The following is a 57,671-nucleotide window of genomic DNA, read 5'->3' on the forward strand; positions in this document are numbered from 1 at the left end:
ACTGTGTTGCTTGCCCTGGCAATCTTCTGTGCAGCTAAAGTCTCTCACGCCATGTTGCATAAAGTGCCAACCTTATGGCGTTATGCCACTTATTTCGGTGCTATCGTGATGTTGATCGGTTCGGCGTTGCTTAATACCTATTGGCAAATAGAACTGTCGGCGGTGATTGGTGCATTAGTCGTGCTGATACATTTATTTCTGGCTATTCGCTATCGTAATCCGTTTAACAGCTTGCCCAATAAAATTTATGCCGCTGGTTGGGCGACCATTAGCACGGTGGTTTTCTTGTATACCTATTGGTTTTTACAAGGCTCTTTACTGACCACTTCTGACAATTTGCAATTGAGCACCTTGATGATGATGGGAGTTTTGCTCATAGGTGTGTCTGTTGAGGCGCACGAGAAAGTGCTCATTCACAACAAGCAGGAAGAACAAAGCAACGCGATTAGTGATCTTCGACGTTTTTATGATTTTTATCGCAATTCAGCAGAAGGCTTGTTTACCGCTAACTACGATGGGCAACTGATCACAGTCAACCCGGCAATGTGCAAGTTGTTTGGGTATGCCGATGAATATACCATGCTGCAACATGTGGCGTCGGTTCGCAATCTGTTCGCGAATCAACAAGAGTTGTCACTTTTGCTCGAACAACTTGCGAAAGAAGAAAATGCCATTGGTCGAGAAATCCGCGGTCTACGTCACGACAATAATGAGTTCTGGTTATCTATCTCCGTTCAGTTATGTGAAGACGGTGGTAAACACTTACTTTTTGGTTCTGTTGTGGACATTACTGAACGTAAGCAAACCCATATCAGCCTGGCTTATTTGGCTACCCATGATCCCCTAACTGGCGTGTATAACCGTCGTCACTTTGAAACCGAGCTGACGGACGCAATGAGTGACTTATGCCAGTCTGGCGGTGATATGACTTTACTGTATCTGGATTTGGACAAGTTCAAGGCGGTGAATGATACCTGCGGTCATAAAGCCGGAGACATGTTGTTAAAAGAATTGGCTCAGAAGCTTTATAGTCAGGTCGGTTCAAAAGGGCTGCTTGGACGCATGGGCGGTGATGAATTTGCCATTCTGTTAACAGGTAATAATGCACAATTGGCTGAATCGCTAGCGGCAGAATTGATGCAATTAATTCAGTTACATCGGTTTGTTTGGGAAAACCGCCCTTTCTCTTTGGGAGCCAGCATTGGGCTGGTTAACTACCATTCTGGCATCAGCAGCCCTGAGCAAATGTTAAGTATGGCGGATTCCGCTTGCTATGTGGCGAAAGAGCAAGGCAGAAACCAGATTCATTGCTATTCCTCCGATGATGAACATATGCAGCGTTATGAGATGGAACTGAATTGGCTAAGCCACATTAACGAAGCTTTGGAAGTGGGCAACTTTGTTTTGTATTTCCAGCCTTATCAGCCTTTGCGCAAGGTCGCAGAGGGCTATCACTACGAGTTGTTACTACGTATCCGTGATGAACATGGCAATGTGACACTGCCGGGTTCCTTTTTACCGGCAGCAGAGCGATATAAGCTGATTGCTAAGATAGATCGCTGGGTCATCGAAAATTACTTCAAATGGTTGTCTCAACACCCTGAGCACATGCAAGAGTTGGTGCGTTGTAACATTAATCTGAGTGGACAGTCTCTTGCTGATAACGAATTAAAACTATTCATTCTTGATGCTTTTGAACGTTATCAAATCCCCTATAACAAGATTTGTTTTGAGATTACCGAAAGCATGGCAATCGTTCGGCTGGAGGATACATTAGCCTTTATGGCCACTTTTCATGAAAAGGGTTGTAAGTTTGCGTTAGATGATTTTGGTGTGGGTTTTTCCTCCTATGAATACTTGAAAAAACTTCCTGTGGATTTGGTAAAAATTGACGGTAGCTTTGTGAAGAACATTCTCAACGATGCTATTGATATGGCGATGGTGCGTTCAATGCGAGATGTCGCGCTCGCGATGGGCATGGAAACTGTGGCTGAATATGTAGAATCAACGGATGTAATGGTCGAACTGGGCAAAATTGGTGTAGACTACGCGCAAGGTTACGGGGTTGCCGAGCCTCGCCCTCTTAATGAATTAGAAGGGTAAGTGTCGGGCAAGTGACTTCGTTATTGAAAAACCTCGAAGTGCCATTATATATGCTCTCGAAAGATAAATAGTCCTTAGTTCGAGCAAACCCCCAGAGTTATTTCGCTCCCTAATTTGGAAACAGCATGCAAGATACGCCCAAATATCAACTTGTCAGTTCAGCAAAATTACCAACCCGCTGGGGGCAATTTCGTATTTATGGTTTTGTTGAAACCGCAACTCAACAAGAGCATGTCGCTCTCACTCATGGTGAATGGCAGCCTGATGAGGTTGTGTCTATTCGAATTCATTCCGAATGTTTAACCGGTGATGCTTTATTTAGCACTCGGTGTGACTGTGGCTTTCAGTTGGAAAATGCCATGAAAAATGTGGTTGCAGAAGGGCGGGGTGTGATCCTGTATTTGCGTCAGGAGGGGCGTGGTATTGGATTGCTCAATAAAATCCGTGCTTACAACCTGCAAGACCAAGGCATGGATACTGTTGAAGCGAATGAGCATTTGGGCTTTGATGCAGATATGCGTGATTATGATATCTGTAAAGTCATGTTGGATGAGCTTAACATTCATCAGGTTCGTTTGATGACCAATAACCCTCGTAAAATTGCCGCGCTAAAAGGCATGGGCATTAATGTGGTTGAACGTTTGCCAATTGACCAAGGCATTACGGATGACAACCGCCACTATATTCAAACCAAAACACGCAAGTTAGGTCATGAGTTTGATCAGCATGTGTTTAAGACGGATCCGGCTGACGAGTAATCGCTAAAGCTATGTCTGGATGCGGCTTTTACTTCGTGACAGCCGTTTCCTTTCCGCTTCCATAGCCGCATCCTTGCGGCTTTGATATTTCCTGTATTTGTGTCTTAGTTTCCGCGTTTTTTCCAAATAGAAACCTGATTGCGTGTGAGTTGGAAGCTTCTTGCATTTAAGCGCAGCTGGGTGTCAATTTCCTGTGTATCCAGTAAGTCGAATTCGGCGTTGAGAACTTCTTGCAATCCTTCAAACGTTGTCAGGTTTTCACCATCGCGTTTTTTACCTCCTATCCAGTGTGATGATTCTGAATATTCAGGCTGCCATTGGTAGGCACTACTAACGATTAATATGCCATTGTGATTAATTCGAGAAGCAATGTTCTTTAAGCATGTGATTGGATTATAAAGAAATTCTAATAGCTGATGACAAACAATCAGGTCATAGCCATCAAACTGGGGCTTCAGATTGTGAGCATCGCCTTGAACGAAGTGGATTTTAGATACCAGTTCCGCCAAACCAAGCTTACGCAGATCGACTTCATGGAAGCTTTGCAGCTCTCCCTCTTCCGGTAAGGCGTAGCGCAGTAAGCCTTGTTCCTTAAAGTGAAGAGCATGTTGAATATGGCGTGCGGTAAAATCAATGCCATCAACATGGGCAAATTGGCGTGCCAGTTCGTAGCTCATTCTTCCTGTACCGCAGCCCAAATCTAATGCCTTGCCGAAGTTTTCACTAGAGCGAATTGCCAATTGAGCCAATTGTTGTAAGTCATTGCAGGAGGTAGAGCCAGAGCCTGAACCATAGTGATGGTGCAGCATCTGGCTGATTTCGGGCTGGGTTTCAAAGCGGTTGATGGGCTTAATCGGCACTTCTGCTGAATCACTTTCTATATATCTAAACCCGGCATGCTGGAAGAAATGACGGCGAAATGCGTAACGAGAATCTCGCGTTGCTTCGTTGCCAGTGGAAATCCAGGAGCCGCCTTTGATTAAGTTATGTAAGCCGTCAAATGTGGGCGTGGAAAAGTCATCATAAAGAGGGTGAACCTGAAAGCCGTCATAAGCGTCGATAGGGCTTTCAGTCCATTGCCATACGTTACCGATAATGTCGTAAAACTCGCCTTGGGCAAATTGGTTCACTGGGCAAGAAGAAGCATAATGCTCCAGGTTGATGTTCCCCGGAGCCGATTCCCAATAAGGTAAATCGGTGTTTAGTGTGTCGCGCATTACTTGCCATTCTGCTTCGGTTGGCAAGCGAATATGAGTTTCTTTTCTGGAAGCTAACCAGTTACAGAAGGCTTTGGCTTCCAGATAATTAACTTCAACAGGCCAATCAGCCGGAAGTGGCTGTTCGTTCAGTAGATTACGTTGCCAATACTTGCCGTCGCGATAGAGCCAAAAACGAGGCATTTTGGCTTGTGTGTAGCCTAGCCATTTTTGCCCTTCTTCAGTCCACCATTTGCCGTCTTGATATCCCCCCGCTTCTACAAACGTCATGAATTCATCGTTGCTGACAAGGTATTGGCTGGCTTTAAAATTGTTAACGGCAACGTTTTCGAACCCGTATTCGTTATCCCAGCCATAAGTGTTGTTAGATTCGGGTTTGCCCAAGCGAAGTGTTTTCCCTTGCACCGGGATTAACTGATTTTCTGGCGCTGAATGGGATTCGTTGCAACTGCGCCAATTGCTGTTAGGCGTGAGGTATTTCAAGTCCAGCATACGAATAATGACGGAGGAAGTTTCCAAGTGAATACGTTCGTGCTCAATACCCATTAAGATGAGCCAGGCGAAAGAGTCTTGGGTGATAGGGAGTGTTAAGGAGGCATCATCAATCAGTTGCAAAACCTGTGCTTTCACCTTGTGGCGATATTCTCGAACGGCAGACACAGTTGGCCATTGATAATTATCCGGTTTTAAGTCGTCCCAAGACATTTCATCCACGCCGACAGCACAGATGGATTCCAGATGCGGCTCTATGCGTTTTCGAAGGTATTTCCCCAGTATCAGTTTGTTAACAAAGAAGGTCGCCGTATGCCCGTAGTAGAAAATCAAAGGATGCCGCAACGGCTCTGGGCGCAGGTAATAGGCTTTGTCGTTGTTGATAAGGCTGAACAGGGACTCGTACAGTTCCCAGGTCTCGATAAAATAGTGTTTTAGCTCACTCCGCTTTTGTTCAATGTCTTGTCCGCTTAAAAAGGGCGGCTTGCTTAGATGAGTGAGTTTTTCGTTGTTCACGTTAGCTCCTGCATACATGGTTACTGTAATGAAATAGTTGAATTCTGCTCATAGCGCAACATCAGATGATGGATTATCTGTGCTGCTAGTGGATGGGGAGTCTGAGGCTGTAACTGTGGTTCCTCAAATTCTGTGTTTAAGTGTTTGGCTATCGTTTTTGATAACCAATAGTCTTGTTTAAACAGGGATATTGCCCCTGTTTCTTTATTATTGTCATAAAGGCTTTTGGGTAATGCTTTGGTTGTATATTGGGGGGGAAATCCGGGGTGTATCTGCCAGGATTCGATTGCTTCCAATATATTTAATAAAATGAAGAGTACGTTGAGGTAAGGGTCATAGTGCTGACTGGTTGCGCCCAATCTATGTTCTATTCGGGCAGTGCTGTGCCAGTCTTGATGATAACTCAGTACTTGATCATGACTTCCATAGAGCAAAGGGACGATACCCATATCTTGATTATGCTTACCTTTTTCTCGATATAGCGCAATGCTACCCTGATGTCCCCCTGATAATTCAAAAGGGGAACTTAATTCGGCATCCAGGCTGTAATTATGTCGTAATCCTAAACGATGAAAGGCGTCTTCTTCCGGTAAAAAAAGTAAACAACAGGCATAGCTGGTTTGTAGAAGATGCCACTGTAACCATTCGCCAAGTGATGTGGTTGCAATAAGGTTTTTTTTGTTTAAATCCTGGATGCTTACGTTTATCTGAACGGCATTTGGTATGTGAACTGGGCGGCGGTCAGTTGAAAAAATAGAGGAAGAACCTTGAATGTAGCGCCCTTGATCTCCTCCCCATACAACAGGCTTTAAAAATACTTCCTGTGCACCGCATTGCTTCATAATGCCCGGCAGCTGAAAGATGGCATTAGCTAGATGTTGGGCTTCTTCTGCGGGTGTTTGATCATGATAATGAGAGACGTATTCCCACTGATATTGCCAGTATTCCGTTTTTAATTCGCCAGCAATATTCGCCGTTTTAAGCTTTTGGTTTACCGCATGGAAATCTAACGCTTGATGTGACTTGGCTGGGCTATAAGCGCCTTCCAATTCAAAATGAACTTTGGGGATGAAACCTTGTTGCACAAGTTTTTCAGTGAGGGATTGTAGGGTTGGCAGCAAGTTGCTTTGAAAAGCGTTAGCACCTTGTTGTTGTTTCACAAAATCGTCCTGTATAGCCGTCAGTTAGCACGTTTTAGATTTATTAAATTATCTCAATATAGCCGATGCTATGCTGCTTTAACTGCGAAGTATTTCACTGATTTTAGTCCACTGTTCTTAAATATCAGTAATACCAAGACTGCCAATTTCGCTGGATGAAAATACAGTAATGATTTCGGGCTTGCAAGTAGATATTTGTAACCTGTTTTTATTGGTGACAGTAAGAATGAAAAAGGCGATGCATATAGCATCGCCTTTGAAAATCAAGATTGCTAGTGACGTTGAAGTCAGAAGCTATAAATTGATTACTTCAGGTTAGACTGAACGTAGAAAGGTACCATGCTGATAGTCGCATTCGCGCCAGCACATCTGAAACCGCTGTAAGTTTTGCCTTTTTCCAACGTGTAGCACGCATCAACGAAATCATCGTCATCAGTGTACCAAGAGCTAGGAGTAGCATCGATAACACGGTTAGTGATTTCAGCCAAAGCAGTTGCTGGTGGCCAGCCTGCCAAGCTACCAATTGCACCAACAGCAGTGATCAACGCTTGAACTAACTCTTTGTAGTTAGTGTTGCCGTCAGCTTCGTAGTAAAGCATATCTACTACTTGGTAGTTGTAGTTGCTCCAGTTGATGACCAATTGGTTTGGATAGTAAGTAGTACCATCGTGATCCAGATAAGGCATGTCAACTGCGATGATTTGAGGCTCGTTACCAGGTAGTACGCCAGTTACCAAAGAATAAATCTCTGCAGCGCCTTTGATCCACGGCTCTTGGTCATTGTTTAATCTGATGCTGGTAAGTTTCTTGGCATCATAACCTGCAGAAGGTGTGTACTCATCGAAACGCTCAGTAGAGTTACCTTTTTGCAGACCTTTAGCTTGCAATAAGCTGTTGATTTTGGCAATGCCATCTTTCATCGCGTGGTAGCCATGGTCTTCAACAACAAGTACAGGGAAGTTAGGAGCGTTATCAACGTCCATCGTTACCGTACCGCCTTTTAAGTCATAACCAATTACTTCAGTCCACTCGTTTTCATCACCAGCAGGAGGGAAAGCAATAACCAAGTCAGACATGTCGTCTGCTAAAGCACGAGTTTCTGGCATGTGTAACCATACTTCAGTGTTCTTGGTAGTGCCTGCGCCAATGTAGCGCTGGTTTTGAATTTCTGGCATCAAATTGTTAACTAACAAAGGAATTTGAGAGTTAGCAACCTGACGAACAGTCGCATTTACATTTGCGCTGTTTTGCAATTTATCAGCGAGTTGTTTAGCAATTGCTTGCTCGCTCGCAGCCATTGCATTAGATGCAGAAAGAGCACCTACGGCAGCGACAGTAGCCACAATCAAAGATTTGAATTTATTCATTGTCAATTCCTAAAAAAAGATAATTGTTTTGAATCCACTCAAACTCGGGAACTGCACGTTTTGCTCATACATTGAATAGAAACGACCCAGTAGTTTGACCGAGTCAAAAAGTTACCAATGATTGTATCAAATAGCAAACACTTAGTTGATTTTTTACCAGATGAATATCGCATGGAAAATTTAAGTGCAAAAAAATATGCGGTATATTAGCCCGGTTTTATCGTGACCTAAATCTTACGCTAAAAGACCATTTGCGCTTTTACGCAGGAGTTTATAATGACAACAAATTACAATAAAAAAGCTATCGGCGAACACCAGCTTAAGCCGGAATCATTGATGATGGGCTACGGCTATGATCCTCAATTGTCCGAAGGTTCAATCAAGTGTCCTAATTTCCAAACATCGACTTTCGTATTTAAATCAGCCAGAGACGGTAAAGATTTCTTCGATGTTGTATCTGGTCGTCGTGTTTTAGCTGAAGGTGAGCAAGCAGGATTGGTTTATTCTCGTTTTAATAACCCAACTCTGGAAATTGCCGAGAACCGTATCGCTATCTGGGATGGGGCAGAAGACTGCGCTATTACCGGAAGTGGTATGTCAGCTATTTCAACTACCTTGCTTGCCCTGTCCAGACCTGGTGATGTTATTGTTTATTCTGAGCCTATCTATGGCGGAACGGATACTTTAATTAACGGTATGTTGAAGCAGATGGGTATTCATGCGGTTGGTTTTATGTCCAGCGAAGGTATTGATGCCTACAAAGCGGCACTGGATAAAGCCAAGAGTATGGGTAATATTTCCGTTATCTTGCTGGAAACGCCAGACAATCCAACCAATAACCTGGTTGATATCGCAGCGTGTCGCGAAGTGGCTGACAAGATTGCCAGCGATCAAGACGTGGCTCCTGTTATCGCAGTTGATAACACAATGCTTGGCCCATTGTGGCAAACGCCTTTGGCACATGGTGCTGATTTGTGTTTGTACTCACTGACCAAGTACGTTGGCGGTCACTCTGACCTTGTTGGTGGTAGCTGCTCTGGTAGTAAAGCATTGATCACCCGAATCCGTAGAGTACGTAACAGTATTGGTACTACGATGGATTCCAACACCGCATGGTTGATTTTGCGTTCATTGGAAACACTGAAAATTCGTATGCAGGCTTCTAATGAAGGTGCAGCTAAAGTAGTCGCGTTCCTGAATGAGCATCCGGTTGTTACTCGTATTGATTACCCTGGACTGCTTAAGGAAAGCGATCCGCAATACGCTATTTACAAAAAGCAATGTAAAGGCGCTGGCTCTACATTCTCTTTTGAAGTTGCTGGTGGAGAAGCAAAAGCTTTTGCGGTTCTTGATAAGCTGAAGCTGGTTAAATTGGCGGTTAGCTTGGGTGGTACAGAGAGTTTGGCACAACACCCTGCTGCTATGACTCACTCCGGTGTGCCTAAAGAGCGTCGCGACATTATTGGCATTACAGAAGGCCTGATCCGTATTTCTATCGGTATCGAAGATCCTGAAGATTTGATTGCCGACTTGAAACAGGCTTTAGAAGACTAGTTTTTATAGTAGCCAATAATCAAAAAAGCTCCTCCGGGAGCTTTTTCGTTTTGGAATAGTCGTTCTTTACGCTTTTTATGCCAGTTATCGCCTGTCTTTTTTCTTTCGCACATAGAGCGTTTTATTCACTTTGGCGATGAGGTTTTTCTCTTCATCGATAATATCCACTTCGTATTCCGGCAGGTACTTGTCTCCACTGGCTGTATTGGCTTTTATTTCTTCTATTTGGCTCTCGGTAATGTGGAATCTTGCAATAACGGGTTTGTTGGTCGCTTTGACAAAATCAATATCAGCAGCCTTGTCCCACACCAAATAGTCTTTCCCTAAAATTTGGGTAAGCATTAGGCAGATGTGTGGGTCGACCATTGAATATAAACTGCCACCAAAGTGGGTGCCAAAATAGTTTCGGTTGTACCAGCGTACTCTCATAGAAACCTGCATTTCACGCCAGTCATCACTGAGATAGTCTATCTTTACGCCAGCCCCAATGTAGGGAGGATAAAAATTAAGGATACGTCTTAATAAAGGGGGAGTCATTTTCATGTTATGAATCCAGTTTCTTCTCTAGTTGCTGTGCTTTGGATAGTGCCTCTTCAAACTCATAATCACAGGCCAGCTTTCTTACCTCTTCCATATCACTTTCCCATTCGGTGTCTCTGCACATGCAGGCGAGAGTTATCGCCAGTTCTTCCGAGCTTGCATCCGCTCTTTTCAGTGCGGTCATCAGATGAGTCAGGTTCTTTTGCACCGTTTCCATATTAAAAGGTATGGATATTTGAGTAATGGGCGTGATTGCTGCATTGAATTCGCGTAGCAGAGTTTTCAGCCTGGATGATAGCACCAATGCTTTCGATATGATGGAGTCGGTCACGTTTGTACTTGTCATGCATTCTATTTCAATTTCAGCCGCTAATTCTTTTAATGAATATGCGCCTATGTATGACAGCAAGGTTTTTAGGGTATGACTACTCCGTAAGATTGCTTGTAGATCTTGTTCCCTTAATGCTTTGTCCAGCATTTCACTGCTGTCGTTGTCTTGAATGAAATCACGAACAAAATTTTCTAACAAATTACTCATGCCATTGAATCGAGCTAACGCACTGTCATGATGCAATCCGCTGATATTTCTAAATTCTTCAATGAAGGTTTTCGGTGCGTCAGTATGAACCAGGGTATTGGTTGTGCTAACCGCGCTACCTAAATATTCAGCGATGGTTTGGTAAAGTTCCCTGGGTTCTATCGGTTTGGTGATATGGTCATCCATTCCAGCAGCAATGCTTTTTTCTTTGTCACCAGCCATTGCATGTGCCGACATGGCAATAATCGGAAGCTTTTGCTTTAGATCGTTTCTAATTTTTTGAGTGGCTTTTAAACCATCCATAACGGGCATTTGTATGTCCATCAGCACTAAATCATATTGGTGTGCCCCTGCCAATTTTTGCAGCGCTTCCTTACCGTTTTCCGCCACATCAATTTCAGCTTTGGTTTCTGCGAGATAGCCTTTAGCTATTTCTACGTTCAGCCGGTTGTCTTCAACCAGTAGTAATTTCTTGCTGCTTAGATCCGGGATGGTAACTTCTGGCTTTTTCTGGTCTGGTGCTGGATTTTCTCCTTCGCGGAAAATGCTGAGTAAGGCATTAGTGATCGTCGATTTATATACCGGCTTCTCAATAAAATGGTGAATGCCAAGAGGTTCTGCCAGCGCTTTAACATCTAGTTTGTCATAGGCAGAAACCATCAGCACTCTGGGTAATTCTCCAGAGTTGGACTGAATGAGTTTTGACGCTTCAATACCATCCATCATTGGCATCTTCCAATCCATAAACACGAAATCGAAAGGCGTTTGCATCAGGTTGGCTCGTGCAACCATATCGGCGGCTTCCGCGCCATTTGATGCTTGTTCGGCTTGAATGTTGAGCTCTTTTAGAATGTGCATCAGTGATTGACGACAAGGTTCCATATCGTCCACAACCAATGCTTTGATGCTCTTGTCGGGTAATACTGGGCAATCTTGCTCTGGTAGTGCCTGCCCCTGTTCCAGACAAATACTAAATTTGAAGGTGGAGCCAATACCTTCCTCACTGGCTGCTGATATGCTACCGCCCATCAGTTCGCAAAGCTGTTTGCAGATGGCTAAACCTAATCCTGTTCCACCATATTTTCTTGTTGTCGAGGTATCAGCTTGTGTGAAGGATTCAAACAACTTCTCAGTTTTTGCTTCACTCATGCCAATGCCAGTATCTGTAATGACGAACTCCAGTTTCAACAGGTTGGGTATTTTCAGCTTTTTAACGTTAATCGAGACATAACCCGTGTCGGTAAATTTAACGGCGTTGCTCAATATATTGGTGATAATTTGTTGTAAACGTAAAGGGTCGCCGACTACCCAGTCTGGCACGTCTCTGGCGATGTGAGAAATCAGTTCTAACCCTTTTTCATGGGCACTTAAACTGACAACGCCGAAGGCTTTCTGCAACACGCTCTCAATAGAAAAGGTGGCATGTTCCAATTCCAGTTTTCCGGCTTCTATTTTTGAGAAGTCCAGAATGTCATTAATAACGCCCAAGAGTATTTCAGATGAATCCAATATTTTGGTCAGATTTGAGGATTGTTCCCGTGAAAGCTCGGTTTTTAGCGTTAATCGACTAAATCCAATGATGGCGTTAATCGGCGTTCGGATTTCATGAGACATGTTGGCGAGGAACTCGCTTTTCGCGTTATTGGCTTCCTGCAATTGATGCGTGCGCGTTTCTACTTTTTGTTCCAGTGTGGCCTTATATTCGTTCAGTTCCTTGTCGTGCTTGTCGATTTGAGACAGCATGTCGTTAAAGCCTTCTCCCAGACGGGCAAGTTCATCGTCCCCTATGATTTCTGCTCTGACCTGATAATCCTCTTTCGTGGCCACTTCATGCATTAACGATACGACGTTAAGAACTGGACTGGTAATTGACGCTTGCAAGCGTCTTGCGACAAAAAATGCCAATACGATAGAAAGAATAAAGCCTAAAAGTACGACGATAAAATGCACCAAAGCAATGCCGTACCAGTTAGACAGGTCGGCTTTTAAATAGGTGTATCCAATGACGGAATCGTCGTAAATAATGGGCTGGAATACTTCAAATGTATTCTGAGTAAACAGAGTGTGTTTTTGTAGTAATTCCGCGCTAAGAAGTGTGTTTACATGCCCTATAGGGAGAAACGCTTGCTCTTGTTCAACAGTTGTGTCTCTTGAGTAATGGGCGAATAGTTCACCGTTTTCGTCAAATATATGGGCTTCAGAAATGCCTTCCTGCTTTTGTAAGAGTTTCAGATTTTCATTAGCGGTACTGATATCTGAAAACAAGAGTGAGCCTACAGTGTTAAAACCTATCAGGGTTGCGTAATTAGAATGCTCTTTTTTCACCGCATCCCGAATATTAATGAGCTCGGAAGCGATAATTGCCAGATAGGTGGCCGACAATGCCATTGTCGTTACCAGCATAATCATCGCGATAAGTTTATGTTTGAGGTTGAGTTTCCTGAAACTGCTCATTCGGGACACTCCGTCGTTTGTAAAATTTTTGAACGTATTAGTATGCGAGAACTGATTTTTAGCCCGGATTTTCGGGTATTTAACTGATTGACTATCAGAGATAGTTTTCCGTTTTCGCTTGCGGTAATTTCTATGTCACCTTGGCATTGGCTGAAATTGGGTATGTTGCTGACTAACAAAATGCCAAATGTGTTCGTTATTTTTTTTATGTACTGGTTAGCGTCCGGGTGTTCTTTATCAACGTAAAGCAGGTGGCAATGCTGGTAATTATCAGCACTTTTCAGAGGAACCAGATTGAATGCATAGTCGTTTGAATGTCGTCCCTGATAATTCTTCAGGATGTTGTTTAATTCATCTGTTGCCAGAGTGCAGATATTGATGACAGGCTTTTCTTTATCAAATAGCCATTCTGGCCAATCTATCAAGCGACTAAAGTTAAAAATAAATGCTGATTTGAGCTTTGCTTCCGTACTGAAATGCTGAGCAGACACGCCACTGACCAAGAGCAGCAGAGTGATTGTAAGTAATATTTGTTTGCCAGCTTTCCAACGCATATTCGTTCAGGCTTGGTTTTCGCTATGGTTTATTTAAAACGAATATCCAAGTTCAATCATTCCATGTCTTTGGTTCATCGGGAAGTCATAAGTGACCCCGGTCGATATTCCGGCAGGCTCTCTTATGTCTTGATTAAATAGATTCTTAATATAGGCAGCAATATACCAGTTACTTCTTGTGTAACGAACACTGGCATTGCTTAGCCAGTAATCTTGTACTGGTGAGCGATTATCACTCAACTCGCGTTCTCTATCCAATATTCCTTTTACATTTATGCTGGCAATCCAATGCGCATCAGGAAGCCAGCGAGCTTCTAAATAGATTTGTTGCTTGGGAACAAAGGGTTGTTGCTGTCCCGCCAGTGAGTTGTCGGTAGATTGCAATGCGTAGTTGAAATTGAATTTTAACTGCTCGCTTGGATGCCAGAACAGTTCCATTTCCAAGCCTTTGCCATTTAGCGTGTTGACGTTTTGGGTTGTGCTTTTACCACCGGCACTATCCCTGACATAGTCAATGAGATCCATGGCTTTGTATTGATACAGGTTCAGGTTACCCCAAGCTGTTTTGGATGCAAGGTAGCTCAAGGATAATTCATATGAATCCAGTGTTTCGTTGTTTAAATCAGGATTTCCTTTTCCTACTGGATTATTGCTAACTCTAAGCTCTAAGTGGGATGGGGTTCGGAAGGCATTTCCATAGAGCAGTTTTGTTGTCCATCTTTTATTAATTTCCCAGACCAGCGATGCTCGTGGAGTAATGGCTGAGCCAAGTTGAGAATAGTTGTCATACCTTACACCTAGAGTCATCTCAATGTTATCAGTGATATTCCAAATGTCCTGAATACTTGCATTGATGTTATGGAGAATCTCGTTTGGCAAAAATATATATTGGGTACCAGTTACATTAGTTAGCTCTGAACTCGCGATTGATTGGGTTATATCCAATACGCCTGGGCCAAAGTTTTTGCTTTCTTCATGTTCGTATTTTGTATATTGATACCCTAAGCTGTAGCGAATTTGATGCTTTTTTACATTCATTTGAAGCAAGGGAAGCTCAATTTCTGTGAACGTGACTTTACTGGTAGGGCGTCCGATTACTCCATCGGGAAAGTTTATCATTGCGATAGGTTGGGTAAGGCTGATGTTGCCATCGGAACCGATTGGCAGGGTCGCACCATCAGGAAATAGATGCCAAAGTGGCAAATCTTCAATCGTTTCGTAATGCAGACTGGGTTCAAAACGCCATGACTCAAACAGGGTTTCTGTACGGTATTCAAACGTAGTGGATAGCCCTTTTTGCTTTCTTTCGCCTTCATGATCAAGCGCGTTGGCCACACCTAAAAATAACGGTGCGTCGTTTTTCCAATAACGGGTGGCAATTCTCCAGTGTTCATTGCTGATTTGAGCACCTATTGACGTATTGTTTATGGAGTCATCCAAATATCCAGATGCAAGAGAAGCTTGCGTACCGAATAGGGAATCAAAGAGAGTTTGTATATCTGCGTCGACAATACGACTGGTATCTTCGTTACGTTCTATGTGCTCGGCATACAATTCTCCCTGCCATGTATTAGCAAAATGAATATTGCTGCGAGCCGTGATTCTTTGATGATTAAAAGAGCCCGCACTAATTGAAACATCGGTTTTGTTTTTAGCAACGGGCTTTTTTGTCACCATATTGATGATGCCCGCAAAGGCGTCCGTACCATAAAGCGCAGAACCCGGGCCTCGAATCACCTCTATGCGCTCAATATTAAATGTGGATAAATAGAGGTTTGGTGCTAACCCATTGGAGTTAAAAGAAGAAATTCGTTTTCCATCCATTAGAATAAGTACATGAGGGTTTCTATTGGTAAACATTCCTCTGAAACTAATGACGGGAAACATATCTGCAAGCGAAGCGGGCACAATGTGAATGCCTGGAACCATTTCCAGTGCTTCATGCAGTGTTAGTGCGCCAGATGCCTTGATATCTTCCTCAGTGATAACAGATGCCACAGAGGATGCTTTATTAACTTTTTGCTCAATGCCAGAGGCTAATTCCACCACCTTCACATTGAACAGTTCCTCAAAATCCAGTTCGCTAATTTGGGCGGCAAAGGTATTTAAGGAAAAAGTTGCGGCACTTAGAGCCAGAATGAATTTGTGAAATGGATTAGGCGAAAAAGAGTTATGCAAAATAACTACCTCTGCTCATTTGTAGCATGTGGGAAATAACATCTTTCTGGATTATTCCCGATATTGTATACCAGTGCGCAATAGCTTTGCTTCTAATCTGTTGGATACTTTGTGTTTGAACGGCGTATTTTACTGTAATGGAGAGAGTATGTACGACTAAGGTAGAACTGCAAATATCAGGTAATTTGTACTTTCATTGCTATATTTAATGATAATCAGGACTATCAAGCACGGAAATAAGGAGAATGAATTAGCAGGGCATAAAAGGAACTTCCGATTTTGAGGTTTTTCGTGCTGTAAAACATGAGCTGCTAAATTTTGATCAATATATTTGAGCGTTTGCAATGCGAAGGGCGGCGTAGACTTTGGGCCTGTGCGGCTTTTGCATTGCTGGGCGCTGTTATTAATCTGTTTACTGTGCCTTTTTTTACTGGAGCAGAGTTTGCTTTCGGTAATGTCATTGCTGTTGCTGTTACCTTGTTATGGGGATGGCGCTATGGTCTTGTGTGCTCTATTGTCGCTTCCGTTGCTACCTTCTGGAGTTGGTCTCATTTATTAATTGTTCTGCCCTTCGCCGGTGAAATCTTGGCGCTCGGGTATGCCAGAGCAAAGCAAAAGCACGTTATTTTTGCTGGGCTGTTATATTGGATAACGCTAGGCTCAGCGATTGTCACCGTCGAATATTATTGGCTTAGCAGTTATATCGATGTGGCTAAACAAGCCATTATCGTGAAGTATTTCGTCAATGGTGTTTTAAATATTCTTCTTGGCTATCTTCTTGCTGTTTTCCTGTCACGCTTCTTTGTTACCAAATGGAATATGGAAGTGTCTTTCAGCCGCTTCATTTCGCTTGCTGTATTAATCGTACTGACTTTGGGAGTTCTTACCAACTCGTACCTGTGGTTGGCGAATTATCAGAAAGTGAAGTTACGGGAGATAAACAAGCAATTGGAGATCGAAACGTTACATATTTCACATCAAATGCAGTCTTTTATCAGTTCTCATACTGGCGCTTTGCAGATGGCAGCCAGAATGGCGAGAGACACCAATATGAGCTCAAATTGGATGCCTGTATTGAAGGATATAGTCGATACCTATCCTGATATTTTGACAATGCTGGTGACGGACGCCGATGGGAAGATAATCGCAGCGTCACCTCCTGATTTAATGGCTACCGTCGCTGAGCAGGGACTGAATGTGTCGGATCGTGATTATTTTCAACAGCCTAAAACAACTCTGTATCCTTATGTGTCTGATGTATTTCAAGGACGTGGGTTTGGCACAGATCCCATCATCGCATTATCCAGTCCAATATTGATTAAAGGCCGCTTTACCGGGGTCATCGAAGCGTCGTTGAACCTGAACAAATTGGCTCAACTCGATAGAAAAGCCGTACATGAAACGGAATCTTTATTGGTGTTCGATTCGAATCAAAAAGTGATTTATGCGTCAAGTGGCTTGGGTTATCACTTTTTACAAGGGCTAAGCGACTCAGGGCTTATTCGACATATTGAGAGCCCATCGACTTACTATTTTATGGCTGCCAATAAGCGCTTTTATATTCTTAACCATAAAGTATCGAATGCTCTGGGGTGGACAACAGTATCTTTGCTACCGGTAGAGTATTACGAAGAAGATATATCCACTTATGTTGTAAGTTCTCTCCTGTTTTTGACTATTTTCATGACGATTAGCTTCTTCATCGTGACCCGATTGGCGAACCGTTTGTCCAGACCCTTAGTTGATTTGAATACCAAGTTGCTGGCAGTGAATAAATCCCGGGCTTATGACACGTTAGATCTGCGACTGGAGCCATCACTATTAACGGAAATTAATACTATCAAACCTGTGATTCAGGAATTTTCCAGTACCTTAAGCGAAACGATTAAATCCCTCCATGCTGCAAATAGAGAAACCCAGCAGGCAAACCAGGAATTGGAAGATTTTAATAAGAATCTGGAAGAGATTGTTCGTCAGAAAACCAGTGAACTGGAAACTGCGCTTAGTGATGCAAACGAGGCTAACAAGGCCAAATCTGAGTTTCTTGCTACGATGAGCCATGAAATCAGAACGCCAATGAATGGGGTGTTAGGCATGTTGGAATTGTTGGAGCAGAGGGAATTAGATCCAGAGGATAAACGTAAGGTCAGTATTGCTAAATCCAGCGCTCATTCCTTGCTCACCTTGATTAACGATATTCTGGATTTCTCCAAGATTGAGGCGGGGCATTTGGATATGGAAGAAATGGAATTTAGCCTCATAGAACTCGTGAGTGATGTCATTGAATCTCACTCTTTACAGGCACAGAATAAGAATCTTCATTTGTATCTGGATTGTGCCGAGGTCGAACAAGACTGGGTTAAGGGAGACCCTTACCGGATACGCCAGATACTTACGAATATTATTGGTAATGCTATCAAGTTTACCCAGTATGGTTACATTAGCGTCAATTGTGGAAGCAACACGGTAAGCGATACTACTCATGTTCAATTTACTATTAAAGATACAGGGATCGGGATTTCAGAAGAGCAGCAAAATAAACTGTTTCAGCCTTTTAGCCAGGCCGATTCTTCGACAACCCGGCGTTTTGGTGGCACGGGGCTTGGCTTGTCGATAGCTAACCGCATCTGTAAGTTAATGAATGGTGGTATTGAACTAGAAAGCCGAATAGAGGTGGGTAGTGAATTCCGTGTTTCAATTCAGCTTGGTGTTGCTCAGCGTGAAACGGAATATCAATGTGAGCTTGGTAGTCAGTTTGATCGTGTATTGGTGTTTGTATCCAAGGGGCGTGAGGTCGTACTCAATCCCTTATTGGAGCAGTGGCATGCCAAGCTTCTAAAAATTCACAGTATTAGTGATTTTCAGGAAGCCTATGAGCATTCCAAAGCATCTCGTCAGTCCTCCCTGCCGTTATTAGTGTTTATCGATCAGCTTCTGTATCAGGAATGTATGGATTTCTGTAAAGCTGTTATCGCTGATGGAGATATTGTTATTGTGCTGAGCAACATTAGTGACTCGGTTGCTCTACAGGAAACGGACGGATACTCGTCGATATGTAGTTATGCCGTTACACCCAAAAGTCTTTTTCTCGCTCTACGCAGTTTGGATAAGTCGCTAAAAACGAGTAAAAAATCATCAGGTATTGAGCGCTTCGATAATACACATGTGTTGGTTGTTGAAGATAACCATATCAATGTCGAAGTAATTTTAAATATGCTGCACAATATGGGGATCCTCACAGGTACGGCTGTTAATGGTAAAGATGCATTGGAAATGTTGAAGGTTAATCCGGGGCATTTTCAGTTGATTTTAATGGATTGTCAGATGCCTGAAATGGATGGTTTTGTCGCTACTCGGGAAATTCGTAATGGTTTTTGTGGCGATGGATATCGTGACATTCCCATTGTGGCGTTAACCGCTAATGCGATGTCAGGAGACAAAGATAAATGTGTGAGAGCGGGAATGGATGATTATTTGGCGAAACCTGTCGAATTAAAATTGCTTCGAGAAATGATGGGACGCTTCTTGTCCCATACTGAATGTGCATAGCTTTATCGCCACTATAGTCTTCATTATCGACTCGTCGTTAATTTTCTCGCTTTTCTGAATATCCCGACATCTAACTCAGTCGCCTTAAATCACGAATAATAAAATCCTTTGGATGAAGAAGCAGGTCATCATAAATTCTTAGAATAACCAGCTTGATCACATCCGATGTTGTTTGCAGACAAGCTTTCACTTTTAACATGGCGATTTGGTGGGAAATGTCTTCATGAATTGTCAGCAACAATATTCTCTGTGCTTTTCCTTTTAATAATCCATTCTCTAATTTTACAAAAGCTGTTTGTCTTGGAATTTCATCTTTCGATAAGATATTTATAAAATATGGAATTAACAGGGTGCATGTTTTTTGATTCGAAATTCCCACTGTTTCACATGCTATATTTAGAATGTCGATGACATTAACTGGAACAGGAATTAAGGTGTTTTTCGATTCGTTATTTCCTGTGTGTGTTTTTGTTAAATTAGGTTTTCCAATATTTTCCATGGTATAAAAATCCTTTTAAATCAATTTCCTGATGAGTATCTTTAACGTGAGTAAAATGATTGATGTGCTTCGTTTCTTATCTCAAGAACAGGACTTGAATAAGTGAGAGCGTTCAATGATTGGTAATGTTGTGGAGTCGGCGGAATGCGTGAAATTCACATTAATAGGCAAATGAATAACTTGTTCATTTATCATGATAATTCTTCCTTGAATTAATATTTAATCTTAAAGATGATGATATCTTTTAGATTCAAATGTTTTGGTAATAAATTTAATTGTCGAATTAGTCTAAATGGATAATTTATGGAGTGTCAATATTTTATTTTTGATAGGATTTTTGGATCTGTTTGTTGGGTACTAATAAGGAAGGCATTTTATTATTGGCTTTGTAGCGGGTTTTTGGTTTCACCTTCTATTTTTGTCACCATCCTTGTCACCATTTGTTTGATCTTAAATAATGTGGTTTTAAAGGCGGGGTATCAGTCAAAAGTGTCCAAGCCAGATACTTCGCCAAATGCAACTACTATATTTCATTTTCTGGAAGCTTCATTAGTCTCTCACTGCGCCATACACGGATGACATGTATTGAGTTTTGTTCTCTTAAGTAAACAATCCGGAAGGGAGAATGAATTAATTCTCGTATTCTTTCTTCTGCAAATTCTGGTACTACCCGCCCAATATCTGGATTATCAACTAACGTTTGAACATGCTCAATGATGGCCGAGATGAATTGCTTGCCAATATGGGGAACACCTTCTTCCTTATAGTATTCTTTAATACTTTCTAGATCACCGTATGCTGAGTTAGATACGAATATTTTCACTTATTCAATACCCAAATTTTTCTTTACTTCATTCAGTTCTAACTCTTTTCCTTCTCGAACCTCCATTAGGCCCGCTGCCACAGCTTTCATGAATTCTTTTTCCTCTTCGCTTTTTTCATATTCCTCAAGACCCTGCATGACGGCAACACCTCGACCACGACTGGTAAGTAACACAGGACGACGGGTATCTTTGGCGTGATTTACCACTCTTCCGGGGTTAACTTTCAGATCTTTAAGGGGAATAACGTCTTCCGAGAATTTTGTTTGCATTGGGTCAGCCTCTTAACTCTAAGGTATATAGACCAGTATATAGCACCTATTTACTGGTCTCAATGTGAAATGTATCAGTGTGGATGTGCTTGCTTCAAATTAGTAGAACGAACTTTCCCTGCCCAATCTTAGATACTACCTACCCTCGATAGGTTCTTCGTTAATCATCTAGCAAACTTGTTACCATTTGTTTAGCCTGAATCAGATTGCTCTTTATCCGTTAACAATATGCTAGTACTTCTTTTAGGCTGACATTTAGTCAAATCTATCTGTTGATACTAGGCTAACTATGCGGCAAGTTTTTTATATAACTCCATAGATTTGGTGTTTTGACAGTCCGCCAACAATTTTAATAATCCCAAAATAGATTTCCTACTATTTTCTGGTAATCGGTCAAATCTATGAGTATCAAGTATCGATGTGATTAAGCCGTTAATCGAATTTTGAGCGCGCTTTTCTATATGAGGCGGTTTATCTTTAGATAGGTATTGGTAAATCCAAGTGACGCCTTTCAGCGCTAAAACTTTGCCACTAGTTGTATTTAGAAAGCATGCAAAATGATGAATTTGATAGCTTGTTAACTTGTTCTCAGCATAGTAGCCAAACTCGTGCCGCATGCTAGTTATTAAGTCGCTATGATAAGTAACGTTGAGTTATTACTTGAGAAATGAAATGTTGATATTCAGATTATTCTGTCTGAATTTTAATTTCCCCTTAACAAAGAGCCTTTGATAAGGGGAATTGAATGACAGGATAATTTGATTATAAAAGAGACTTGTGCAAGTTCTTGATAACTTCAGTGCTTTCACTATCTTCAACCAGGAATGAAATATTATGTGGATTAGCACCGTAACAAATCATTCTGATACGCACATTGCGTAGCACTTCAAATATTTCACCGGCAGAACCGTTTTTCGCATGTAGCTTGTTGCCGACAATCGTAATCAAATCCAGATTTGGAGTAACTTCAACAACGCAGATGTTTGCCAGATCCGCTAATGCCAGCTTGGATGCTTCTGCCAGGTTCGATTCATGAACGGCATTAAAGGTGAGAGAAATCGACGTTTCTGATGTAGTGATCAAATCAATGCTCAGGCCGTAGTTATCCAGAGTTTGGAAGACTTTGCCAATGAATTGGCTGGCACGCTCCAGTTTGGGAGTGTGTAAGGTCACTAACTGTTGGTTGCCTCGGCGAGTAATGGCACGAAAAGTGGGTTCTTCCTGACAATCCTTAACAATGGTTGTGCCCCCCAATTCAGGGTTTTTAGTGCTGCCAACAAAAACCGGAATATTGTTGCGCAAAGTGGGCGCTAATGTCGCCGGGTGTAGCACTTTTGCACCGAAGTTTGCCATTTCAGCGGCTTCATCATAGCTTAGTTCTGGCAATGGGTAGGCGTCAGAAACAATGCGTGGATCAGTGCTAAAGACTCCCGGTACATCTGTCCATATTTCACATTTTCTCGCTTTTAAAGCTTCAGACAACAACGCGGCTGTATAGTCTGAACCACCGCGACCCAGTGTGGTGGTTTGCCCGTCTTCCGTTTCACCAATAAAACCTTGGGTAACCACAACAGAATCTTTTAATAATACCTGTAGTTTCTCCTTGGCTAATTCAGCTAATACTTCAATGTCTGGATTGGCTGAGCCAAAATTGTTATCGGTGCGCATTACTGTTCGAACGTCAAACTCTACTGCTTGTTTACCGCTTTCATTGATGCAGGCAGTTAACAACAAAGACGCTAAACGTTCACCGTAGCACAGTAATTTATCCTGAAATGCCAAGCTGTTGGGAAGTTCTGGAACAAGCGCAATTTGCTCCATATCTGCCAGAAGGTGCATCATTTTCTTTTTAACTAGTTCTGGTTCCTTTAACTGCTCACAGATACCGGACACTTGAGTACGGATCTTTTCAATAATGTCATCACGTTGCTCAGTCGAAAGTCCGCCTCTGCCCAAGCTAACCAAATGATTGGTAATGCCTGCCGGAGCACTGGTCACGACCAGTTTGCATGAAGGATTATGGTTAACGATACGTACACAATTCTGCATTGCTTCGTAACTTGCTACGCTGGTGCCGCCAAATTTCGCGATTGTAAGTGCCATTAATATTTCTTGTGATGTCGGTTAAAAAGAGGTGCGATGATAATATGAACCGATTCGGTTTTACCAGTGCGCAAAGAAAAAGATAGACCATTTATGGCGTGTATGAGAACCCGGATGAGAAAAGGAGCATATAAAAATGCTCCTCAAAGACGATTGCTATTCATTATCACGCTTTTTACCCGATATCATGGCTGAAACCAGATTTTCATCGTGCTTCTTACCAGACATCACTACGCCGCCAATATGTAGCAGAACAAGCAGGATCATAAAGTTCACTGCTGTTTCGTGAACCTCTTCCCAGAACTCATCTTCATGTTCCCCATGCTCTTTCTCATCGTCATCATCCGAAGCGCGAGCAGTTGCAATGACTTGCATGGAAATGACATTGTTTTGTGCAAATGGGCCTTTACCTTCTTCTTCTGCGTAGAGTTTCATACCACTCAATACAACGACAGACAAGGTCATTAGCATGGCAACGATCATATAGCCACCAGCCGGATTGTGCCCTAGATAGCGCTTGCCCTTACCAGCTCGCATGTCGTGAATGTAATTTAACACAGTGCGAGGAGAATAAAGGAACTCGGAGAATCGAGCGTAGTGGCTGCCAATCAGCCCCCAAACAATGCGGAAGATCACCAAGCCTGTAATGAAGTATCCGGAATACGAGTGCAGTGTTGTGTCTTCTTCCCCTGTGATATATGAAAACACAAAAGCCGCAACAAGCGCCCAGTGAAAAATACGTACGGGAAGATCCCATACTTTAACCCAATGAGTTTGAGGTGTAGTCATTGGTAAAATCTCCTTAAACCAAAATCAGGTTTTCAACATTAGATGAGTTAACCATAGTGAAATAGACGCTATTTCTCCATCGGACACATCATGCAAAAGCATGGGACATATGTCTATTTTTCTCTATGTTGACGGCTAACTTTCGGATTCTATTTTGATTTGAGTTAAGAAAAGCTTGTGGATTAAGCAAATTAGATTCGAGGTAATTCGATAAGAGGTATAGATGATTCCCTGCTAAAAACTTGTTGAGCAGGGAATCATAATATGAGGTCTTTTGGTGCTTAAGGCTAAATTACGGTTCCAAATAATCAGTCACCTACAGAAAGTAGTGAGCAGACCCTTAGCCCTGCTTTGCACTTAATGAATCGGCGAAGCAGGGATGGATTCACGTCGAGTCTGAGATCAATTTCTGTAGGTGATTTACAGTTGTGCACACTTATTTAGATCACATCACCGGGAACGCGTACCCAACCTTCCATCAATATGCGAGCACTACGGCTCATGATGGCTTTGGTTGCAGTCCACTCACCGTTCACCAGTTTGGCTTCTGCACCTACTTTTAAGGTGCCTGAAGGATGACCAAAACGGACAGTGTCACGCTCTTGCCCGCCAGCGGCTTCATTGACCAATGTGCCAGGAATGGCGGCCGCTGTTGCGATAGCGACGGCGGCTGTGCCCATCATGGCATGATGCAGTTTACCCATTGAAAGGGCGCGAACCAGTAAATCAATATCTGCTTCGCCAACTTCTTTACCGCTGGAGGCGGTATAAGCCGCAGGTTTAGCGACAAAGGCAATTTTCGGTGTGTGCTGGCGTTGCGCTGCTTCCTCAATGGAGCTAATCAGCCCCATTTTTATTGCACCGTAAGCACGCAATGTTTCAAAGCGCTCTAATGCGGCTGGATCGCCATTAATGGCTTCTTGCAGCTCAGTGCCGGTATAACCAATATCTTCTGCATTGACGAAAATGGTGGGAATGCCGGCGTTGATCATGGTGGCTTTTAACACACCACCAGCAACAACGGATTCGGGTACTTCCAAATCATCAACCAGATTACCGGTAGGGAACATGGAACCTTCGCCATCGGCAGGATCAAGGAACTCCACTTGCACTTCGGCTGCTGGAAAAGTCACGCCATCCAGTTCAAAGTCGCCGGTTTCCTGAACTTCACCGTTAGTGATAGGCACTTGGGCAATGATGGTTTTTTCAATGTTGGCTTGCCAGATACGCACAGTACATATGCCGTTGTCTGGAACTCTGTCTGCATCGACCAAACCGCTGGCGATAGCAAAAGAGCCTACTGCCGCCGACAAGTTACCGCAGTTGCCACTCCAATCCACAAAAGGTTGGTCGATGGATACTTGCCCAAACAGGTAATCCACGTCATGGTCAGGCTTACTGCTTTTCGACAATATCACGGTTTTGCTGGTGCTGGACGTCGCCCCGCCCATGCCGTCAGTTTGTTTGCCGTAAGGATCCGGGCTACCAATAACACGAAGTAATAAAGCATCTCTTGCTGCGCCCGGAACCTGAGCGGCTTGGGGTAAGTCGCTCAGATTAAAGAAGACACCTTTACTGGTGCCACCACGCATGTAGGTGGCGGCTATCTTTATTTGAGGTTTAGCTGTCATAAACTGAATCTCTCTTATTGAGCCGCTTCTGATTCAAGAAAGTCTTGTGCAAAGCGTTGTAACACGCCACCTGCACTGTAAACCGACACTTCTTCCGCCGTATCCAAACGGCATTTCACTTGAGTTTCTACGGTTTCGCCGTTGGCTCTGTGAACGATAAGCGTTAGCTCTGCGCCCGGCGTTAAATCGCCAGTCACGTCATAGGTTTCAGTACCGTCAAGCTTAAGCGTGTTGCGGTTTGTTCCCGGCAAGAACTCAAGCGGTAATACACCCATACCAATCAGGTTGGTACGGTGAATACGCTCAAAACCTTCTGCCACAATCACTTCAACACCGGCCAGGCGAACGCCTTTGGCAGCCCAGTCACGAGAACTACCCTGACCATAGTCAGCGCCAGCTACGATAATCAGGTTTTGCTTACGCTCCATGTAGGTTTCAATCGCTTCCCACATGCGAGTCACTTTGCCATCTGGCTCAATACGCGCTAACGAACCTTGTTTCACTTCACCATTTTCGTCTTTCACCATTTCATTGAACAGTTTCGGGTTGGCAAAGGTGGCACGTTGTGCTGTTAAGTGATCACCACGGTGAGTGGCGTAAGAGTTAAAGTCTTCCTCTGGAAGCCCCATTTTCGCCAGATATTCACCGGCAGCACTGCTTGCCAAAATCGCGTTGGATGGAGACAAGTGATCTGTAGTGATGTTGTCACCTAATACCGCTAATGGGCGCATACCTTTTAAAGTGCGCTCACCTGCCAATGCGCCTTCCCAATACGGAGGACGACGAATGTAGGTGCTTTGTGGACGCCAGTCGTACAGTGGGCTGATGTCTTCGCCGTAGTCTACTGTCAGGTCGAACATTGGGTCATACACTTTACGGAACTGTTCTGGTTTTACGCTCTTGGCGATAACCGCATCGATCTCTTCATCCGATGGCCAGATATCTTTCAATGTCACCGGGTTGCCGTCTTTATCTGTACCTAACACGTCTTTTTCGATGTCAAAACGGATCGTACCCGCAATGGCGTAGGCCACAACCAATGGAGGTGAAGCCAGGAAAGCTTGCTTGGCGTAAGGGTGAATACGACCGTCGAAGTTACGGTTGCCAGAAAGTACGGCTGTGGAATACAAGTCACGGTCGATCACTTCCTGCTGAATTTTCGGATCCAATGCACCGCTCATACCGTTACAGGTGGTACAAGCAAAGGCCACAATACCGAAACCCAGTTGCTCTAATTCAGGCAACAAGTTGGAGTCTTGCAGATACAGTTCTACGGCTTTAGAGCCTGGAGCCAATGAGGTTTTTACCCAAGGCTTGCGTGTTAGTCCTTTAGCGTTGGCGTTACGCGCCAATAGGCCAGCAGCAATCACGTTGCGAGGGTTGCTGGTGTTGGTACAGCTTGTAATGGCGGCAATGATCACTGCGCCGTCTGGCATCAAGCCTTCTTCGTTCTCCACTTTGCCCGCAATACCCAGTTTTGCCAGGTCTGAGGTGGCTACTCGGCGATGAGGGTTAGATGGGCCTGCAATATTGCGCACCACTGTCGACAAATCGAACTTCAATACACGCTCATATTCGGCATTGACCATGCCGTCAGCCCACAAACCGGTTTCTTTGGCATAGGTTTCAACCAATTGGATCTGCTCTTCGTCACGGCCTGTCAGGCGCAAGTAGTCAATGGTTTGCTGGTCGATGTAGAACATGGCGGCTGTTGCGCCATATTCTGGTGTCATGTTGGAAATCGTTGCACGGTCACCCAACGTTAAGTGAGCAACACCTTCGCCGTAGAATTCCAGATAAGAAGAAACAACACGCTCTTTACGCAAGAACTCGGTTAGAGCCAGAACGATATCGGTGGCAGTAATGCCTGGGTGAGGTTTACCGGTTAGTTCAACACCAATGATGTCGGGCAAGCGCATGTAAGACGCGCGACCTAACATGACATTCTCTGCTTCCAAACCGCCAACACCAATCGCGATAACGCCTAGTGCATCAACATGAGGAGTATGTGAGTCAGTACCCACTAAAGTGTCAGGGAAGGCAACACCGTTACGTGCCTGAATAACCGGAGACATCTTTTCCAGGTTGATCTGGTGCATGATGCCGTTACCCGGCTGGATCACATCAACGTTTTTGAACGCTTTTTTCGTCCAGTTGATAAAGTGGAAGCGGTCTTCGTTACGACGGTCTTCAATGGCACGGTTCTTCTCGAATGCGTCTTCTTCAAAACCAGCATGTTCTACGGCAAGTGAATGGTCAACGATCAACTGGGTTGGCACAACCGGGTTAACCTTGGCAGGATCACCGCCTTTTTCGGCGATGGCATCACGCAAGCCCGCCAAATCTACCAATGCGGTTTGGCCTAAAATGTCATGGCAAACCACGCGGGCAGGGAACCAGGGGAAATCCATTTCACGCTTACGTTCAATAATTTGCTTTAACGAATCTGTTAGTTTTGCAGGTTCACAACGGCGAACCAGGTTTTCTGCCAATACTTTTGAGGTATAGGGGAGTTTGTCGTAAGCACCTGCTTCGATGGCTTCAACAGCCTCACGAGTATCGAAATAATCCAGTTTGCTACCAGGTAGGGGTTTGCGATGTGTCGAGTTCATGTCACTTCCCGTCTTTAGGATTTTGATTGAGAAAAATGTACTGTGATTTTGGGCGCGGATTGTAACACAATTTTTAAAAGCGTGCGTATTATTGATGATTTGTCGTCCAGGCAAAGTAAACAATAAGCGCAAGCCTATGTTGACGAACCTTATTCAGGGAATAATAACCGCCTTGATTTGTAATGGATTTGGCCGGATTGTCGACAATGTGTGTGGAAGACAAATAACACGTTTAAACAAGATCAAATTTTCTATCAATAAAAAACATTATTTGTATAATGTGCGCCGCAAATACAGAGGAAACTCTGTTGTAAGGAATGATTTATTAATTAAGGGTTAGGACATGAAAATAAGATCTTTATTACTTCCTATATTGGCCAGTTCTGCTTTTCTCATGGCAGGATGTGGCGGTTCAAGTGGCAATTCTTCAACTCAAAATTCAACACCAGTTACACCAGCGAACATAGCGCCCAGTTTGTCCGGTGACTTGGCGTTGACATCAAAAGCAATGGAACAAGCATCGTTATCTATTGAACTGTTGGATCAAGATGGTGATGAAGTAACGGTTTCTGTTGCGAATATTCCAGACTGGATGGTCATGGAACAGTCGGCTTCTCAAGCCACATTTAGTATTTCTCCGGGCTTTTTTGATATTGGCGAGCACTCGGTTGCTTTTACGCTGACTGACGGTAAAGACGAAGTTCAATATGAGTTGGATGTGGTTATTGAGGACAACCCCGACGCTTATGTTATCGCTGAACTTACCGACGAGAAAGTGCAAGGACATTGGGTGCTGGATAACGGTACTGAATGGCATTTGTATGCACAGGAAGAACGCTGTTTCTTTTATAATGATGACTACTGCTTCGGTGATGGTGTTTATTTAGATGAAGATAATAAATATCATCCAGTCACATGGAAGCTCATGGAAGATAATACCGTTAAAATAGAGCTCAGAGAATCGTACTGCTTATCTTGCACCGTACTTGCGGAATATCGACTCCAAGTAGTGTATGAATATGGGGAACGAAAGAGATTCAAATTTGAATCTGATACTCAAGAAGGGTTTGCTGCAAACTCTACGGTCGTTGAACATCAGATCCCTTCCTCATTTGTGGCTATTCCTCTTGGAGACGCTTCGGCAGCTAGTTTTCCTTCATTTGTTAATTTGGATACAGGTACTTTTAAAATAGTTGGTCATGGTGACTATTTTTGGGATAGCGGTATTTTCGATTATTTTGATGAGTATCCCACTATTAGTGGTAACGTCGAATTAGTAGGTGAAGCTCTACAATTCACAAATATTCCAGATTCTTATGCTTATGCAACGAGACTTTTCTATAACAAACGTTCCCCTTATCCACCGGAAAAAATAGCAATGAATATGCATATCCAATCAGTAGAAATGGAGTATGCGGATAGTCAGTTGGGTATTTTGAAGTTGGTATTGAAACCCGAGTTAGGCCCTAATACCGGGATATGGGATACTTCCAGATATCATGACTTGCAGGAGTATCTGGATTCTACATTTGAGCATCGGGTAAGCTTTCAATTTTTATCTGTGGATTCAGGCGTCCAGCTTGAAACAGGTAAAACCTATATTTCATCTTTTTATAATCCAATAGACGTAAATATTGGGGAATATTCGACCACTCGTGACAAAGCGAATACTTTGATTGTTGATGGTGATACGAGTGGAAGATTGGTATATACCGATGCACACACTAATTCATCACCCAAGGAATACAGTGTACAACTGATCAAAGAGGGTGAAGATCTAACGATGGTTTCTTCAACACACACTTCGAATTATCAGTTTTATCGTACGTTTTCAAATGAGCTTGTGTTGGTTTACTTTGATGAAGATGGCAAGCCTGGTCAGGTGTATCCATTTTTTGAAAGTCAGGATGTACAAGTATCTATTGAAGATTTACAAGGCATCTACCGCCATGCTTCATATCGAAGATTGATCAACAATGAACACCGTTTCTTTACTATCGACACATCACTAGAGAAATTTCCATACTATCAGACCTCATATGATTCAGGAAATAGATATGTTTGGAAAGAGGCAGGAGATTATACGTTAAACTTATTGGGGGCTGATTGTGGTTCTGGGAGCCTAACTTACGATGAGTGTTTGAATTCCGTAATCACAAACGCTTCGCAAGGACAAACCGTACTTCGCGCTATGAAGTTGAAGCTCCATAAGATAGAAGGTACTCGTTACTATTTTAGTTACGACCGTACTTTGTATTCAGAAGGGCTTTTGTCCCCAGCTTCTATTATTTCTTCTTCTATTCAAGTCTTTGAAAAAGTCGAGTAGATTTTGATCTAGCAGCATTCTCTCTGTTACATGGGAGAATGCTGTTTATCTTATTTGCTATAGCTTGATAAGTTATAGAACATCCCAGCTTCAAAACTACCAACTGGTGGCTGATTTTGTCTTCACGCCTTGCGAACTGCCTTGTGAGCTGTAGAGATCCCAGCGGGTTTGTAGATTGATCCAAAAATTGGGTGAAACTGCGAAGTGGTGGGAGAGTCGGATGGCCATTTCCGGGCTGAGTCCCTGTTTTTGGGCAATGACCCTTTGAATTTGATTGAGGGGAATATTAATGGCCTCTGAGAGTTGTTCCTCTGTCATGCTTCTAGGACGCAAAAATTCATCCATTAACATCTTTCCGGGATGGGGCGGAACTCTAAATTCTGGAATAAAGGCCATAATTAAGTCTCTTATGGTTAATGCTTTTTATTATTATTTTGCATAAGTATCCAAATCCTTAGAATTTATCCCCAAACTTATCCGTTTTATGGGTACTTTTAAGGGCTAATAGCTGATATTAAACAAATAATTGTCTGTTGCAAGCTTTTTGATCTCTATAATAAAAATCGATTTACTTTACGATGCTTAAGCATGGCACGCCAGAAATAGTTATTCAGCTCTTAAGGCTACGAATGGCGGTAGTTGTGACGCCAAATATGCTGGCCTGACACCCGCTAACAATCCCACAACCGATGAAATTACCAGTGCCAGTGAAATACTATAAATACTAAATAGCATGGGAAGTTGAGGCATAACAAAGAAGGCGATGATTTGTAGCAATAACAGTAAGATAAGCCCCACTATGCCCCCGAGCAGCGCAAGCAATAAGGCTTCACCCAGGAATAGTTTAATAATCAGTACCTGATTCATACCCAAAGCACGCAGTAAGCCGATTTCGTTGCGGCGCTCACTTTGGGTGATGGTGAGCATGGTATAGATACCGATTGAACCCACCAGCAAGCTAATTGCACCAATTCCTAATCCAGCGATGCGTACAACATTTAAGATTGAATCCAGGCTTTCCAGCATTTGATCTTGCGTGGTGATGGTAAAGTCTTCCGCACCGTGGCGTCGAACCATATGCTGTTTGATGCGCTCTGCTACCTGCTCGCTGGAGAAGTTATCGTGGTATTGAATATCCACTTCCATTAAGAATTCACGATTAAACAGCCTGAGAGCCTGCCCAGCAGGAATATAAGCCACTTCATCCAAATCCATGCCCATAAATCGACCCTTTGGAGCCAGTACGCCTGCGACCATAAAGCGGCTGCCGCCTATGTGCATGTACTCGCCGATAGCTCGTTCATCATCGAAGAGAGCGTTTTTCAGTTTACTGCCTAACACCACATTGGCTCGTGAACGCAGAATGTCGTCGTTGGGGAGAAAGTGGCCTTGCATAATTTGCAGCTTCCACACGCCAGCGCCTTCCGATGATACGCCGTAAATTTCAGTGGCTCGTGTTTTTCCCTTATAGCGAATTTCAGCCGTTCCCGCGACAACGGGAACAGTGGATGTGATCTCGGGTAAGGCGCGAAGTGAAACGGTATCTTCCAGGCTTAAGCCTCGATTGGTGTTGAGAATACCGCTAATGCCAAAGGTTTCCGTTTTGCCCGGGTTAATGGCAATGATGTTACTGCCAAATTGGGTGAATTCCTGCATAACGAACTGACGCAGGCTATCGCCCATGGCGCCCAGAATGGTGACAGAGCTTACTCCGATAGCAAAGCCCAATATGGTTAGAATGTTGCGTCCGGCTTTTGCCATTACCGCTGTTTTCACCCACTTTATTGCGTCAGGTGTTTTCATATTATCCTCTTAATACTTCTGCTGGAGGAACTGAACCTGCACGGCGCGCGGGTAACAAACTAAATAACATGCCCGTCACCAAGGCAATAGCGAGTGCTAACACATTAATCCAGATGGGGGCTTGTAAAGGCAGGTAAGGGAAGAACTGGGTGACTAGCCAAAGCAATCCATGAGCTAACGCCAAGCCAACAATGCTGGCGAACAATATCAGCAAGCCGGACTCAAGCAATATCATCCATTGAATGGTTTTGATGCTGGCGCCCATGGCTTTGAGCAATCCGATTTCTGGCCTGCGTCGTTGAACTGAAATCAGGCTAAGGTTCATGATTAATATCCCTGCCACTAGCAGACTGATACCTGCCAAAAAGCCGATAACGGCTGTCAGGGTCACGAGTATGCTGTTGAAGGCATCCATCATGGATTGCTGGGTAACAATGGTAATGTCTTCCTCGCCGTGGTGGCGGGATTTGATCAGTTCGTAGATTTGGTCAATGGCTTTATCTTGCGCTTCATCGCTTTGCGCACCCAGCGCCGTGAGCTGCACCAGAATGCGAAACAGACCCGGTGTGTTAAACATCATTTCAGCAGAGCGAACCGGGATCAGCAACATATCACGCATGTCCAGACCGAGCGATTCTCCTCGCTCAGACAACACGCCAATTACCCGATAGCGATAATCTTCTACTGATATCATTTGCCCTAAGGGATTCTCATTGCCAAATAATTCCCGGTACAACTTAATGCCGAGTACACAAACCGCTTCGCCTCGTTCGGCGCTATTGGCTGGCAGATTTTGCCCCATGGCTAGCGACAGGTTTCTGGTTTGAATGAAGGTATCGGTTGAACCAATGGTGATAACTTCCCTTGAACGAGCGCCATAACTGATGACGGCATTGCCAGCGATGACAGGGGCAACATATTTCACGCCCGGCAAATGGGCGATATGGCTGGAATCTTCAATGGTGAGGTCGCGTGGCGATGTACCGTAAATGGGGGGGCCAGCGCCCGCAGTTTCTCGCTTGCCGGGAAAGATCACAATCAGGTTTGTACCTAGTGCATTGAACTCATTTTGTACGTATTGACGAGCTCCTTCGCCCAAGCCTGTTAACAGGATCACCGAAGCTACACCGATAGCGATACAGGTTGTGAGCGCCACCGAACGCCAGCGATTGCGGATCAGAATTTGAGTGTTGTAGCGAATAATGTCTGATAACAACATAACGAGTTAAAACCCTGGCATGAATTCATCGTCAAAATTATCGCTGGTATGATCGCCCGGTGTTTTTTCACTTAGCATACCGTCTACCATGATGCAGCGACGATGAGCGCGTTTACCTAATGCCAAATCGTGAGTGACGATAACGATGGTCAGTCCTTTCTTATTTAACGACTCCAGCAAATGCACTATGTCTTTGCCTGAGGCCTGATCCAGGTTTCCAGTGGGTTCATCCGCCAGAATCAGCGTAGGTTCCATCACAATAGCGCGGGCGATGGCAACGCGCTGTAATTGCCCGCCAGACATTTGTGTCGGTTTGTGTTCTGCGCGATCGCTAAGCCCTACCTGTTCCAGCACCTTACGCACTTTTTCTTTACGTTGAGCTGGCGGCTGTTCATCAAGAATGAGGGGGAGTTCAATGTTTTCCGCTGCTGTGAGCCGATCGATAAGTTGAAAGGACTGGAAAATAAAGCCAATATTCTCGCCTCTAATTTTGGCTCTGGCTTCTTCATCAAGCTGTTCGGTTTTGACGTTATCAAGCTCGTAGCTGCCAGTGTCAAAAATGTCGAGTAAGCCGAGCATATTCAGCAGTGTTGACTTGCCTGAACCCGAAGGCCCCATAATGCTGATGTAGTCGCCTTTCTCGATTTCCAGACAAACATCATTGAGTACACGCAATTTCTCAGCGCCCGTTTGGTACCACTTGTTGAGGTTGGTCAGGCGGATCATTGAATGACTACCTTGATACCGTCAACTAAACCAGATTGAGTGGTTGAAGTAACGACTTGATCGCCCTGCTTCAACCCCGATTTTACTTCTGTGTAGCGCCAATTCGACAATCCGGCTTCGATGGTTTTGAGTTGCAAAGTGCCATTGTTAACGACATACACTTTGTTTTCATCGAACACGGCTTCTGTTGGCACTCTTAGCGTGTTTTCCTGTTGGCTAATAATCACTTCCATGTCGGCACTGTAGCCGACAAGCAATGGGAAGGCTTCGCTATTCGTGATGTTGGCTTCAACTTCAACAGTGCGCGCTTGTTTTTCTAACGCGTAAACATAAGGCGCGATACGGCGAACGGTGCCGGGGAAATCTTGATCGCGATAGGCATCAATGGTCACTTTCACTGTTTGTCCTACCTGTAAACGCCCGGCATCCACTTCGTCCATTGGCGCGCTAATGTAGAAACAATCGGCGTTGATCAAGTCGATTAATGGAAGCGTTGCGATACCGGGAGGTGAAGGGGTTGCGAACTCACCAACCTCGCCATTCACCTCAGCCACAATACCGTCGAAAGGGGCATATAAAGTGGATTTTGCTAAGGTGGCTTCTTGCATTTTCAAATTTGCCAGGCTTTGTTCGACTTGCGCTTGAGATGCTGCGCATGAAGCGGCACTAGCTCTGTATTTGGCTTCGGCTAAATCAATTTGTTCTTCGGTCGACAGCTTTTGCGCCACCAATTTGCGCACACGTTCATATTCGTGTTTGTCTGAGTCGGCAATAACGCAATAACGCTGTTGTTCCAGTTTGGCTGCGGTAATAAGTGCGTTGGCCTGCTCTATGCTGGCTTTGATATCGTCATTGGATAATTGCAGTAGTAGCTGACCTGTCGTAACCCGGTCGCCTTCGGTGACATTGATTTGAGATATTTGGCCGCCCAAGGGCAAAGACAAATTACTGCGGCGACAGGCTTTAACTGAGCCGGAGCGAGTATTGGCAACCGTCTCTGCTACAGTACCTTGTTCAACTTTTGCCGTGCTTACCTGGATAGGGTCTGAAAGATTTAGAAACCAAACAAGGGCGATAACGATGACGACGCCAACTAACGCTATCCATTTATTCATTATACTTACTCCAAGAAATCCTGAGGGTTATTCGAAGCTTCTAAAGCTGGAATATGAGAATCTTTACCTATAACAACGGGTTAACTGTTTTTATCACCACGTCTTATCCCGAGTTGGGGTTATAATAGCGATAACTTAATATAGCTTAATAAAACCGAGAATATAGTAATGGCTAACCATGACGGTAATGTTTATCAAATTGTTACTTTTATTCATGAACGGGAAAAAAGCTTAGTTTCCGCGAGTTTTAGAGGCAGTTTATTGATATTTAAAATACGGTTTTTGCGATAAGTCAAAAATACTGGGGTCAGTTACATTTTTTATTCAAATAGAGTTAATTCTGTAATTTAGTTACAAAATGGGGTAGATTCCTAGGTTCTTTTGGCAAAAAACAGTTTGGTTTTGTAATTAATTTAGATTGTTGGAGTAAGCATGTCGGTAAAACTGGATAGAAAACTCAAGGATACCGTACGCAATTTAGGTGCAACGTTGGGAGAAACTATCAAGGCGCAATTAGGTGAGTCTTGGTTGCAACGTATCGAGGATGTGCGCATTTCTGGTCGCCAGTCATTCAATGGTGAAGATGATGCAACCCTGCATTTAAAGACCTTGTTCAAAGAATTAGATGATGAACAGTTGCTGGTGGTTGCTCGTGCGTTTACCCAATTTTTGAATTTAGCCAATATCGCTGAGCAGGAATTTAACAGTAGCCGTCCTAATGACTCAGAACTGGAAAAACTGTTTTCAAAATTAAATGAGCACAACATTAGTGCTCATTCTTTCGAACAGGCGCTAGAACAGCTTGATATTGATTTGGTACTAACGGCTCACCCGACAGAAGTGTCGCGCCGTACCTTTATTCACAAATATGGTGAATTAACTCACTGCCTAACCGAATTGAACAATAACGGGATCGAAGAGCAAAGCCGAGAAGTATTGCGTAGCCGCATTGCTGATTTGATAAGCCAGGCGTGGCATACCGAAGAGATCCGCTCAACTCGTCCAACGCCGGTAGATGAAGCTCAGTGGGGTTTTGCCGTTATTGAGAACTCCCTGTGGGAAGCTGTTCCGCAGTTTATTCGCAAGTTAGATCAGAAGATCGTTAAAAAATACAATCAGCATTTACCGTTAAACGCCTCCCCGGTTCATTTCAGTTCCTGGATGGGCGGGGATCGTGACGGTAACCCCTATGTGACAGCCAAAGTCACAGAACGCGTACTGCTACTGGCTCGTAAGCGTGCTGCTCGTTTGTTTATGCAAGATATCGACAAGCTGCAAGTTGAACTTTCCATGCATAAGTGCGACGAGCGACTAGCCCAAATGTCGGGCGGCGCTACAGAGCCTTATCGCGCAGTGTTACAGCCACTTTATTACCGCTTTAAAGATACTCATGACGGCATTACCGATTACCTGGATGGTAAACCGGTTGATAAAAGCCGTTGGGTCAATACAGAAGAAGAATTAATTGAACCTTTGACGGTTTGTTACCACTCGCTAGTGAACTGTGGCATGTCGGTTATTGCCAATAGCCAGTTGCTGGATACGATTCGCCGAGCCCACTGCTTTGGGATTCATTTACTGCGTTTGGATATTCGTCAGGACTCTGAGCGCCATGCCAATGTATTCAGTGAACTCACCCGATATTTGGGGTTAGGGGATTACTCTCAATGGAGCGAAGAAGACAAGCAAGCGTTTTTGCTGCGTGAACTGAGCTCTAAACGTCCTTTGTTGCCCAACAAATGGAATCCTTCAGACGAGGTGCGAGAGGTTTTGGATACCTGTCGGGTGGTTGCTGACAACAGCGCATCGGGATTTGGTATTTATATCATTTCAATGGCAAGCCAACCATCTGACGTGCTCGCGGTCAAGTTGTTACTGCGCGAAGCGGGTATTACCTGGCCTATGCCTGTGGCACCTTTGTTTGAAACTCTGGACGACTTGAATAATGCCAGTCAGGTCATGCGAGATCTGTTTGAAATTGATTGGTATCGAGGTTATATCAGCGGTAAACAATACGTCATGATTGGTTACTCTGATTCAGCTAAAGATGCCGGTGCGTTAGCAGCTGGCTGGGCGCAATATGAATCGCAAGAAGCGCTGGTGGCGTTGTCAGACGAATTTAAAGTTAATTTAACGCTGTTTCATGGGCGAGGCGGTACGATTGGTCGTGGTGGATTACCCGCTCATGGCGCGATTTTATCTCAGCCTCCGGGCTCGCTTAAAGGGGGCTTCCGAGTCACCGAACAAGGTGAGACCATTCGCTACAAATTCGGGATGCCTCGATTAGCCGAGCGTAGCTTGAACCTGTATGCCAGTGCCATTTTGGAGGCGATGTTATTACCGCCGCCGAAGCCGCAAGATGACTGGCGCGAAGCGATTAAATCCATGGCTGCGGATGGGCGTGATAATTACCGCAATATCGTGCGCCATAATGAAACTTTCGTGCCCTATTTTCGTGTGGCTACGCCAGAACAAGAATTGGGTAAATTGCCATTGGGTAGCCGTCCTGCGAAGCGTAAACCCACTGGTGGAATTGAGAGTTTGCGTGCTATTCCGTGGATCTTTGCCTGGGCTCAAACCCGTATGGTATTGCCTTCCTGGTTAGGGGTGATGAAAGCCGTACAAAAGGCGCTGGATGAAGGTAAAGGGGAATTGATTGAAGACATGCTGCAACATTGGCCTTTCTTCCGCTCTCGTTTATCTATGTTAGACATGGTGTTCTGCAAAGCCGATGCGCGCATTGGTGCCGAATATGACAAGCGATTAGTGCCTGACGAGCTACGTCATTTTGGTGAACTGCTACGAGACGAGTTGCAAAGTAGTATTGATTTGCTCCTGACACTGCTTAAGCAGGAGCATGTAATGGAAAGCGACGAGCAAGGTTATGATTCAATGCAGATCCGGGCTGGTTATATGCAACCATTGCACTTCTTGCAAATTGAACTCTTGCATCGTATTCGTCAGTTAGCTGATTCTTCTGAAAATCCAACACTGGAGCGAGCCATGATGGTCACTATTACAGGGATCGCTGTTGGAATGAGGAATACTGGCTAATTGTTAATCCTTTATAAATAGCTGCATGACGTAGCTCGGAGATAATCCAAGCTTTTGGGTAAGCGCAATCGCCTCTGTTTCAGTAATGGTTTTGTTATTGCCCAAAAGCATTTTAAGCTTTTCTTTTTTTACACCAGTAGCACGAATGAAGTTGTTAACTGTGATGATGTGCATGATCTTTTACTCAAATTTCTTTTATGCTGACTAACTCGATTAATTCTTCCATTGCCCCATAATGCAGCGCTAAAGCAATGGCTTGATTGTGGGTCGGATTACTACGATTACTTTCCCAGTTCATGATAGTTTTACGGCTTCTAACGTTGGCTATTCTTGCGGCCTCAAACAAGGTGTATCTTGCTTTAAGTCGCCATTCACGCAGCGTTTCGCCAGAGATTTCACCAGTAGTAATATTGCTGTACATAATTGAGTTTCCCATATGTGTAATTAAAAACTCATTTAAATGTAGTGCATTAAAAACTATGCCGCAAATCAAAAATGAGTATACTTTTAATTTTGTTGAGTTTGTTGTTCAATAAAGAGGAATTCATGTCTTATATAAAAATTGACGGTTCTGAACTGTTAAGAAATAGAGTAAAGCACTTAATTAATTGTGATTATGGGACGGTGAGCGATTTATACGTGCATTTGTATGGCGATAGGCCAGATAAGAGTAAGTTGCAAACCTTTCGCAATTATCTCAATAGGGGAAAAATAAGTGCGGACTTTTTAAGTTTGTTAGCACTTAGAACTCGAATCGGTTTTGTTACACTGGAACAGCTTTTTGATCCAGAATTAAGCAACGAAGAACTCTTCGCCAAGAAACGAGCTAAGGTAACTGCGGGGTAAGCTGCTTACAAGCTACCCCTGATTATCCGTAATCCATTCCCTGTTATTTGACTGCACATTTTTGAGTCTTGCCTGCTTTATTACATGATTGATCAAGGTTAAGGCGCAGCGAGTGTATTGTTTGTTAACGCCATTCTCGTCGAAATCGAATAGTAGTATTGCCGCAGCTTCAAGGTGTTTAATCGAGTCTTTCTTAACGATGCCATCAGGCATCCTGTTGACATGATATTCGACGGAATTAAACAGTTCAGTTATATCTTCGAATGACAGCACTTGAACCACTGCCTTTGCTGGTAACAACAGAGCGATGGCTACAAAAATATGGCTAGCTACAGCACTGGCTTGTCGAATTTGCCATTGAGTCAAAGAAATGGGTGCGTTAGAGGGCAAGGCAGAGTTTCCTTCCAGGGGAATGAATGCATGATCGATAAAAATGATCGCTGCTATCAAGGCTTCGAAGCTGAGAGAAAAAATCGCAACTATCAAAGCCATATCTGGGTTTCTATTGTTAATCAGATAGAGTCCAATCGCCATTATAATGGGAGGGATTGCCAGATAGATGTAGTCTGAAAAGCGGCTCTCCTGTTCCAGCCATCCTATATCCTGATAAGTGAAAACCAGAAGAGTGACAGTCTGTATCGCTAATACATAACTTGCTGAGAAAAATAATAATCGATGCTCCCTGGCATGGTTAAACAAGGCCGCAGCGATGAGCACGATAAACCATGCATGATAAATAAAGGTAATGGTTGAAGTTGTCATAGTTGATTCAAGGGTTCATTTTCCTATCCAATACGAGAGCCTCGATTTAATTCCTCACCGAAACGCGAAAACTATTGTTTAGATTGAAGTATTTCGAGTTTTTGAGCTCTTCCCATTTGGTTAAGGTGATAATATTAACCAAATAGATATTTAGTTTATTAGTTGAGTTAAATCAAGGAATGGTTGTGTTTTTTGTTGCTGTTTTTTTAACCTTAGTAAAATCATCAGGTTGCAGAGCGCAATATTTGTAACAAGGACACATGAGGGGTGAAGCGGGAATAGGAAAGGGAAAAATAAAAGAAATAGAAGAAAGGGCTATGGGAAAGACATAGCCTTAAGCGGTGATTATGTTAGCCCTGACTGTGAATGTGTCGTGCTTGCTAAAGCAAAGGAGCAATAACCAAACTCACAATCGCCATAACGTTAATCAAAATATTCATGGCTGGCCCGGACGTATCTTTAAAAGGGTCGCCCACCGTGTCACCGACAACCGTTGCGGCATGAACGTCAGAACCTTTACCACCGTGATGACCTTTCTCAACATGCTTCTTCGCGTTGTCCCATGCGCCGCCAGCATTCGCCATCATCAAAGCGAGTAATACGCAGCCTAATAAGGCTCCTCCCAGCATGCCACCTAGCGCATGCGCACCTAGTCCAAATCCAACTATTGGCGGTACTGCTACTGCAATGGCTCCAGGTAACAGCATTTTCTTCAGCGCTGCTTTAGTCGCGATGTCGATGCAGCGCGCTGTGTCGGGGTCGGCATGGCCTTCCAGTAAACCAGATATTTCGCGGAATTGACGTCGAATTTCCTGGATCATTTCAAACGCAGCGTCTCCAACGGCGGTCATGGTAATCGAGGCAATCAAAAAGGGCAGTACGCCGCCAATAAACAAACCTACTAATACGATGGGATTACCCAAATGCAGGACGAAATCGCCTTTTAATGACATGGTTTCTACAAAGGCGGCAATAATGGCAAGCGCCGCTAATGCGGCTGCGCCGATTGCGAAGCCTTTGCCAATGGCGGCAGTGGTATTGCCTAATTCGTCGAGAGAATCGGTGATTTTTCGTGTTTCTTCACCGAGCCCTGACATTTCTGCAATGCCCCCGGCATTATCAGCCACCGGGCCATAGGCATCGATCGCCATTGTGATACCGACGGTCGCTAACATGCCCACGGCTGCAATACCCACACCGTATAATCCTGAAAGCGAGGTGGAGGCATAAATGATGGCGCAGATCGTTAATACCGGGATGACCACCGATTGCATGCCGACGGAAAGCCCGGTGATCATAACGGTGGCAGCCCCCGTTTCACCTGATTCTGCTATTTTACGAACGGGAGCGGAAGCTGTGTAATACTCGGTGACTAACCCAATAATAATGCCACCGAAAGCCCCACTGAGCACTGATAGCCAAACGTTCAGCGCAATATCGAAGTGCTGCACAATAATATAAGCCGCGACCATGAAAAACATGGCAGCAGCCATGGTGCCTGTTCTTAATGCGATTTCTGGCCTATCGCCCGACATGGACTTCACTAATAGAATGCCAAGTACCGAGCAAATCAATCCGCCGGACGCGAGGGCTAAAGGCAGAAACATCAAGTGCTCACGAGCACCCAGTTCAGTTAATGTCATGGTGGAAGCAATGGCGATAGTTGCAATCATGGCACCACAATAGCTTTCGAAAATATCAGAGCCCATGCCTGCAACATCACCGACATTGTCGCCCACATTGTCAGCGATAACCCCAGGATTACGGGGATCGTCCTCTGGAATGCCTGCTTCTATCTTACCAACCAGATCGGCACCAACATCGGCGCTTTTGGTGAAGATGCCGCCACCCACACGAGAAAATAAGGCAACCACGGAAGCGCCCATACCGAATCCGTGTATGGCGTGAACGGAAGCGGGGTCGTCAGCAAAGAGTATATAGAGAGAGCCCAATCCAATGAGCCCGGTTGATGCGACACACAAGCCCATAATCGAGCCTCCCATGAAGGCAACGGATAAGGCTTCTGATGCACCGGAATCGTGAGCTGCCTGGGTGGTTCTGACATTGGCTTTTGTTGCCGTGAACATGCCAATGTAACCTGCTATTCCCGAACATAGTGCACCAGCAATAAAAGCAACGGTGGTTTGAGAGCCTAGATAAAAGTAAATTGCCGCTCCGACCACAAGAGCGAATATCAATAGCATCTTGTATTCACGATGCATAAAGACCATGGCACCGAGATGTATGGCGTCGGCGATTTTTGCCATTTGGGGGCTGTTAACCGGTTTTCGTCGAATAATTTGATAGAGAACGAAGGCGATGAGTAACCCGGCGATGCCGAGTAGTGGCGGTAACATTGTCGTTGTAACCATAAATCCCCCTTATATTATTATCGTCGGTGGGCTCTTTATTATTGGAGTGCGTATGCCAAAGCTTAGGGTAAGCATATGTCACAACTGGGTATAACACTAATTTGCGGGAAAGAAAAAACTAAGTCGGCTGAAGTTGTTTTATCTCAATGTTGAGTATGTTTTTTCAACTCTCAGACCAAAGTCTGTGCTCTATAGGTCAAAAAATCATGAGTTATCTATTAAAGACGGTTTCTAAAATGGGCGAGGTGCCAGTATAATCGGGCATTTTTCGGACATACTGTAAATTAAGGTAATAACATGAGCTTAAACTCTGTACCTCCAGGCAAGAAAGTGCCTGATGAAGTTAACGTCATCATTGAAATCCCGGCTCATTCTGATCCGGTTAAATATGAAGTAGATAAAGAATCTGGGGCTATTTTCGTAGACCGTTTCATGGGTACGCCAATGCATTACCCGGTTAACTATGGCTACGTTCCTCACTCTTTGTCTGGTGACGGCGACCCGGCTGACGTATTGGTTATCACGCCATTCCCATTGTTGGCAGGCTCTGTAATTACGGTTCGTCCAGTGGGTGTTTTGAACATGACGGATGAATCAGGTAACGACGCTAAAGTATTGGCTGTTCCAATCGACAAGTTGTCGACTCTGTATCGCAATGTGAAAGAGCATACTGATGTGCCTGAGTCTACATTGAACCAGATTGAGCACTTCTTCTCTCACTATAAAGATTTGGAACCTGGTAAGTGGGTTAAAATCGAAGGTTGGGAAGGTAGCGAAGCTGCCAAGAAAGAAATTAGTGACAGTATCGAGCGTTATAACTCGACTGAAGACAAGCCTGCTTTCTAAGTTAAGATTGTCTGGAAAGAGGCATCACCCACATGTTGTGAGTGGTGCCTTTTTTATTTCATATTCCGATGTGCAAGCCAGAGTACATCTTTTGGAGCCATACCGTGCAAAGACTTGATTCGATTCGTAGAGATCCAAAATTTCTGTTGTTGGCGATGGCATTTGTAATGCCGTTGATTCACTCTGTATGGAATGCGCTGCTGAATAACTTTGTAGTAGAAAAAGCCGCATTCACCGGCGCTGAAATTGGTATGTTGCAGAGTTTGCGTGAAGTGCCCGGCTTTTTGGCCTTCACTGCGGTATTCATTTTATTGGTGGTCAAAGAGCAGACGCTAGCGCTGGTGTCTTTGGCGATCATGGCGATTGGTGTTGCCATGACAGGCTGGTTTCCTTTTGAGATTGGCTTATATGCTACAACGGTATTAATGTCGATAGGCTTCCATTATTTTGAAACCGTGAACCAATCCCTCACTTTACAATGGTTGCCCAAGGATCAAAGCGCCCACTTTATGGGCAAGCAGATTTCGGTGAAGTCTTTCGCATCGCTCACCGCCTATGCTTCTATCTGGGTTTTAATGGAGTGGTTTGGTTACAGCTATAACGTGATGTATATGCTGGCCGGTGGTGCCGGGTTGATCATTGTGATGTTGTTGTGGGTGATGTTTCCACAGTTTCAACAACATTCCACGCAGCATAAACATATGGTTCTGCGTAAACGCTATTGGTTGTATTACGCACTGACTTTTTTCAGTGGTGCGCGCCGTCAGATCTTCATGGTATTTGCTGCTTTCATGATGGTTGAAAAATTCGGTTACAGTGTTGGTGATATAAGCCTGTTGTTTACCATCAACTATGTGTTTAATTTGCTGTTCGCCCCGAGTATTGGAAAGTGGATCCATAAGGTGGGTGATCGCAAGGCGCTATGTTTTGAATATACCGGCCTTGTATTGGTGTTTAGTGGTTATGCGTTTGTGGATAGCAGTTTGATGGCTGGTGCTTTGTATGTTATCGACCACTTGTTGTTTGCTATTTCCATTGCAGTGAAAACCTATTTCCAGAAAATTGCCAAGCATGAGGATATTGCTTCGACGGCGGGTGTCAGTTTCACCATTAATCATATTGCTGCAGTTGTGATTCCTGCGGTACTTGGAGTGGTCTGGTTGACTTCGCCTGGTTTTGTATTTTTTGTCGGCGCAGGGTTTGCGTTATGTTCATTGGTGTTAGCGATGAACATTCCTGCTGAGCCAAGCGAAGGCAATGAAGTGGTTAAAAATCCGTTGGGTTGGGCTAATTTGCAAGCCAAACCCCAAATGGGAGAGTAGTACATGAAAAAATTATTTGTGGCCTTGGGGCTGTTGCTGGTAACGAATCTGGGCTTCGCTGATGAAGTCAAAGAGCTGTATTGGGAAGATCTGGTACCCAAAGATTTTGTTATGCCAGATACTCCAGAAGTTGACCACAATAACCCTATGGCACAAATGAACCCGGTTGCCCCCATTATTCCTGAGTTAAATGGGCAACTAGTTAAAATTCCCGGGTTTGTGGTTCCCTTGGAAGGGGATGATGTCAGCCTGACAGAATTCTTGCTGGTGCCGTTTTTTGGCGCTTGCATTCACGTGCCACCGCCTCCGTCTAATCAGATTGTTTATGTGAAATTTGCCAAACCTATTCCGGTTGACAGTTTATACGATCCGGTTTGGGTTACAGGTAAGCTGAGCACAGAGGCATGGACTGGAGAGATTGCCAGCGTGGGTTATCGACTCACTGGCACTAAAGTAGAGCCCTTCGAATAGTTTTTGAATAAGATTGCAGAAATAGGCACCTTACTTGACTCATGATAAGGCGCCTGATCATCTGCTTTATTTAGGCGGTGCGCGGTATAGCGTTTCTGCCGGATGGAACAATACCCATGAGGTCAGGATGTATTTGTCACCGCTCTTGGGAATGTTGCCTCGGTGCGTATGAGTGAAGTAAGCCGGAGCAATCACCATCGTGCCTTGTTTAGGCTTAAGCTTCACATCTTGATAATAGAATTCCGTTTCTCCACCTTCTTCCACATCATTTAAGTAAAACATAAATAGCATGATGCGATGCAAGGCATCGTTATGAGGCAATTGCGGATAAACCTCTGAATGCCAATAAGGATAGCCTCCACGGCCTTGCTTGTATTTTTGCAAGGTGACATCACCCAATCGGAACAGGCTTTGTACCAGCATCGGTAACTGGGGCTCACAAATCTCTGCGAAATTATCCTGAGTGACCTTGACCGGTTTACCTGTTTTCGGATCCGGCAAGGTTAAGCCCAATGGGCCGATTAGTGCGAAATAGAACTCTCGGAAATATTCGATCACGTATTGAGTAGTTTTGGCTAACACTTCCTGAGCTTCTGCTTGAAATTCAGGATGTTTAACGATGGACAAGTCCATGCTGATTTTCTTGTCGGTATCGACGCCACCGCCAGTTCTGCCCGGTTGTGGTTTTTTACTCTTGTCGAAGGTACGCATGAGCTTTTTACAAAGCTCGGGAGATAGTACGCCATCGTAGGATTTGATGAACTGTGGCATGGTTATTCGCCTGCAATGATGTGTTCTTCGAGTAATGCCCTGACATTCTCAGGTATTGCCTCGGAGCAACTGTTTTGATAGTTGAAGTGTACCATTGTGGTTTCGCCGGATGAGCATTTATGCCCGTTTTGCCAGACTTCCTGATAAATACCGAAAGAGCTGTTCCCAATGCGGGAAATCCAGGTCTTAATGGTGACTTCGCCGAGAAATATCTGCTTTAATAAATCCACCTTGTAGTTGGCTAGGATCAACGGCCAGGTGTCCAAGTTCAGGTCTGGCGTAAAGAGCTTGAAAATCGGCTCTCGAGCAGCTTCAAACCATTGCACTATCACGGTATTACTCACGTGTTTAAGTGCATCAGTTTCATAAAATCGGACTTTATAAACCTCTTCGAACATTATCTTCCTGCTTCAAGTATGGGTTTTAAAAAGCGAGCGGTATGAGATTGCGTGTTATCACATAAGGCTTCCGGTGTTCCGGTTGCGATGATTTGACCGCCGCCAGAACCCCCTTCAGGGCCTAAATCTACTATCCAATCGGCTGTTTTGATGACATCAAGGTTGTGTTCAATAACCACAACCGTATTACCGTGATCTCTCAGACGATGCAGAACCGCTAGTAGCTGTTTTATATCATGAAAATGCAACCCGGTTGTAGGTTCATCGAGAATATAAAGGGTCTTTCCGGTGTCACGTTTGGATAACTCTTTTGCCAGTTTTACCCTCTGAGCCTCACCACCAGACAGTGTTGTGGCTGCTTGCCCCAGTCGAATATAAGACAAACCTACATCCATTAAGGTCTGTAGCTTGCGGTGTACCGCCGGAATTGCACTGAAGAAATCGCGAGCGTCTTCAACCGTCATATCCAGCACTTCGTGGATGTTTTTGTGCTTATATTTGATTTCCAGTGTTTCGCGATTGTAGCGCTTGCCCTTACAAACATCGCAAGGCACATAAACGTCGGGCAGGAAGTGCATTTCTACTTTGATTACACCATCACCCTGACAAGCTTCGCAGCGCCCGCCTTTCACGTTGAAGCTGAAACGACCAGGCTTATAACCACGAGAACGGGACTCCTGCGTACCTGAAAACAGCTCACGAATGGCCGTAAAAATCCCGGTATAGGTTGCCGGGTTTGAGCGCGGTGTACGACCAATTGGGCTTTGGTCGATATCGACCACTTTATCCAGGTGCTGCAAGCCATCAATAGACGCATAAGGGGCGGGTTCATCGCTGGTTGCACCGTTCAGCTCTCGGTGAGCAATACGATAGAAAGTATCGTTAATCAGGGTCGATTTACCTGAACCTGATACGCCGGTTATACAGGTCATAACGCCAATCGGCACTTCCAGTGTAACGTTTTGCAGGTTGTTACCAGAAGCCCCTTCTAATTTAACCCACAAGTTATCTTTATTCTGTGTTCTGTGCTCAGGAATTTCGATGGCTTCTTTGCCTGATAAATATTTTCCTGTTAGTGAGTCTTCACTTGCCAGAATTTGTTCCAGTGTACCTTTAGCAACGATTTCGCCACCGTGAACGCCAGCGCCGGGACCGATATCAACAATGTAATCTGCCATTTTGATAGCATCTTCATCGTGTTCAACCACGATTACTGTGTTACCCAGATTACGCAGGTGAGTCAGGGTGCTAAGTAGGCGTTCGTTGTCACGTTGATGCAAACCAATGCTAGGTTCGTCCAGTACGTACATGACACCAACTAACCCTGCGCCAATTTGACTAGCCAGGCGGATACGTTGAGCTTCACCACCCGACAGTGTTTCAGCACTACGAGAAAGGGTAAGGTAATTTAATCCTACGTTAACTAAAAACTTCAATCTGTCATTGATTTCTTTCAGTATTTTTTCGGCGATTTGGGCGCGTTTACCTACTAGAGATAAATCGTTAAAAAAGCCCAATGCATCAGCAATGGAAAAATCGGAAACTGTAGGCAAGTTGGTTTCGCCCACAAAAACGTGGCGAGCTTCCAAGCGCAAACGGCTGCCATGACATGAAGGGCAAGGTTGATGATTAAGATACTTGGCAAGTTCTTCACGTACAGAATTGGATTCCGTTTCGCGATAACGACGCTCCATGTTGGGAATAATTCCCTCAAATGGATGCTTGCGCTCCATGATGTCGCCGCGATCATTGATGTATTTGAATTTGATCGCTGTTCCTTTGCTGCCGTACAAAAGCACTTGTTGTGCTTGTTCTGGTAAATCCTTATAGGGAATATTCAGATCAAATTTGTAGTGCTCGGCGACAGATTGCAGCATTTGAAAATAGAAGTAACTGCGTTTGTCCCAACCTCGAATGGCACCGCCAGAAAGACTGAGTTCGTCATTGGAGATCAGTCTGGCAGGATCAAAGAATTGTCGGATTCCCAAACCATCACAAACCTGACAAGCCCCAGCCGGGTTGTTGAACGAGAACAGACGAGGTTCCAATTCACTAATACTGTAGCCACAGTGTGGGCAAGCAAAGTTTGCCGAGAATACCATCTCATCCCCGTCGCCTTCCATGTAAGCCACTTTGGCAACACCCGAAGAAAGCTCCAGTGCCGTTTCAAAGGATTCAGCCAGGCGGAGCTGGATGTCATCGCGCACTTTAAAGCGATCCACAACCACTTCAATGTCATGTTTCTTGTGTAGATCCAGAGTTGGAGGATCGGATAAATCACAGATCTCACCGTCAATTCGAGCACGGATAAAGCCTTGCGCAGCCAAATTTTCCAGTGTTTTGATATGTTCGCCTTTGCGCCCTTGAACAACGGGTGCAAGTAGCATCATCTTGCTATCTTGCGGCAGAGCCAGCACGTTATCGACCATTTGGCTGATGGTTTGCGCTTCCAAAGGTGCATTATGATCCGGGCAGCGAGGCTCGCCGACACGAGCAAACAGCAAACGCAAATAATCGTATATCTCGGTGATGGTGCCTACGGTTGAGCGCGGGTTATGAGATGTGGATTTCTGCTCAATGGAAATGGCGGGGGACAAGCCTTCGATATGGTCAACATCGGGCTTTTCCATCATGGACAAAAATTGTCTGGCATAGGCCGAAAGGGATTCAACGTATCGTCGTTGTCCTTCAGCATATAAGGTGTCGAATGCAAGTGAGGACTTACCTGAGCCGGACAAACCTGTAATGACAATCAATTTGTCGCGAGGAAGTTCGAGGTTAATGTTCTTCAGGTTGTGGGTACGGGCACCGCGGATTTCTATTTTATCCATGAGAGAAGATGAATTGCTCAAAAAAGGAAAACGATAATTATATGCATAAATATACAGTATTATCCAGCCGTGAAGTACATCATTTTGTATCTTGCTTGAGCTAAATATTATTTGAACCGGGAAGTTGAAAAGTAAACCAGGCGCAAGCTGTATTTCAGGGTTTTTTCAAGGGGGAGCTGGCTCTTCTCTCTATTCATTTTTTCTTACTTTTTCCGTTTTCTGTTCCTTTGAACTTGGGGTGTTGGGAGTGGGGGATTTGTGTTACACTGCGCGCCCTCTTTTCCAAGAGTGAATTTAAGAACGAGAATTTTTAACTTCATTTTTAATGTGACCCAGATCCGTGAACCAAACTGAATTACGTGGCGCCTTTTCACTAGCGGCTATCTATTTGATGCGCATGTTAGGGCTATTTATGATAATGCCTGTGATTGCATTATTAGCGCCCGCTTATCCTGATTATTCTCCTATGTTGGTTGGCCTTGCGATTGGCGGTTACGGTCTAACTCAAGCTCTGATGCAAATCCCGATGGGAATGTTGTCTGATCGATTCGGGCGTAAGCCTATTATTGCTTTCGGCTTGGTCATGTTCGTTGCTGGTAGCGTGATTGCGGCAATGGCAGATTCGTTGTGGATGGTTGTGTTTGGGCGTGTGCTTCAAGGCGCTGGTGCTATTGCTGGAGCCGTAATGGCATTGGCGGCTGACATCAGCCGTGAAAATCAACGTGCTAAAGTAATGGCAATTATTGGCATTGCCATTGGCTTTTCATTTTATTTGGCTGTGATTATCGGGCCTGTGATTGCTTCAAGTATGGGGCTGTCGGGGATTTTTTCTGTAACCGCTGTCTTGGCTGTGCTGTGTTTCCCCCTTTTGTTCTTCGGTGTTCCATCTATTGATCAGGCCGCGCCAAGAGGTGATACGCTTCCTAGTCTCGAAGGCATTCGCCAGTTAGTGAGCGAGCCATCCTTGTGGCGTTTAAATATCAGCGTGTTATTGCTGCACTGTTTGATAACCCTGATTTTTGTTCAGCTTCCCGTTTTGTTTTTAAATCAGGGCTGGCAATTAGCCGAGCATTGGACGCTGTATCTGCCCATTCTTATTGCCTCTATTTTTGGTATGGCGCTATTGATGGGGTTGCAACGTAAGCTGCTAGGTGGCCATATCATGCGTTTAAGCATTTTGATGCTGGCGATGGCATGTAGCGGTTTGGCTTGGCATGGTGAAAAAGCCTTGTTCCTGTTCTTCTTTGTTTGGGTGTTCTTTTCTGCATTTAACTATTTGGAAGCGAATTTTCCGGCACTGGTTTCCAGTATTGCGCCAGCTGGGCAGAAAGGTTCTGCGATGGGCATTTATGCCAGCTTCCAGTTCTTTGGTGCTTTTTTAGGTGGAGTGTTGTCAGGGTATCTGTCCGGACATTTCGATATTCACACGGTTTTTGTTACTGCCACAGGCATGTGTGTATTGTGGCTGTTTATGTTTGTTGGCTTTCAGGGAGCCCAGCATTTAAAACGTTATACATTGGCTTATAATTTGCCGGGTGTTTCCACCGAAGAGCTGCGAGAGCTGTTTGGCAATATTGATGGCATTATTGATTTCACAATAGTGCCGCAAGAATCTGCCGTTTATTTGAAAGTGGATTCTCAGGTATTCGATTTGCAACAAGCGCGCAAAATAGCGAATCCTGAGTCAGCCTCATAAAATGGTTGCGGACTAAGCCTGATTTTTGCGCTCAGCCAAAATACCCAATACGAAATAAATACTGATAACCATTCCCGCAAACCAGTTTCTATCTGGTAATCCAACCAATTTACTCACAGCCACTTCGCCATAATTGGCAAGTAATCCATAGCCAAATGAGCAGAGTAAAACAAAAGACAACATGCGTAATATGTAGTGGTAAGGCTGCATCGCTCTTTTGAGTAGTCGGTTGATGTTATCGCCGTACAAAACCAGTAGCACTGCGATCCAGGACGTGACTAGCACATTGCGGTAATTCCATAGCCAGTTAGACGCGTCACTATTAAGAGAAAAAAGCCAATCCATAATTTTCCTGGGCAAAACACAATGAAAGTCGAATAAGGTAGCCGGATCATCTAATAGCGTGGGGAAATTGGCAACCATATCGAGAGCATTAGTTATCATGTCCGATAATTAAGTTATTAATTAGGTTTCCGACAGACCTCACTCTACGTTATCATTCGAGGCAAATCTAAAAAGTAAAGCTTGGACAAAGATTGGCCGCTTGCCTCTCATTGTTTTAGCACTGATGGTTAAAGAGTTAGGAGCAACCATGGCAAGTAGGGGAATAAATAAAGTTATTCTGGTCGGTAATTTGGGACAAGACCCTGAAGTAAAATATATGCCGAATGGCAATGCAGTGACCAACATTAGTATCGCGACGAGCGAAAGCTGGAAAGATCAGTCAGGTCAGCCTGTTGAAAAAACCGAGTGGCACCGTGTTGTCATGTTCCGTAAGTTAGCGGAAATCGCAGGCCAGTATCTGCGCAAAGGTTCACAGGTATATATTGAAGGAAAACTGCAAACGCGTAAGTGGCAGGATCAAAACGGTCAGGATCGTTACTCTACCGAAATTGTTGCTGAAAACATGCAAATGTTGGGCGGTCGTACTGAAGGTGGTGCGGGTGGTTATCAACAAAACCAGGGGATGGGCGGTGGAGCTCCACAACAGCCATCTTACCAGCAAATGCCACCACAGCGCGGCGGTAATATGAACCAGGGACAACCTGCTCAACAACCCGGTGGTTTTAATCAGGCTCCACAACAGCCTCATCAACCAATGTCAGAACCAGACTTCGATTTTGACGACGATATTCCGTTCTGATCCGTAATAGGATTAAGAATGTAGACTTTTTTGAAGGCCGCTTTTTAAGCGGCTTTTTGTTTTTATTGACTTAAAGTCAATTGGGGTAATTGCAAAGGAGTCTATTCGCTACGGTATATAATTTCTCTGTACTTAATGCAGCAAGACGCTAGGATGATCGTCTAAACAAAAATGTTGTTAAGCAACAATGTGAATAAAAATAATGACGACTTTTAGGGATGCGTTAGATGGCAAAAGTGTTTGCACTTACACAGGGTCTTGCTCCCAATCATGACCATGAATATGCAATAAATAACTTAATTGACTCCCCGTGGGCAAACGACTTATTTATCAGTGTGGCATTTGTGAAGGAAGCGGGAGTATCAAAAATTGAGGCGGCGCTACATAGACAGAACAATATAGCTCAAGTATTTGTGGGCATATCCAACGGAATAACCTCTAAACAGGCATTAGCCAAACTCTTGGCAATCGGTGTACATCCTTATGTTATTGACATGGGGACACAAGCAAGCCTTTTCCATCCGAAACTTTATGCGGCGATCGGCGATCAACAAGCCACCGTTATTGTGGGGAGCGCGAATCTCACAGGGAGGGGGCTTAGCGGTAACGTAGAAGTGAGTACAAAGGTAGAATTGGATTTAACTGAGCATGATGATAGCCAGTATGTATCGACACTGGTCGATCCATTCAGAGCCTTGATTGGTCAATACCCACTGAATGTTTTTCAGATCACCACAGGAAATCAGTTAGACGATCTCGTAAGTGAAGGGCGGTTGGAAGATGAAAGTGTCAAGAAGGGGGCTTCTGTTACTGGCACCAAGTCTCCTGGCGGGCGGTCAGTTGCAATCCCTTCATTGCCAATACATCGCAGAAAGCCTCAGGCGTTGCCGCAACTTCTTCCTGTTCAAGTCGCCCCCAACCCGCAAAATCCGCAGGTCGCTCCTGTTACTGGATTAGTTTGGGCAAGCAAAGAATTAACGGAAAGAGATTTGAATATCCCTACTGGCAGCAATACTAATGCAACAGGGTCTATGTATTTGAAGAAAGGTCTATTCGGCGGTATTGATCAGCGGCACTATTTCAAAGATATCGTGTTCGCAGGACTTACCTGGACACCTGATGCCAGACTCAGCAAGCGTCATCTATTAAGGGCAACTGCCAATTTTGAAATTATTATTAATGGTATATCCAATGGTTATTACAATTTGCGTCTGACTCATAACTCGAAAACGGACACGCCAACGTACAAGGAGAACAATTCAATGACTCAGATTCACTGGGGAACTGCAAAAGCAATTATCGCTCAGAGAGGACTGCTAGGTAAGCATATGGCTCTTTACTATTTGGGTGATAGTAACTACCAGATAGAAATCACCTAAATGTGTTTAGAGGTGTCAGGTATACTAGACGCCTCATTTACCCTGACTATTTTCTCTGTCTCCGATCCCGGAACCAAGACCAAATTTGAACTAACCTCTCGACCTCTTGCTGAGACAAACCAATATGCTGTAACACACGATAGCCGTTTCTGCGTAATACCTCTTCCATTGGCAGTGTTCTAATTTCCTCATCAAGGAGTGCTAACTGCGTTTCAACTCCATCAGGAATAGGTAGCCATAACTTTTCAATTTCTGATGGCACCAACTCTAATACACCACCACCATAATAACGCCCGTTCAACTCAGCAGAAATTGCAGTGATTGGATTCATAAAGAAATACACAAGAGTCTCGGGCTCAACATTACCCAGCGGCTTTATTCTGTAAGCTGTATCAGTGGTGTATGCACTAATCTGGTTGGAAATTAAACGTGGTGCATCGTGGCAGCGCTTAAGCATTCCTATAGAGGTAGCATAAACAGAAGGCACCTTGTACCAAGGTTTGCGGATTCGGCATTTGTAGCGCTTGTGTAATTCTTCCTGTTCGCCCTGAGCGATGTATTGCTTCACGCTATCGGGATAGGTGTCGAGCTCGTCCTCAAGAAGAAGAAAGTTCGTTGGATTTCCTGAATCACGATTTGACTGGTGTTGTGCCTTGTCATATATGACACCTTTACAGTGCTCACTGCGCCCAAACATAGGATGCACGTATTTATGTAATTTGTGTCGCGTTACCGTTTCGTCATCAATTAGAAAAAATTTGTTTGCACCAGTAACGATTCCAACATCTACAGTAGCAATTTCACTGTAGAGGTGGACGTTATCGTGTTGACAAATGCCATTATAAAAATCCAGATCTTCGGGTGAGAACAGAGCCTTAGTCCACTTTCCTGCGATAGTCTCACCGTTTATTCCGACGGCGTTTTCGAAGAGTTGATTAGGCTCAGTTTCCAGAAAATCAAACCCGCGCACACTCTCAATGGCGACACCTTGAGTTGGCTCATGAAAATCTATTTTCTTTTCAGCCATAATTATCACTGCACCTTGCAGTGTACCTTCGAACCAAATTTCCTGAGGGTCTATGATGACAACTTTACTGCATTCGGTACCAAGGTAAGTACGTAGCGACTGCGCGTGTAAAACATGCACAATCTCCGATGGGATGACCATGCCGAGTCGACCACCTGGACGTAATAATGAAATAGAAGCCAAGATAAAAGGCACCCACGCATTGGTGTGTTTAGTGAATTTAAGACCGAGTGTTTGAAATACCCGTTCTGTGTTCAGCTGAAATTCCTTTTCAAGGAACTGATAACGGATGAACGGTGGATTACCTACGACAGCATCGAAGGGATGTGCCTGTTCTATTAATGCAAGATTGGCCCAATCCAAAAAGTCACCTTCGTTTACTTGAACATTATGTAACCCTGATTTAGCGGCTCTTGCTCTGGCTTTCTCAGCTTCGACATCGAACAATTCATATGCGGTGACTTGTATGTGTTCATTGAGTGTTTTTTCTGCAATGCTTTGTAAGAAGACGCCATCCCCACAACTAGGTTCTACAATGTGTTCGGGATTTATTGAGCATACCCAACTTGTAACATAATCAGCCAAAGATTTTGGTGTATAGTAGCCACCCCTGAGCTTTTGGGTTGTCTGGTCTGCTTTGAACTTCACTCTTTATCACTCCCGAAACTATCCAGCTCAGCCTTGAGTCTTTTTTTCACATAAGACGATGAAGACTCGGTAAACCACTCTTTTAACGTTTTCTGCTCTAACGCTAATACCGCGTAGAGCTTACGTTTTAAGTCCGGATCAATCTCAAGGACCACACGGCCCGAATCACCTTTTGCCATAACCATTCACTGTAATGTAAGTTACTTATGTTAGTTATATCATATTTATTACATGTAGCACATAAGTAAGTTGTGTTTTGGGTTTGTTTATTGTGCAACGAAAGGTAGTGTGGTGTTTAACCATCATCAGGTAAGCGAAAGATATCGACTGTATTGTTTGAGAGGATAGATTGATACGATAACGGGGGATCTTATACTGAATATAAGTCCAGATTGTATGTACTTAGATATTTTAAATGCGTAAAGAACAGAAACATATCGGTAGCTAAAATTGACAAGAGTTGTATTCTACGAAGATGGAAATAGCATTTTAGCTAAGAAATCTTTTTGCAGCGGTAACATAATAAGGAAAAACAAAGCCAAGGATGCAATGTGTCACACACACGAAAACTTTACACATTTTTCGATGCATTACCGTTCTAAATGACGCAAGGTCTATGCTGTTAGTTTATTTTCAAATGAATCTGATTAACCATTTGATATAAAGTATAAATTTTAGAGAAAGGCTCTATTGATGTGTAAACATTAGTGGAGCCTTTTTTATTGTTGCCATCTTGATTGATTGTTTAAACCCGACCATGTCTGGTGATGGCTGTTGCTTTCATATGTGTTAGTGTCAATAACCTAAATTTATATACATTAATTCAAGGATGTTCATGACAAATAAAGTGGCGTTAATTACGGGTAGTAGCCGGGGGATTGGGGCTAAAACGGCTTTGCTATTTGCACAGCGTGGCTACGCTATCGTTCTCAATTATCGAAGCTCATATGTTGATGCGGAAAACTTACAAAGAGAAATTATTTCACTAGGAGTCGAATGCATCGCTGTTCAAGCGGATGTTTCCAAACAGGAAGATGTTGAAAGGCTATTTAAAGAAGCGGATAAACTGGGTCAGTTGGCTGTCCTGGTAAACAATGCCGGAATTTTAGATAAGCAATCAAGGCTTGAGCAAATATCTCCAGAGCGGTTTCTAAGGGTGCTGGAAGTGAATGTGTTATCTTGCTTTTTATGTACCAAAGAGGCGATTAAACGCATGTCTACAAAGTATGGAGGTACGGGGGGAGCTATTGTAAATGTGTCATCTGCTGCTTCGAAAACAGGCTCACCGAATGAATATGTTGATTATGCAGCATCTAAAGGTGCCATGGACACACTAACTCGTGGAGCGGCTATTGAGTTGGCCGATGAAGGTATTAGGGTTAATGGTGTTCGTCCCGCTTTGATTTATACCGATATGCATTCATTAGGAGGTCAGGCAGACAGAGTCGACCGCTTGAAAGGAAATTTGCCACTAAAAAGAGGCGGAACTCCTGAAGAAGTCGCTGAAGCTATAATATGGTTAGCGACGGAAAAATCATCATTTGTTACTGGAAGTTTTATTGATACAACGGGCGGATTATAATTGTTTCCACCCATTGAAGCCCCTCGAATTTAAATGGCAGTATCATTTATTTCCGCTAGGTTCAGTTCTAAGGATTGAATGACAGAGAGCCCTATCCTTTTTTCACTTTATGATCAGTTGTAAACCTTCTCTAATTAGTTACATCCATAATTAGAGTTTTCCTGCTGATTTTTCTTCAAAGCTCGTAATTTATGGGGCTTTATCGTTAATGAGATTTGTATATCATATGGATGCTAAATTAAAAAACCGATTGCTTGTCGGTTTTTGTTCTGTCATGATGCCGCTCATTATTTTGTGAGCTTCTTCATCATGAGAGAATTTTGTCATGCAATTAGGTGAATTGGAAAAGCAGGTACTACAGCATCTTTGGTCTGTGAGTGAAGCAGATGCAAAGCAAGTACATCTCATCCTTGGGCAAGCTCGTGGTATATCCTTAAATACTATCCAAAGTACGTTGGATAGATTGTTTAAAAAGAAACTCCTAAGCCGAACCAAACAAGGCCATGCCTATTTGTACAGAACGGCCATTGATCGTGAAGGCTTGATTTCCAAATTAATTAGCAATGTAACCAGCGATTTTGTCGAAGAAGGTGAGCATAGTCTTATTGCTGCCTTTTGTTCGGAATCTGCGAACCTTGACGATGCCCAACTGGATCAATTGCAAGCGTTGATCGAGCAGCAACGAGAGTTGCGCAAGGGGCGTAAGTAGTTATGTTGGTTGGAAATATCGCTGTTTTGCTTAACTTGTTGAGCGTTGCTGTACTGGCATTTTCGACGGTGATTTTTCTGGTTTCTATTCCTGCCTCAAGGGCGTTTTCCTTTTTAAGATTGACGTCGTTTTCTGTTCGTAAACGTGCTTTATGGCTAATGGCGACTAGTCCGTGGTGGGTGGCTTTGTGTTGTGTGTGGTTGTTCTGGCCGAATTCTGATCCTGCGGCTACGGCATCATGGTTCACCGAATTTGCTCATTGGCATCACCCTGACATCTTTAATGTTGTCAGCTGGCATGGGCTGACATTATTCGGCGCGGGTTCGTTATTTGTGGCGTTACTGATTCGCGTTATTGTGCAAACGCATCAGCAATCAACCGCTTTGCGTAATTTGTTGAGTATCTCTGATATTAGCGAATTGCCAGCCATTGACGGACATCGGGTGTATTCGTTGAAGTCTGATACGGTTGCAGCATTCACGACAGGCTTTATTGCACCGAAAATCTTTCTGACGTCGGCGTTACAGCAGCAGGTTAATGCTCAAGAATTAGATATAGTTGTGCAACATGAGTTGTCTCATGTTCACAAGCAGGATCCCTTGTTCAAATTTGTATTTTCTTTATTTTGTCGTTTTTTCCCTTCGCGTATTGCGAAGCAGTTGATCCGCGAATTTACTTTGCTGACTGAGCAAATGGCCGATGATTACGTGACGCGCTCTTACGACAAGCTTGATATTGCACAGGCATTGGTCAGTGTTGCCAGAGTACAAAGCCGTGTTCTGAATGAGCGTGAGCAGCCGCAACTCAGCTATTTTAGCCATGATCATGTTGCGCTTAGAATTCATATGCTGGTTTCGCCAGCTGCGAAAACACCGGTGCTGATTGTACCTGCGTTTGTCGCTTTCTTCCTGTGCACG

General features: G+C 44.0%; 45 protein-coding genes (2 of these 45 only partly in view). 16 read left to right on the forward strand and 29 right to left on the reverse strand.

The genetic code is table 11. The features are described from left to right. Positions 1 to 2,103 carry the 3' portion of an EAL domain-containing protein gene (locus KIH87_RS01250; RefSeq protein WP_232359725.1) on the forward strand. The gene continues 798 nt to the left of window position 1, outside the view, so 2,103 of the gene's 2,901 nt are visible here — the last part of the coding sequence; its start codon lies off the left edge, out of view; it ends in the stop codon at positions 2,101 to 2,103. A gap of 125 nt (positions 2,104 to 2,228) precedes the next feature. Beyond that, on the forward strand, positions 2,229 to 2,861 hold the full coding sequence (gene ribA / locus KIH87_RS01255) for a GTP cyclohydrolase II (protein ID WP_232359726.1): 633 nt from the start codon (positions 2,229 to 2,231) through the stop codon (positions 2,859 to 2,861). Between the two features lie 104 nt (positions 2,862 to 2,965). On the opposite strand, the gene ovoA is transcribed toward ribA, so the two are convergent. The 3 genes from ovoA to KIH87_RS01270 form a co-directional block, all read right to left on the reverse strand. Next, positions 2,966 to 5,086 carry a 5-histidylcysteine sulfoxide synthase gene (gene ovoA / locus KIH87_RS01260; protein WP_408635777.1) on the reverse strand — a complete coding sequence of 707 codons (2,121 nt, stop codon included), beginning with the start codon at positions 5,084 to 5,086 and terminating at the stop codon, positions 2,966 to 2,968. 20 nt (positions 5,087 to 5,106) lie between these two features. Continuing rightward, positions 5,107 to 6,246 carry a hypothetical protein gene (locus KIH87_RS01265; RefSeq protein WP_232359728.1) on the reverse strand — a complete coding sequence of 380 codons (1,140 nt, stop codon included), beginning with the start codon at positions 6,244 to 6,246 and terminating at the stop codon, positions 5,107 to 5,109. Positions 6,247 to 6,551: 305 nt separating this feature from the next. Continuing rightward, on the reverse strand, positions 6,552 to 7,613 hold the full coding sequence (locus KIH87_RS01270) for a DUF3103 family protein (protein ID WP_232359729.1): 1,062 nt from the start codon (positions 7,611 to 7,613) through the stop codon (positions 6,552 to 6,554). Between the two features lie 276 nt (positions 7,614 to 7,889). On the opposite strand from KIH87_RS01270, the gene KIH87_RS01275 reads away from it, so the two are divergent. Next, a complete protein-coding gene (locus KIH87_RS01275) occupies positions 7,890 to 9,167 on the forward strand; it encodes a cystathionine gamma-synthase family protein (protein ID WP_232359730.1) in 1,278 nt (425 codons plus the stop codon). Positions 9,168 to 9,251: 84 nt separating this feature from the next. Here KIH87_RS01275 and KIH87_RS01280 read toward each other — a convergent pair whose 3' ends face one another. Genes KIH87_RS01280 through KIH87_RS01295 form a run of 4 tightly spaced genes read right to left on the reverse strand, consistent with a single transcriptional unit; the run spans position 9,252 to position 15,431 of the window. Beyond that, positions 9,252 to 9,710, reverse strand: coding sequence for a DUF4442 domain-containing protein (locus tag KIH87_RS01280; protein ID WP_232359731.1), 459 nt, complete (start codon positions 9,708 to 9,710; stop codon positions 9,252 to 9,254). A 1-nt stretch (position 9,711) separates the two neighbouring features. Continuing rightward, positions 9,712 to 12,699, reverse strand: a complete 2,988-nt coding sequence (locus KIH87_RS01285) for a response regulator (protein ID WP_232359732.1) — start codon at positions 12,697 to 12,699, stop codon at positions 9,712 to 9,714. Then, positions 12,696 to 13,253 (reverse strand): YfiR family protein, encoded by a 558-nt coding sequence (locus tag KIH87_RS01290; protein WP_232359733.1) that lies wholly within the window; start codon positions 13,251 to 13,253, stop codon positions 12,696 to 12,698. The genes KIH87_RS01285 and KIH87_RS01290 overlap by 4 nt, the downstream gene beginning before the upstream one ends. Before the next feature lie 33 nt (positions 13,254 to 13,286). Beyond that, entirely contained in the window at positions 13,287 to 15,431 is a 2,145-nt protein-coding gene (locus tag KIH87_RS01295) for a TonB-dependent receptor plug domain-containing protein (RefSeq protein ID WP_232359734.1), read from the reverse strand. 318 nt (positions 15,432 to 15,749) lie between these two features. Here KIH87_RS01295 and KIH87_RS01300 point away from each other — a divergent pair, with 318 nt between their 5' ends. Continuing rightward, positions 15,750 to 18,980: an ATP-binding protein gene (locus KIH87_RS01300; RefSeq protein WP_232359735.1), complete on the forward strand. Its 3,231-nt coding sequence runs from the start codon at positions 15,750 to 15,752 to the stop codon at positions 18,978 to 18,980. 70 nt (positions 18,981 to 19,050) lie between these two features. Here the strand turns inward: KIH87_RS01300 and KIH87_RS01305 are convergent, their stop codons facing one another. The 7 genes from KIH87_RS01305 to acnD all read right to left on the reverse strand — a co-directional run bounded on the left by KIH87_RS01305 (position 19,051) and on the right by acnD (position 27,707). Further along, a complete protein-coding gene (locus tag KIH87_RS01305; protein ID WP_232359736.1) occupies positions 19,051 to 19,479 on the reverse strand; it encodes a hypothetical protein in 429 nt (142 codons plus the stop codon). A 523-nt stretch (positions 19,480 to 20,002) separates the two neighbouring features. Then, positions 20,003 to 20,302, reverse strand: coding sequence for a type II toxin-antitoxin system RelE/ParE family toxin (locus KIH87_RS01310; RefSeq protein ID WP_232359737.1), 300 nt, complete (start codon positions 20,300 to 20,302; stop codon positions 20,003 to 20,005). Further along, complete coding sequence (locus KIH87_RS01315; protein ID WP_232359738.1) at positions 20,303 to 20,572, reverse strand: type II toxin-antitoxin system Phd/YefM family antitoxin; 270 nt, start codon at positions 20,570 to 20,572, stop codon at positions 20,303 to 20,305. Positions 20,573 to 21,334: 762 nt separating this feature from the next. After that, positions 21,335 to 22,675, reverse strand: a complete 1,341-nt coding sequence (gene lysC, locus KIH87_RS01320; protein WP_232359739.1) for a lysine-sensitive aspartokinase 3 — start codon at positions 22,673 to 22,675, stop codon at positions 21,335 to 21,337. Between the two features lie 156 nt (positions 22,676 to 22,831). Continuing rightward, the gene (locus tag KIH87_RS01325) at positions 22,832 to 23,464 is read right to left on the reverse strand and encodes a cytochrome b/b6 domain-containing protein (RefSeq protein WP_232359740.1); all 633 of its coding nucleotides are present in this window, start codon (positions 23,462 to 23,464) and stop codon (positions 22,832 to 22,834) included. Between the two features lie 440 nt (positions 23,465 to 23,904). Further along, positions 23,905 to 25,095 (reverse strand): 2-methylaconitate cis-trans isomerase PrpF, encoded by a 1,191-nt coding sequence (gene prpF, locus KIH87_RS01330; protein ID WP_232359741.1) that lies wholly within the window; start codon positions 25,093 to 25,095, stop codon positions 23,905 to 23,907. Positions 25,096 to 25,109: 14 nt separating this feature from the next. Continuing rightward, positions 25,110 to 27,707, reverse strand: coding sequence for a Fe/S-dependent 2-methylisocitrate dehydratase AcnD (gene acnD, locus KIH87_RS01335; RefSeq protein ID WP_232359742.1), 2,598 nt, complete (start codon positions 27,705 to 27,707; stop codon positions 25,110 to 25,112). Between the two features lie 343 nt (positions 27,708 to 28,050). On the opposite strand from acnD, the gene KIH87_RS01340 reads away from it, so the two are divergent. Then, positions 28,051 to 30,033: a hypothetical protein gene (locus KIH87_RS01340; protein WP_232359743.1), complete on the forward strand. Its 1,983-nt coding sequence runs from the start codon at positions 28,051 to 28,053 to the stop codon at positions 30,031 to 30,033. A 96-nt stretch (positions 30,034 to 30,129) separates the two neighbouring features. Here KIH87_RS01340 and KIH87_RS01345 read toward each other — a convergent pair whose 3' ends face one another. The 5 genes from KIH87_RS01345 to KIH87_RS01365 all read right to left on the reverse strand — a co-directional run bounded on the left by KIH87_RS01345 (position 30,130) and on the right by KIH87_RS01365 (position 34,896). Next, on the reverse strand, positions 30,130 to 30,429 hold the full coding sequence (locus tag KIH87_RS01345) for a HigA family addiction module antitoxin (RefSeq protein ID WP_232359744.1): 300 nt from the start codon (positions 30,427 to 30,429) through the stop codon (positions 30,130 to 30,132). A gap of 210 nt (positions 30,430 to 30,639) precedes the next feature. Next, positions 30,640 to 31,836: an ABC transporter permease gene (locus KIH87_RS01350; protein ID WP_232359745.1), complete on the reverse strand. Its 1,197-nt coding sequence runs from the start codon at positions 31,834 to 31,836 to the stop codon at positions 30,640 to 30,642. Between the two features lies 1 nt (position 31,837). Continuing rightward, positions 31,838 to 33,055 carry an ABC transporter permease gene (locus tag KIH87_RS01355; RefSeq protein ID WP_232359746.1) on the reverse strand — a complete coding sequence of 406 codons (1,218 nt, stop codon included), beginning with the start codon at positions 33,053 to 33,055 and terminating at the stop codon, positions 31,838 to 31,840. A gap of 6 nt (positions 33,056 to 33,061) precedes the next feature. Further along, positions 33,062 to 33,781, reverse strand: a complete 720-nt coding sequence (locus KIH87_RS01360; protein WP_232359747.1) for an ABC transporter ATP-binding protein — start codon at positions 33,779 to 33,781, stop codon at positions 33,062 to 33,064. Next, positions 33,778 to 34,896 carry an efflux RND transporter periplasmic adaptor subunit gene (locus tag KIH87_RS01365; protein WP_232359748.1) on the reverse strand — a complete coding sequence of 373 codons (1,119 nt, stop codon included), beginning with the start codon at positions 34,894 to 34,896 and terminating at the stop codon, positions 33,778 to 33,780. The genes KIH87_RS01360 and KIH87_RS01365 overlap by 4 nt, the downstream gene beginning before the upstream one ends. 432 nt (positions 34,897 to 35,328) lie before the next feature. On the opposite strand from KIH87_RS01365, the gene ppc reads away from it, so the two are divergent. Continuing rightward, a complete protein-coding gene (gene ppc, locus KIH87_RS01370) occupies positions 35,329 to 37,950 on the forward strand; it encodes a phosphoenolpyruvate carboxylase (protein ID WP_232359749.1) in 2,622 nt (873 codons plus the stop codon). Positions 37,951 to 37,953: 3 nt separating this feature from the next. On the opposite strand, the gene KIH87_RS01375 is transcribed toward ppc, so the two are convergent. Both KIH87_RS01375 and KIH87_RS01380 read right to left on the reverse strand, forming a co-directional pair. Continuing rightward, positions 37,954 to 38,124, reverse strand: a complete 171-nt coding sequence (locus tag KIH87_RS01375) for a hypothetical protein (protein WP_232359750.1) — start codon at positions 38,122 to 38,124, stop codon at positions 37,954 to 37,956. 10 nt (positions 38,125 to 38,134) lie between these two features. After that, a complete protein-coding gene (locus tag KIH87_RS01380; RefSeq protein ID WP_232359751.1) occupies positions 38,135 to 38,371 on the reverse strand; it encodes a helix-turn-helix transcriptional regulator in 237 nt (78 codons plus the stop codon). 125 nt (positions 38,372 to 38,496) lie between these two features. Between KIH87_RS01380 and KIH87_RS01385 the strand changes: the two genes are divergently transcribed. Next, positions 38,497 to 38,796, forward strand: coding sequence for a hypothetical protein (locus KIH87_RS01385; RefSeq protein ID WP_232359752.1), 300 nt, complete (start codon positions 38,497 to 38,499; stop codon positions 38,794 to 38,796). A 12-nt stretch (positions 38,797 to 38,808) separates the two neighbouring features. Here KIH87_RS01385 and KIH87_RS01390 read toward each other — a convergent pair whose 3' ends face one another. Both KIH87_RS01390 and KIH87_RS01395 read right to left on the reverse strand, forming a co-directional pair. Further along, entirely contained in the window at positions 38,809 to 39,558 is a 750-nt protein-coding gene (locus KIH87_RS01390; protein WP_232359753.1) for a hypothetical protein, read from the reverse strand. Between the two features lie 380 nt (positions 39,559 to 39,938). Then, the gene (locus KIH87_RS01395) at positions 39,939 to 41,930 is read right to left on the reverse strand and encodes a sodium-translocating pyrophosphatase (protein ID WP_232359754.1); all 1,992 of its coding nucleotides are present in this window, start codon (positions 41,928 to 41,930) and stop codon (positions 39,939 to 39,941) included. A gap of 297 nt (positions 41,931 to 42,227) precedes the next feature. Between KIH87_RS01395 and ppa the strand changes: the two genes are divergently transcribed. The 3 genes from ppa (at position 42,228) to KIH87_RS01410 (ending at position 44,569) form a co-directional block, all read left to right on the forward strand. After that, the gene (gene ppa / locus KIH87_RS01400; RefSeq protein ID WP_232359755.1) at positions 42,228 to 42,776 is read left to right on the forward strand and encodes an inorganic diphosphatase; all 549 of its coding nucleotides are present in this window, start codon (positions 42,228 to 42,230) and stop codon (positions 42,774 to 42,776) included. A 155-nt stretch (positions 42,777 to 42,931) separates the two neighbouring features. Further along, positions 42,932 to 44,098 carry an MFS transporter gene (locus KIH87_RS01405; protein ID WP_232361409.1) on the forward strand — a complete coding sequence of 389 codons (1,167 nt, stop codon included), beginning with the start codon at positions 42,932 to 42,934 and terminating at the stop codon, positions 44,096 to 44,098. A gap of 3 nt (positions 44,099 to 44,101) precedes the next feature. Further along, positions 44,102 to 44,569, forward strand: a complete 468-nt coding sequence (locus KIH87_RS01410; RefSeq protein WP_232359756.1) for a DUF3299 domain-containing protein — start codon at positions 44,102 to 44,104, stop codon at positions 44,567 to 44,569. 66 nt (positions 44,570 to 44,635) lie between these two features. On the opposite strand, the gene KIH87_RS01415 is transcribed toward KIH87_RS01410, so the two are convergent. The 3 genes from KIH87_RS01415 to uvrA are packed head-to-tail and all read right to left on the reverse strand — an operon-like array spanning position 44,636 to position 48,569. Further along, on the reverse strand, positions 44,636 to 45,340 hold the full coding sequence (locus KIH87_RS01415) for a 2OG-Fe(II) oxygenase (RefSeq protein WP_232359757.1): 705 nt from the start codon (positions 45,338 to 45,340) through the stop codon (positions 44,636 to 44,638). A 2-nt stretch (positions 45,341 to 45,342) separates the two neighbouring features. After that, positions 45,343 to 45,738 carry an acyl-CoA thioesterase gene (locus KIH87_RS01420; RefSeq protein WP_232359758.1) on the reverse strand — a complete coding sequence of 132 codons (396 nt, stop codon included), beginning with the start codon at positions 45,736 to 45,738 and terminating at the stop codon, positions 45,343 to 45,345. Then, on the reverse strand, positions 45,738 to 48,569 hold the full coding sequence (uvrA, locus tag KIH87_RS01425; protein WP_232359759.1) for an excinuclease ABC subunit UvrA: 2,832 nt from the start codon (positions 48,567 to 48,569) through the stop codon (positions 45,738 to 45,740). The genes KIH87_RS01420 and uvrA overlap by 1 nt, the downstream gene beginning before the upstream one ends. 340 nt (positions 48,570 to 48,909) lie before the next feature. Here uvrA and KIH87_RS01430 point away from each other — a divergent pair, with 340 nt between their 5' ends. Then, entirely contained in the window at positions 48,910 to 50,265 is a 1,356-nt protein-coding gene (locus KIH87_RS01430) for an MFS transporter (RefSeq protein WP_232359760.1), read from the forward strand. Positions 50,266 to 50,277: 12 nt separating this feature from the next. On the opposite strand, the gene KIH87_RS01435 is transcribed toward KIH87_RS01430, so the two are convergent. Then, on the reverse strand, positions 50,278 to 50,610 hold the full coding sequence (locus tag KIH87_RS01435; RefSeq protein WP_232359761.1) for a DUF3392 family protein: 333 nt from the start codon (positions 50,608 to 50,610) through the stop codon (positions 50,278 to 50,280). A 247-nt stretch (positions 50,611 to 50,857) separates the two neighbouring features. Here KIH87_RS01435 and KIH87_RS01440 point away from each other — a divergent pair, with 247 nt between their 5' ends. Beyond that, entirely contained in the window at positions 50,858 to 51,409 is a 552-nt protein-coding gene (locus tag KIH87_RS01440) for a single-stranded DNA-binding protein (protein ID WP_232359762.1), read from the forward strand. A gap of 227 nt (positions 51,410 to 51,636) precedes the next feature. Then, the gene (locus KIH87_RS01445) at positions 51,637 to 52,788 is read left to right on the forward strand and encodes a phospholipase D-like domain-containing protein (RefSeq protein ID WP_232359763.1); all 1,152 of its coding nucleotides are present in this window, start codon (positions 51,637 to 51,639) and stop codon (positions 52,786 to 52,788) included. 46 nt (positions 52,789 to 52,834) lie between these two features. Here KIH87_RS01445 and KIH87_RS01450 read toward each other — a convergent pair whose 3' ends face one another. Next, on the reverse strand, positions 52,835 to 54,463 hold the full coding sequence (locus KIH87_RS01450; RefSeq protein ID WP_232359764.1) for an N-6 DNA methylase: 1,629 nt from the start codon (positions 54,461 to 54,463) through the stop codon (positions 52,835 to 52,837). Next, a complete protein-coding gene (locus KIH87_RS01455; protein WP_232359765.1) occupies positions 54,460 to 54,642 on the reverse strand; it encodes a hypothetical protein in 183 nt (60 codons plus the stop codon). Before KIH87_RS01455 ends, KIH87_RS01450 begins: the two co-directional genes overlap by 4 nt. Before the next feature lie 656 nt (positions 54,643 to 55,298). Here KIH87_RS01455 and KIH87_RS01460 point away from each other — a divergent pair. The 3 genes from KIH87_RS01460 to KIH87_RS01470 all read left to right on the forward strand — a co-directional run. Beyond that, positions 55,299 to 56,045, forward strand: coding sequence for an SDR family oxidoreductase (locus KIH87_RS01460; protein WP_232359766.1), 747 nt, complete (start codon positions 55,299 to 55,301; stop codon positions 56,043 to 56,045). 325 nt (positions 56,046 to 56,370) lie between these two features. Beyond that, positions 56,371 to 56,754, forward strand: coding sequence for a BlaI/MecI/CopY family transcriptional regulator (locus KIH87_RS01465; RefSeq protein WP_232359767.1), 384 nt, complete (start codon positions 56,371 to 56,373; stop codon positions 56,752 to 56,754). A 2-nt stretch (positions 56,755 to 56,756) separates the two neighbouring features. Further along, on the forward strand, positions 56,757 to 57,671 hold the 5' portion of the coding sequence (locus KIH87_RS01470) for a M56 family metallopeptidase (RefSeq protein WP_232359768.1). It continues 66 nt past the right edge of the window; only the first 915 of its 981 coding nucleotides appear in the window; it begins with the start codon at positions 56,757 to 56,759; its stop codon lies beyond the right edge, outside the window.

Source organism: Paraneptunicella aestuarii, from assembly GCF_019900845.1.
GTDB lineage: Bacteria > Pseudomonadota > Gammaproteobacteria > Enterobacterales > Alteromonadaceae > Paraneptunicella > Paraneptunicella aestuarii.

Excerpts from the sequence above, each read along its gene's own strand:
- KIH87_RS01445 (WP_232359763.1), top strand. The coding sequence starts at position 51,637 with ATGGCAAAAGTGTTTGCACTTACACAGGGTCTTGCTCCCAATCATGAC.
- KIH87_RS01415 (WP_232359757.1), bottom strand. The coding sequence starts at position 45,340 with ATGCCACAGTTCATCAAATCCTACGATGGCGTACTATCTCCCGAGCTT.
- KIH87_RS01395 (WP_232359754.1), bottom strand. The coding sequence starts at position 41,930 with ATGGTTACAACGACAATGTTACCGCCACTACTCGGCATCGCCGGGTTA.
- KIH87_RS01405 (WP_232361409.1), top strand. The coding sequence starts at position 42,932 with ATGGCATTTGTAATGCCGTTGATTCACTCTGTATGGAATGCGCTGCTG.
- prpF (WP_232359741.1), bottom strand. The coding sequence starts at position 25,095 with ATGACAGCTAAACCTCAAATAAAGATAGCCGCCACCTACATGCGTGGT.
- KIH87_RS01390 (WP_232359753.1), bottom strand. The coding sequence starts at position 39,558 with ATGACAACTTCAACCATTACCTTTATTTATCATGCATGGTTTATCGTG.
- KIH87_RS01340 (WP_232359743.1), top strand. The coding sequence starts at position 28,051 with ATGAAAATAAGATCTTTATTACTTCCTATATTGGCCAGTTCTGCTTTT.
- KIH87_RS01420 (WP_232359758.1), bottom strand. The coding sequence starts at position 45,738 with ATGTTCGAAGAGGTTTATAAAGTCCGATTTTATGAAACTGATGCACTT.
- KIH87_RS01305 (WP_232359736.1), bottom strand. The coding sequence starts at position 19,479 with ATGGAAAATATTGGAAAACCTAATTTAACAAAAACACACACAGGAAAT.
- KIH87_RS01290 (WP_232359733.1), bottom strand. The coding sequence starts at position 13,253 with ATGCGTTGGAAAGCTGGCAAACAAATATTACTTACAATCACTCTGCTG.
- KIH87_RS01360 (WP_232359747.1), bottom strand. The coding sequence starts at position 33,781 with ATGATCCGCCTGACCAACCTCAACAAGTGGTACCAAACGGGCGCTGAG.
- ribA (WP_232359726.1), top strand. The coding sequence starts at position 2,229 with ATGCAAGATACGCCCAAATATCAACTTGTCAGTTCAGCAAAATTACCA.
- KIH87_RS01440 (WP_232359762.1), top strand. The coding sequence starts at position 50,858 with ATGGCAAGTAGGGGAATAAATAAAGTTATTCTGGTCGGTAATTTGGGA.
- KIH87_RS01435 (WP_232359761.1), bottom strand. The coding sequence starts at position 50,610 with ATGGATTGGCTTTTTTCTCTTAATAGTGACGCGTCTAACTGGCTATGG.
- KIH87_RS01285 (WP_232359732.1), bottom strand. The coding sequence starts at position 12,699 with ATGAGCAGTTTCAGGAAACTCAACCTCAAACATAAACTTATCGCGATG.
- KIH87_RS01380 (WP_232359751.1), bottom strand. The coding sequence starts at position 38,371 with ATGTACAGCAATATTACTACTGGTGAAATCTCTGGCGAAACGCTGCGT.
- acnD (WP_232359742.1), bottom strand. The coding sequence starts at position 27,707 with ATGAACTCGACACATCGCAAACCCCTACCTGGTAGCAAACTGGATTAT.
- KIH87_RS01280 (WP_232359731.1), bottom strand. The coding sequence starts at position 9,710 with ATGAAAATGACTCCCCCTTTATTAAGACGTATCCTTAATTTTTATCCT.
- KIH87_RS01345 (WP_232359744.1), bottom strand. The coding sequence starts at position 30,429 with ATGGCCTTTATTCCAGAATTTAGAGTTCCGCCCCATCCCGGAAAGATG.
- KIH87_RS01385 (WP_232359752.1), top strand. The coding sequence starts at position 38,497 with ATGTCTTATATAAAAATTGACGGTTCTGAACTGTTAAGAAATAGAGTA.
- uvrA (WP_232359759.1), bottom strand. The coding sequence starts at position 48,569 with ATGGATAAAATAGAAATCCGCGGTGCCCGTACCCACAACCTGAAGAAC.
- KIH87_RS01365 (WP_232359748.1), bottom strand. The coding sequence starts at position 34,896 with ATGAATAAATGGATAGCGTTAGTTGGCGTCGTCATCGTTATCGCCCTT.
- KIH87_RS01375 (WP_232359750.1), bottom strand. The coding sequence starts at position 38,124 with ATGCACATCATCACAGTTAACAACTTCATTCGTGCTACTGGTGTAAAA.
- KIH87_RS01350 (WP_232359745.1), bottom strand. The coding sequence starts at position 31,836 with ATGAAAACACCTGACGCAATAAAGTGGGTGAAAACAGCGGTAATGGCA.
- KIH87_RS01275 (WP_232359730.1), top strand. The coding sequence starts at position 7,890 with ATGACAACAAATTACAATAAAAAAGCTATCGGCGAACACCAGCTTAAG.
- KIH87_RS01325 (WP_232359740.1), bottom strand. The coding sequence starts at position 23,464 with ATGACTACACCTCAAACTCATTGGGTTAAAGTATGGGATCTTCCCGTA.
- KIH87_RS01410 (WP_232359756.1), top strand. The coding sequence starts at position 44,102 with ATGAAAAAATTATTTGTGGCCTTGGGGCTGTTGCTGGTAACGAATCTG.
- KIH87_RS01460 (WP_232359766.1), top strand. The coding sequence starts at position 55,299 with ATGACAAATAAAGTGGCGTTAATTACGGGTAGTAGCCGGGGGATTGGG.
- ppa (WP_232359755.1), top strand. The coding sequence starts at position 42,228 with ATGAGCTTAAACTCTGTACCTCCAGGCAAGAAAGTGCCTGATGAAGTT.
- KIH87_RS01270 (WP_232359729.1), bottom strand. The coding sequence starts at position 7,613 with ATGAATAAATTCAAATCTTTGATTGTGGCTACTGTCGCTGCCGTAGGT.
- KIH87_RS01455 (WP_232359765.1), bottom strand. The coding sequence starts at position 54,642 with ATGGCAAAAGGTGATTCGGGCCGTGTGGTCCTTGAGATTGATCCGGAC.
- lysC (WP_232359739.1), bottom strand. The coding sequence starts at position 22,675 with ATGGCACTTACAATCGCGAAATTTGGCGGCACCAGCGTAGCAAGTTAC.
- KIH87_RS01465 (WP_232359767.1), top strand. The coding sequence starts at position 56,371 with ATGCAATTAGGTGAATTGGAAAAGCAGGTACTACAGCATCTTTGGTCT.
- KIH87_RS01355 (WP_232359746.1), bottom strand. The coding sequence starts at position 33,055 with ATGTTGTTATCAGACATTATTCGCTACAACACTCAAATTCTGATCCGC.
- ppc (WP_232359749.1), top strand. The coding sequence starts at position 35,329 with ATGTCGGTAAAACTGGATAGAAAACTCAAGGATACCGTACGCAATTTA.
- KIH87_RS01315 (WP_232359738.1), bottom strand. The coding sequence starts at position 20,572 with ATGCAAACAAAATTCTCGGAAGACGTTATTCCCCTTAAAGATCTGAAA.